The sequence below is a fragment of the Bradyrhizobium sp. WSM1743 genome (assembly GCF_000473065.1).
GTDB lineage: Bacteria > Pseudomonadota > Alphaproteobacteria > Rhizobiales > Xanthobacteraceae > Bradyrhizobium.
The window spans coordinates 1-54,685 of sequence record NZ_AXAZ01000023.1 but is presented as its reverse complement, the minus strand read 5'-3'; the positions used below and the strand labels follow the sequence as shown (position 1 = coordinate 54,685).

The following is a 54,685-nucleotide window of genomic DNA, read 5'->3' as shown; positions in this document are numbered from 1 at the left end:
AGCGCTCCTGGCCGCCATATTTCTTCGGCCAGGTCATCCCCAGCCAGCCCTTGGCGCCGACCCGGCGCGAAAATTCCGGCGCATCGGTGTCCTCGCGGTTGGGCTTGTGCGGATCGAAGGTGCCGGCAGCGATTTCCTCGGCGAGGAAGGCGCGCACTTCCTTGCGCAATTGTTCGCATTTCTCCGGCAGGCGGATCGGATCGAAACGGAGGGCAGCGGTCATGTGTTCTCTCCCCGATCAGCGCGACGCCACGAGCGGCCACAATTCATCGGCGCCGCGGCTCGCAACCAGCTTGCCGAGCTCGACGGCCCAGTAGCTCTCCGAGCCGAAATCGTCGCGCCAGGCCAGCGCGCGCAGCGAATAGCGGTGCAGGATGTGTTCCATGGTGAAGCCGATCGCGCCGTGCACCTGATGGGCGATGCCGCCGCCTTTCTCCGCGGCTTCGGCGCAGCGGATTTTTGCGGAGGCGGCTTCGAGATAGACCTCGTCGTTGAACGATTTTGCATTCGCGATCGCGTCGGCGGCAGATGTCGCCGCTGCAAGCGCTGCGGCGGATTCGCCGGCAAGGCGCGCGAGATTGTGCTGCACCGCCTGGAATTTCGAGATCTTCTTCTCAAAGGCGACGCGCTCGTTGGAATAGCGCACGGAGATGTCGAGCACCGATTCCAGCGCGCCGGCGATCTGGAGGCTGCGCGCGACGCCGCCCATCAGCATCAGCGTGGTCTGGTCGAGGCCCTTCGGTGCGGGCTTGGTGGTGATTGGCTGAATCCTGTCGAGCGTGACGGTGTCGCTGTGGTCGTAGCCGACATTGAGGCCAGCCTCGATCCGCACCTTCATCGCATCGATCAGCGCGATGACCGCGCCATCCTTGCCGTGCGCCAGCACCGCAAAATTTTTCGCCGCTTTGGCAAAGGGCACGCCGCGGGCCCGGCCGGAGAGCGCGCCGTCGGCATCGACGGTGATGCGATCCTTCGGGCTCGCCGGCACGACCGTCATCTCGCCTTCGGGGGAGGCGATTCTGGCCTGCGCCAGCAGCCAGCCGGCCAGCATGGTCTCGGCCAGCGGCACCGCGACCGCGAAGCGGCCGGCGGCGTTCAGCAACGCAAAACCGTCGGCGAGGCTCGCGCCGGAGCCGCCGAGATCGTCAGGCACCCAGGACAGCGGCAAGCCGGCTTCGCTCAGCGCCTGCCACAGCGGCGCCTGCCACGCATTCGTCTTGTCGTTGTTGATGGTTTGCGGATCGGCGAGATCGGCGAAGATCTTCTCCGCGGTCTCGACGACGATATTGTCACTCTCCGCCACAGCGTTCCCCGTGTCTTGCCATTGGCGCGTCCCGCCTCCTTGGGCCGGCGCGCGGGTTCTTCTTGCGCCCGATGATCGGAAAAAGCCATGGCCCTGACAAGCGTTGATCGCAGGTCAACCTGCGGCGCGGGCATGGGCGCAAGGACCAATAGAAGGCTAATTCCGCTTAGCGGAGTTTGCTCGATTTGCAGGGCGCGGCAAACTCGCTAAACAGGACGCCGCGATCAAAGACAGGGGAAGGAGATCGGGATGGCAAAGGACAGCTTGTGCGCAATCGTGACGGGGTCTGCCTCCGGCCTTGGCGCAGCAACCGCGGAAATTCTGGCGCGGAGCGGGGCGCGGCTCGTCATCAACTATTCGTCGAGCCAGAAGGAAGCAGAGGCTACGGCCGAGCTCTGCCGCAAGGCCGGCGCGGCGGAGGTGCTGGTTGCGCAGGGCGACGTCTCGAAGGATGAGGATTGCCGCAAGATCGTCGCTGCAGCTAGCGGCTGGGGCCGGCTCGATATTCTCGTCAACAATGCTGGCACCACCAAGCACGTGGCTCACGCGGATCTCGACGGCTTGTCGGCGGAAGATTTCCAGCGGGTCTACGGCGTCAACACCATCGGTCCGTTCCAGATGGTGCGCGCCGCGCGCAGCCTGCTCGAAGCCGCTGCGAAGGCTTCGGGGCGTCCGTCGGCGGTCGTGAACGTCTCGTCGGTCGCCGGCATCAGCGGCGTCGGCTCGTCGATTGCGTACGCCGCGAGCAAGGGCGCGCTCAACACCATGACGCTGTCGCTGTCGCGCGCGCTGGCGCCGCTGATCCGCGTCAACACCGTATGCCCCGGTTACATCGACACGCCCTGGTTCACCAAGGGCCGCGGCGAGGCCGGCGCCAAGCAGGTGCGCGACAGCGTCGTGGCGAAGGTGCCGCTGAAGGTCGCCTCATCCGCCGAAGACATCGCCCAGCTCGTCTGCTTCCTGGCGATGCCGGCCTCCAGCAACATGACCGGCGAGGTCGTGCGCATGGATGCAGGGATGCATTTGATTACGTGAGATCGCGCACCAAACTCCGCTGTCATCCCGCCTAGTGCGCAATAGCGCACGGGGCGCGGGGATCCATAACCACAGGGAGTGGTTTCGCGAAGATTCGGAGTTATCAACCTTCGCCAAACCACTCCCTGGGGCTATGGGTCCCGGATCCGCGCGCGCTTGGGGCGCGCTTGTCCGGGACGACACCGAATGTGTTCACCCCTTGATCACCCCGCTCGCCACCAGCCGGTGCCAGATGAACAGCACCACCACGGCGCCGATCGTCGCCGTGATGAAGCCGGCACCCTGGTCGGGGCTGTAATGGCCGATGGCCTGGCCGACGAAGGTCGCCAGAAAGGCGCCGGCGATGCCGAGGATGGTGGTGAGGATGAAGCCGCTCGGATTGTTCGGCCCCGGCGCAAGCCAGCGCGCGATGAGGCCGGCGACGAAGCCGACGACGATGATCCACAACAGGCCGCCCATGCTCATGAGTGTGCTCCCCTTCCCGAGACCGCCATCAGATTCGCTCCGAGAGTTCGTTCTCGGTCGGCAGCCGTCCGTCCGGCGTCAGATGGTCGATCACCTGCGGCAGATATTGGCTGAGGCCGGAGAGCAGCTCCTCGCGTGACAGGCCGCTCTGGGCGGACAGGCTGTCGATCTGGTCGGCGCCGAGTGCGCTGGCGAGATCGCCCGGAGCGATCGGCTTGTTCTCGCCCTTGCCGACCCAGGAATTCGCGGTGTCGCCGTGACCGCTCTGCTGCAGCTGGTTGAGGAGATCGCCGAGCCCGCCGCTGAGCACGGTGCCGGCCGCGCCGCCCGCGAGCAGGCCGCCGAGGCCACCCTTCAGCAGATCGCTCAGACCGCCACCCGCACCTGCGTTCACCGGAGGAGGCGCGGGCGCCGGTGACGGTTGCGGCGCTGAGCCCGACTGATTGGCGGTGAAATGCTTGAACGCCTTCCAGGCGAGCAGGCCGAGCAGCGCCATGGTCATCGGCGACATGCCGCCGGAGGATTTCTCGGAGCTCGGCGTGCTGGGGCCGCGCGGGCCGTTCTGCATGCCGTTGAGGACGTCGAGTAGACCCATGGTGCTCTCCTTTGGCGTCTCGTTCGGCGAGCGCTCGCCGCTGACTGCCCCCGGGGCGAAAACATATGGGGCTCTCATGACGGTTACAAGGCGGATGCGTCGCAACCAATGGGCAGCCGCCCTCGCCTCTGCTATCGAAGGGCCGGTCATTCAGGGAGCGAGCTCAGTGGTTACGGATCGACCGATCGTGGTGGCCGGCGCCGGCGCCATCGGCTGTTTCGCCGGCGGCATGCTGGCCGCTGCCGGTCGCCGTATCGCGCTGCTGGTGCGGCCGCGGGTAAAGACCGAGATCGAGCGGTTCGGACTGCGGCTGACCGATTTCGACGGCTCCGAGAAAAGGCTTGGCGCGGGGCAGCTCGCGCTATCAGAGGATCCTGCGATCTTCCACTGCGCCGGCATCGTGCTGGTGACGGTGAAGAGCGCCGACACCGCCGCTGTCGCGGATCAGATCGCGCAGCATGCGCCGCAGGATGCCGTCATCGTCTCGCTCCAGAACGGCATCGGCAATGTCGCGGTGCTGCGCGAGCGGCTCGGCGGCCGCCGCGTGCTTGCCGGCATGGTGCCGTTCAACGTGATCGCGATGGGCGAGGGCCGTTTCCACCGCTCGACCTCCGGCGACATTCATATTGGAGAGGATGCGGAGAACACGGCCGGAAAGCTCTCGGTCGCCGGCCTTACGGTGCGTCGGAGTGGTGACATCACCGGCGTGCAATGGGGTAAGCTGATCATCAACCTGAACAATGCGCTCAGCGCGCTGTCCGACATGCCGCTCGCCGCGCAACTGGCGAACCGCGACTGGCGAAGGCTGTTCGCGGACCAGATGGCAGAGGGGCTGGCCGCGCTGAAGGCGTCTGGCATCACGCCGGTCTCGGCGACGCCAATCCCAATGGGCTGGACGCCGGCCCTGCTGCGGCTGCCAGACGCGATCTTCAACGTGATCCTGGGACGCACGATCAAGATCGATCCCGAGGCGCGCTCCTCGATGTGGCAGGATCTGAAGCAGGGCCGCAAGACCGAGATCGACTATCTCCAGGGTGCGGTCATCGCGCTCGCCGAGCAAAACGATATCGACGTGCCGCTGATGCGCCGTATTGTTGCGCTGATCAAGCAAGCCGAGGCGGCCGGCAACGGCCCGCCGCGGCTGACGCCGCAGCAGATCCGCGGGTCGGCGTGAGTGCGAAGGAGGAACGCGATGAAGCGTTGTCTGATGATCGGGTTCGCGCTGGCCGCGTTCTGCGGCGCGTCGACGCTAGCCTATGCGAGGCCACCGACGGTCGTGAACTCTCCCGGCTATGACAGGCGATTGCAGGAGAGCAGGTCGCAATTGGGTGGTTCACCGACGGCAACGGCGCCGGCGACCTCAACGGTGCCCACATCCAAGCGCAGCAAGAAGAAGCATCCAAACTGAAGCCACATGCTCCGCTGTCGTCCCGGACAAGCGCGCTCAAAAGCGCGCGCCGATCCGGGACCCATAGCCACAGGGAGAAGTTTGGCGCGAGGCTGACAACCTCGAGTCGTCGTCAAATTCAGTTTCGTGGTTGGGTCCCGGATCTGCGCTTACGCTTGTCCGGGACGACAGTGGAGTGTGTGGCCGCAGCTCACCCCTTCTTCGCGGGCTTGCTCGGTGTCGGGTTGAACAGCTTCTTCAGATCGTTCAGGCTTTCCGATAGCCGCGGCCATTCGCAGGAGAACGAGCCCTTGGTGCACGGCGCGCTCTTTGCCCTCGCGCCTACGGCCTGCTGGACCTTCGGCCGCTCGACCGGGATGGGCACGCGCTCGACGTCGGCTCGCAGCGCGACCTGCTGAAGCTGCTGCACCTGTTGCTCTTGCTGCTCACGCTGCTGGCGGGCCGTCGCTTGGGCCGCTTCATTGCTGCGACGCTGATTGGCGAGATAGGCGGTGTAGGCTTCGTCGATCTTCTTCTGCTCCTCCGGCGTCGGATTGGGGCCGGCGATGTCGAAGGTGCGATCCTGGAGGAAGTCGTAATAGGAATAGCCGCCGCCCGGCTTGCGGCGGCCGGCAAACCTGGCGTTGCAGTCGGCGAGCGCGGATGTCTTCTCGGTCTTGGTTGCGGCCTTCTCGGCGGCGTCGGCGCATTCCTCGAAATCAACCGGCGCACGTTTCCACCATTGCGCCTCGGCATCGGCATGCGTCAGCAGGAAAAATCCTGCTGCGGCAACGAGAAGCAGCGCTGCACGAGGCGATGTAAGGACAGCCGACATTCTACGAGAGCATTCCTTGCCAAACTCAACCCGAACTGAGTCGAGCCGGATTTTTGCCCCTTTATCGCCGCCTTGTCACCCATGGAACCCTGGAATTTCATGGCTGGGATGCTGACATTTTATGCTTGACGTGGCGTGGGAGTCACAGCGCCGCGTCGGCAGGCTGTTACACTTGTGTTGCGAGCGCCTCACCCTCTGCGGCGACGCCAAGAAAAGGAAGTGCAAACCACTGATGCTGCTCCCCCGAAAGCTTCGAGTTCGTCAGTGCTCCGCCGCGCGATGATTCCGGAAAAGTTCGTCGCACGCTGTTGCGCGATGAGCGCGCGGCGTGGATGAAGGAGGGACGCGCCTTCCGGATTTTGCCGGCGAAGGCGCCGGCGCACGCCGAATAGACAAACACGGAAGGACTGACATGACGATCACCATCGCAGCGAGCAGCGTGCCGAAGCCGCCGGCCGATATCATCGAAGGTTTCAGGCATGCGCCGACCTCGGTGATCTCGGACAATCTCGCCCGGCTGCCGGGCGCAGTGGGGCTAAGGCCCTTTCATCGCGGCGGCAAGCTGGTGGGTACGGCCTTCACCGTGCGCACCCGTCCCGGCGACAATCTCGCCATCCACCGCGCGCTGGAGCTGGTCGGGCCTGGCGACGTCATCGTGGTCGATGGCGGCGGCGACGAGACCCGCGCGCTGGTCGGCGAGATCATGAAGAACATCGCGCAATGGCGCAAAGCCGAAGGCTATGTCATCGACGGCGCGATCCGCGATGTTGCGGCGTTCGCGGCCGACGACTTTCCCTGCTACGCCCGCGCCGTGATCCATCGCGGCCCGTACAAGAACGGTCCCGGCGAGATCAACGTGCCGGTGACGATCGGCGGCAGCGTGATCGCGCCCGGCGACATCGTCGTTGGCGACGAGGACGGCGTGGTGTCGTTTCCCGCCGCGGGCGCCACCGCGCTGCTGGACGCCGTCCGCGCCCAGGTCGCGCGCGAGGAGGAGACCATGAAGGCGATCCGCGAAGGCCGCTACCAGGGTTCCTACGGCAAGTCCTGATCGACGCGGGGCTTAAGTCAAGGCAATGGCTGAACTGATTGCAAGTCGAAGTCGGCCATTGCTATTTTCGAAAGTGATTTCACGGTCTTTATTTCGGACGAAGTTCTCTCATGCTTTTTGATGCTGAGGTTGCTTTGAATGATGAGGAATTACGCAGTCGTCCTGCCTGGCTTTCTCGTTCTGTGGGTCTCTGCAAGCAACGAGGTTAGTTCGTGGGAGAGGCGGGGGGCCATCAATGGCCATCCTGCGCGGCCGATCGTTCCGGTTGCTTCGACCGAGCGCGATCGGCGAATGACGGAAGAGACCTACGCAAGAGCAAATGATCTCTCCCCGGACGAGGTCGGAAACCGCTTTGCGGCAAGTGGAGTCCTGCGATGTCCCGGCGGAGATAGCAGCGCTCAAGTGACGGGAGCGCGCGACGTGATCACGACGGCAGCTCATGCATTTCGGGATCTCTGCAAACCCCATACGTCCCCGGACAAGTGTACATTCGAGTATTATCTGGGGGCAGAGAGGCGGACCATTCCGTTGTCGGCGAGCCTATGGATGGACACCTGCGCCGATAGCGCGCCGAAAGCGGTTGTCAGCGATTGGGCAGTCGTAAAGCTCGCATTTCCAGCGGACGTCACGCCTTACGAGATCTATGAGCGGACCGATATTTTGGTCGAGCTGGAGCGCGTCCTGGCAGTTGTCGGCTATGACATCGAAGCCAGAGGAAAGCGGGACAGGTACGGGCCGTTCAACAAGACGATGCAGGAGTGCCAAATCCGCGACGTAAGGGACTGGTCGACGTTTGAAACGAGCTGCGAGTTCACATTTGGCGCATCGGGCAGCGCCCTGTTTCGTCTGTTGGGGAGCCGAATGACCCTGTTCGGCGTTCTCAGCGGCGACTATCACGATCAAGAATATTGTCCGCGCGGCAGCTGCGAGTTCAAGAGCCGAAAATGGTCCAGCGTATACGTGACCTTGAAAGGTGAGTTCAAGGAACGGCTCCTGGCTGCCGTGCGTCTGTCTACGGCAAGATAGAAAGCAGAAAGGGAGGACGGCGTGAGCCAGAAGGACGAATTCCACAATCTCGACGATACTAGTGACGGGCTATTCCGCGAGCTCGCCGCCGGCGTGACCACGCGCATCTTCTCCGGCGAGCAGGCGATGCTGTCGGTGGTGACGCTGGCGCCGCATGCGCAGGGCACGCTGCACCATCACCCCGAGGAGCAATGGGGCGTGCTGCTCGACGGCTCCGCCATCCGCGTCCAGGGCGATGAGGAAATCCCGGTGAAAAAGGGCGATTTTTGGCGCACGCCGGGCAACGTGCCGCACACCATGCGCGCCGGCCCCGATGGCGCCCGCGTGCTGGACATTTTCAGTCCGCCTCGGCCAGAATACAGAAAACCGGGGTCGGGTTTCGGGACGACCTGAAGCGCTAGAGAGCAAATAAGCCCAGCGCGAGTACAAGGGAGGGGATCATGACGATCACACGACGCACGCTGCTGGCTGCACCTGCCATTCTCGCGATGGCACCGGCAGCAGCGCAGGCCGGTAAGATCACGCTGGTGGTGCCGTTCCCGCCGGGCGGCTCGACCGACGCGATGGCGCGGCTGCTGCAGAGCAATCTGCAGACCAAGCTCAATCGCATCGTCGTGGTCGAGAACAAGTCGGGCGCCGCCGGTGCGCTCGGTGCGGCGCAGGTCGCCAAGAGCCCGGCGGACGGCTCGACGTTCCTGGTGACGTTCGATTCCCATGCGGTGATCCCGTCGATCCTCGACAAGCCGCCGGTCGATGTCGAGCGCGAGCTGATGCCGGTCCTGCTGATCGGCACCGCGCCTTACGTGATCGCGGCCGGCGCCGGCCGCCCCTACAAGAGCTTTGCCGACGTGGTGGCGGCCTGCAGGGCGACGCCCGGCGCGGTGAAATATGCCTCGGTCGGCATCGGCACGCTCGGCCATCTCGCCATGACCGTGCTCGGCAGCAAGGCCGGCGTCGAGATCATGCACGTGCCCTATCGTGGCGGCGGGCCAGCCATGAACGACGTGCTCGGCGGCCATGTCGATCTCATCGCAGGATCGGCGGCGCTGGTTGCCGCCCAGCTCGGCACCAACATGCTGCGTCCGATCCTGCAGCTCGGCCGCGAGCGGCTGCCGGCCCTGCCTGATACGCAGACCGCGATCGAGGCCGGGTTTCCCGATTTCGAGACGCTGGCATGGTGGGGTGTTTTCGCGCCCACGGGTACGCCGCCGGACGTCGTCGCTGCCATGGCGACGGCATCCAAGGAGATCCTGAGCGAGCCCGCGACCGCTGCCCAGCTCAAGGATACCCAGCACATGACGCTGCTGCTCCAGGACGGCGCCACGTTCAAGACCTTCTTCGACAAGCAGGTCGCCTATTGGGGCAAGGTGGTGAAGGACAACAATATCAGGGCGTGAGAGGCCTGTTCCGGGACACCATCCCAGGTCCAGTGCGCTCGCGCGGGCTTGAACGTCAGAGCATCTTGCCGACGATGTTTTTCATATCTGCTGCCGAGAACGCGCGCATCGTTTCGGTGCGGACATTGCCGAGTGCGCCGAGACTAAGGCCGAGCGACATCGCGGCAGCCTCATCCGGGGCCTCGAGCACGGTCACAATGTCATATCGTCCCTGCGTCCAGACGATCTCTTTCACGGTCACGCCGAACGTTTTGGCCATCTCCTTGAAGGCCTCGGCCCGCTTCGGCGAGTCCTTGACGTTGCGGATTCCCTGATCGGTGAAATTTCCCAGCACGACATAGGTCACCATGGTCGTCCTCCCTGGTTAGAATCCAGATGCAATTGTCGCTTGAGGAAACCGCGCCCAGCTTGCCACAGCGGCTGAGACAGCGCCACTTATTCTCTGGAACGTCAGCGACTGCGACTTATCCGGTCAGGACAACGGCCGCGCGAAACTGAGCTCATGGCCGTCCGGGTCGCTGAGATGGAAGTAGCGCTCGCCCCATTCCGCATCGCGCGGCGTGGTCGACGGCTGCCATCCCGCCGCGCGCGCCTGCTCATAGGTCGCCTCGACATCGGTGACATAGAAGATGACGCGGCCCCACCAGGACCAGCGCTTGTCGCCCGGCTGCGCCGTCAGGTTGAGATAGCCGCTGCCGGCGCGAAAGCTCGTGAATGCTGCGGCTTCGCCGCCATACAACAGCTCGAACCCGAGCGAGCGGTAGAACTGCACGGCGCGCGCCATGTCATGGGTGCCGAGCGTGATGGCGCTGATGCTCTCGATCATGTGGGCTGCTCCGCCAAGAGGGACCTGGGCGCATTGTACGGCCGCCTTGCTCAGCTTGCAGATGATCTCGTCCGCCTTGCGGCTGGCGAACCGCATCCTGCTCTGCTATGAGGAGGCCGAACCCGCAGCTTTCGGGTTCCGCGGTCCCGTAGCTCAGCCGGATAGAGCGGCGGTTTCCTAAACCGTAGGTCGGAAGTTCGAGTCTTCCCGGGATCGCCAGTCATTCCGACGCAAGAAACCCAATAAATATTGGCATTTCCTCGACGTACGCGATCCGTTCTGATTCCATTTGGCCGTCTCAGGCCCGGGTGGCCCGCACATTGAGGGCGACACCATGCAGGCTATAAAGCAACCGACAAGAAGCAGACGGCAGTTAGAAATTAATACCGAGGTCGACGTAGCCTCGAATTTCATGGCGGCGTTGTGGACGGGTGTCCCGATCGATCCGGCTCGCCCTGGATCTCCGACACGGCAAAACTTTCGCCGATGGAGGAGCGTAACGGCTCAACCAAGGAGCCGACTTCGCCGAAACATGAAACCGGACGGTGCGAACCTTCTGGCCAGCTCGAGCGCGCGGTTCTCGCAGCATTCCAGCGCGATCTTCTGGGAAAGCATAACATCTCCGACCGGCAGATTACCACGCGGCATGAAACACAGGCCGCGCGTCGGGCGGCCCTTTTCGTCGATCTCGCAGACGTTCGTCGACGCGCCCGCGTAGATCCTATATTGCCTGCCAGTGTCGCCACCGATGACCTCGAAATAGCCCTTTCCCGCGAATTGAGCCCGCTGGGCGGGCGATAGCCAGTCGCGCAAGAGCTGCAGCGAGCGGCCCTCCGGAGTTCTCTCGGCGCCGTGTCTGATGAAGAGAGCCCGAATGGCTCTCGCGCGCCGGCGTTGGCGAGATGATCTAAAGCCCAACATGGCGCGGGCCGATCACCCGCCGACCAGCCTGGGAAAGAATACGGTTTCTTCCGCGTTCGGATCGAACGATCGCATTTGCGAGACTTGACCCGGACCCGTCCGGACCGCCGCGGTGAAGCCGGCATGGGCCAGTTCGTAGAACCGCCGCTCCGCCTTCGCGAGCTCTCGTGCGTCGTCTGGATTGAAAAAATGACGGCTATCGCCGGTGCTGTCCATCACGATCTGGATTGCCATGATCGTCTTCCTCGGAGTGCTGATGGCCAAGGACTTGATCCAAGTATCAGGCCGGTGTCGCAGAATTTCAAGACGAGAAGAGGTCGTCGCAATGCCAGGCTCGCCGGCGCGGCAAAAGGCTCGTGCGGTAATGCTAGCGCGAAAATCCGGTGCTGCCACGCCCACTGAGGACGACCTTGAGTTCGCTGATCACCATCCCACGAGCCGCGCCGGATCTTTGGGCTGTGCACGCCGTGCCAGGCGTTCCGCACTCTCTGCTGCAAGGGCTCGTTGGCCGCCGGAGCAGCTTACTACCTCGCGCTCAGCTTGCATCGTCGGCCAAATTCGGTACACACAAATCCGAAGGTTGTCCGGAAGGCTTTGTATTTTCTACGATTTTCGATCAATTCTGGAGAGTGGATTAGAATCCCTCCCTCTCCGCCACCTTTCGGAAGTTCGAGTCTTCCCGGGATCGCCAATCTTTATAGTCCCTTGCCAGTAACTTAGCTGTCGGAATCAAGCCGATTTCGCCATGTCGGTCCACGTTACGGTTTGCCACGCCATTCGGCGCGAAAATTGCTAGAAGCGGCTTCCTTCCTCGCTGGCCCGGCTGACATGCCGGCTACATCTCACTGTTCCATCCGGAGACGACAATGCCTTTCGACTTGATCCTGCGCGGCGGGCGGGTGATCGACCCCTCGCAGAAGCTCGATGCCGTGACCGACGTCGCCTTTGCCGGCGGCAAGATCGCGGCGATCGGGAGCGGGCTCAAGGCCGATCCGGGCACCGATGTGCGCGATGTCTCACGGTTCATCGTCACGCCGGGGCTGATCGATCTCCACACCCATGTCTATTGGGGCGGCACCTCGCTCGGCATCGATGCCGAGGAATTCTGCCGCACCTCCGGCGTCACCACCTCCGTCGACACTGGCAGCGCGGGTCCCGGCAACTTCGCCGGCTTCCGCAAGCATGTGATCGAGCCGAGCCAGGTCCGCATCCTCGCTTACCTACACGTCTCGCATGCCGGCATCTTCGGCTTCTCGCACCGGATCATGGTCGGCGAGAGCGAGGAGCTGCGGCTGATGAATCCGATCGAGGCGGCCAAGGTGGCCGACGCCAACCGCGACCTCATCGTCGGCATCAAGGTACGTGTCGGCTTGCATTCTTCGGGCACGTCCGGCGCGGTGCCGCTCGACATCGCGCTCGAGGTCGCCAACGAGGTCGGCATGCCCTTGATGGCGCATATCGATCATCCGCCGCCGAGCTATGAGGACGTGCTCGCCCGCCTGCGTCCCGGCGACGTGCTGACCCACGCATTCCGCCCGTTCCCCAATACGCCGGCGACCGCGCAGGGAACGGTGAAGAAGGCGGTGCTGGACGCGCGCGAGCGCGGTGTGCTGTTCGATATCGGCCACGGCAAGGGCTCGTTCGCGTTCAAGACCGCGCGCGCCATGCTCGCCAACGGCTTCTATCCGGACACCATCTCCTCCGACATCCATCAGCTCTGTATCGACGGCCCGGCCTACGATCAGGTCACGACCATGTCGAAGTTCCTGTGCATGGGCATGGAGCTCTCCGAGGTCATCGCGGCCTCGACGGTGAACGCGGCAATGGCGCTGCGGCGCCCCGAGCTCGGCAGCCTCAAGCCGGGCAGCGTCGGCGACGCCACGCTGATCTCGGTCAGGCAAGGCCAGTTCGACTATGAAGACGTCGTCGGCGAGCACTTGATCGGTAACAGCAAGATCGTCTCGGAGGGTGTCGTCATCGGCGGCCGCTGGTGGCATCCGAATTGAGACGGCACGGCGCCTACAGCGACCTTGCGATCAACAGCTTCATGATCTCGTTGGTGCCGCCATAGATCTTCTGGATGCGGGAATCGATGAAGATGCGCGAGATCGGGTATTCCTGCATGTAGCCGTAGCCGCCGAACAGCTGCAGGCATTCGTCGGCGGTCTCGACCTGTTTCTCCGAGCACCAGTATTTCGCCATCGATGCCGTGACGGTGTCGAGGTCTTTTGCGATCAGGCGCTCGATGCACCAGTCGACGAAGACGCGTGCGATCATCGCCTCGGTCTTGCGCTCGGCGAGCGTGAAGGCGGTGTTCTGGAAATCCATCAGCGGCTTGCCGAACGCCTTCCGCTCCTTGGTGTAGTCGGTGGTGAGCTTGACGGCGCGCTCCATCGAGGCGACGGCGCCGACCGCGAGCGCGAGGCGTTCCTGCGGCAATTGCTGCATCAGCTGGACAAAACCCTGGCCTTCTTCCTTGCCGAGCAGGTTCTCCGGTGGGACCGTGACATTATCGAAGAACAGCTCCGATGTGTCGGAGGCGTGCAGCCCGATCTTGTCGAGGTTGCGCCCGCGCTTATAGCCGTCCGCGCCCGCGGTCTCGACCACGATCAGCGAGATGCCCTTGGCGCCGGCCTCGCCGGTGCGGGCGATCACGATGACGAGATCGGCGGCCTGGCCGTTGGTGATGAACGTCTTCTGGCCGTTGATAACGTAGGAATTGCCCTGCTTCTTCGCCGTGGTCTTGACGGCTTGCAGGTCCGAGCCGGTGCCAGGCTCGGTCATGGCGATGGCGCCGACCATCTCGCCCGACGCCATCTTCGGCAACCAGCGCTTCTTCTGCTCCTCCGAGCCGTAATTGAGGATGTAATGGGCGACGATAGCGCTGTGCACGGAGACGCCGGTGGTCAGCTCCGGCACGGTGCTTTCGAGATCGTCGAGCACGGCGGCGTCATAGGCGAAGGTGGCGCCGAGGCCGCCATATTCCTCCGGCACGCTCGCCAAGAGCGCGCCCATCTCTCCGAGCCCGCGCCAGGCGAAGCGGTCGACCATCTTCTGCTCGCGCCATTTTTCGGCGTGCGGCGCCAGGTCCTTGGCGAGATATTTCCGGAACTGGTCGCGGAAGACGTCGAGCTCTTCGGTCATCCAGGAGGAGCGGTAGGACATGATTACCTCATCTTGGCGTGGACGGCGCGTGCACATCACGCGTGCCACAGCAGTCGGGACCGACGCAAGCCCGCCCGCTTCTGGTAGGCCAACCAAGAATAGGGATGATTGTGTCTTCAGGCTGCCGGCGCAGTGTCGCCGCCACGGGTTATCCGGCCTGCGCCGTCTTGCCGCCGTCAATGACGAACTGACCGCCGGTGGTGTAGGGATGATCGTCCGAGGCCAGTACCAGGGCGAAAGCTGCGATCTCCTCCGGCGTTGCCACACGTTGCAGCCCTGGAACATGCGACTTGGCCCATTGCGCGATGGCAATATGCCAGGCGGCGTCGGGCAGATTCTCCATGCCCGACAGGCGGCGAATGAAGGGCGTATCCGTCGTGCCCGGGATCAGCGTGTTGATGCGGATGCCGTACCTTGCGTAGTCGAGCGCGGCGGCCTGAACCAGGCCGACCAGTCCGCGCTTGGCCGCCGAATAGGCGGAGCGGTTGGCCGTGGTCGCGATGGCGTTGGACGACGAGGTGACGACGATCGATCCGCCCTTCTGTAACATGTGCGGGATCTGATATTTCATCGACAGGAACACGCCGCGCAGGTCGGTGCCGATCACGTCGTCGAACTCAGCCGCGCTGTACTCGTGCAGGGGTTTCTCGACCGAGATGCCGGCATTGTTGAAGGCGACGTCGAGCCGGCCGTAGCGTTCGATGGTCTTGTCGACCAGCGTCTTCACCTCGGCCTCGTTGCGGAGATCGGCGCGAATGAAACTGGCCTCGCCGCCGGCCTCGCGCACCCCGTTCTCCACCTGTTTGCCGCGTTCGACGTTGCGGCCGCAGAAGGCGACCCGGCCGCCTTCGGCCGCGAACATCCGCGTCGCGGCGCGACCAATGCCGGAGGTGCCCCCCGTGACGATGATGACCTTGCCCTCGAATCGGCGCTTGCCGCTCGGCTTCTGCTGGGGCAGCGTCGCACTCTCGCCGAGCGCCACGCCACCGGCGAGGCCGCCGGCGGCTCCCGCGAGCACGCCCAGGACCGCGCCCCCGACCAGATGACGGCGCTTTACCGGGCTGCTTGGGGTGATATCCTGCATTTCGGTCATTTCGAACTCCGGTCGCTCAATCTGAACAGTGTTAAGATAGATAGGCCGCGATCTAAACAGTGTCAAGTTACATGAAGAAGCAGGCCTCCTCAGGCAAACGCAGCGCCGGTGCGACACGGCCAAAGCCGGAGCCCGGCTATCATCACGGTGAATTGCAGGAGACGCTGATCGCCGCCAGCGAAGCCATTCTGGCCGAGCAGGGTGCCGAGGGTTTCACGCTGCGTGAGGCCGCCCGCCGCGCCGGGGTCTCGCCGGCTGCCCCGTCGCATCATTTTGGCAATGCGCAGGGCCTTCTGACCGAGGTCGCGATCCGCGGTTACGACGCGCTGGCCGAAGCCTTGCGCGCGGCGGCCTCCGGCAAGCAGGGCGCGCGCGACAAGCTCCATGCCCAGGGGCTGGCCTATGTCGATTTTGCGCTGAGGCACCCGGGCCGTTTCCAGATGATGTTTGCGAACAAGCGTCTCGTTGCCGACGATGCGCGCTTGAAGCAGGCGAGCCGGGCCGCCGGTCACGCCTTTGAGACCGTCGTGTCCGAACTGGTCGCCGGTACTGCGAAGGAGGCGAAGACGGCGGCTGCGGCGGCCTGGTCGACCGTTCACGGCTTTGCCAAGCTTGCGCTCGAAGAGAAATTCGGCTCTGTGAGGAACGAGAGCGGACGCCGCGAGGTCATGATGACGCTTGATCAGGTCCTGAACTATCTATGGCCGGCGAGCGCCGCGCGCCGTTGAGCGAGGCCTGGATGACGTCATGACGAGCAAGACGACGGAGCTCAAGCTCGACATCGAGCGCATCGGCACGGTCTCGGCGATGCTGACGCGGCCGGATCGTGCGCGCGCCTGCTACGTGCTGGCGCACGGCGCGGGCGCGGACATGCGGCATTCCTTCATGGAGAAGGTCGCAGCTGGCCTCGCAGAGCGCGGCATCGCAACGTTCCGCTTCAACTTCCCCTACATGGAAGAGAAGAAGGGGCGTCCTGACGCGCCGGCTGTTGCGCATGCCGCCATCCGCGCGGCGGTCGCGGAGGCGGCGCGGCTCTGCCCCGGCGTGAAGCTCGTCGCTGGCGGAAAATCGTTCGGCGGGCGCATGACCTCGCAGGCGCAGTCGAAGGCACCGCTGCCTGACGTCAAAGGCCTCGCCTTCCTCGGCTTCCCCCTGCATGCCGCCAAGAAGCCGTCGAGCGAGCGCGCCGAGCACCTCGCCGGCATCGCAATCCCCATGCTGTTCCTGCAGGGCACGCGCGACGGGCTTGCCGATCTAGGCTATCTCAAGCCTGTCGTCGAGAAGCTCGGCCCGAAGGCAACGCTGCATGAAATCGAAGGAGGGGATCACTCCTTCGCGGTGCTGAAGAAATCGGGCCGTACCAATGACGAGGCACTCACTGAGGTGCTGGACACGCTCGCGGCCTGGATCGACGGGCTCGCTTGAGGCTCAGGCCGAATAAAGCCCCTTGTCGCGCGCCTTCTGGATCGCCAGCGCGGCGATCAGGTCGAGCGTCGGTGTCGACAGGCCGGCGCTGCGCGCGAAGGCTTGGGGCGCCTTCACCAGCACGTCGATCTCCATGGCGCGGCCGAGCTCGTAATCCTGCAGCAGCGACGGCTTGTGGTTGGGGGCGGGGCCGCTGCGGGTGACGCGCTTGACCTCGGGAATGAAATGCTGGGCGATCTCGTTGGCCTCGTTCAGCATGCGCGGGATGACCTCGGCGAAAGCAGGGTCGTCGCGCACGCCGCGCGCGGTCTGGCCGGTGAGCAGGCACAGCACCGAGAGCGACATGTTGGTCAGTAGCTTTGACCAGATCGCCTCGCGGATCTCGGCGACCGGCGGCGATTCCAGCCGCGCATCGTTGAAAACGCCGCGCAGCTTCGTGATCCGCTCGCAATTGCGGTCGTCGCATTCGCCGATCAGGAGGCGGTTGCGGTCCGGCGTCAGGTTCTGCACCACGCCGGGCGCGGTCACCTCGTTGGAGGAGAAGACGACGCCGCCGATGATGCGCTCCTTCGGAATGCAGGCGCGCAGGCGGCCGCCGGGGTCGAGGAAGGAAATGTCGGGCGGGGTCGGATGCCGCGGCGGCAGCCCGATCCCGTACCACCATGGAATCCCGTTCTGGGCGAACACGATCGCGGTCTCGTCCTGGAGCAGCGGCTTGATGCTGGACACCAGCCCCTGAAGCGCGGTCGCCTTCAGCGTCGAGATCACGACGTCCTGCGGGCCGAGCTGGGCCGGATCGCCTGATGCGTTCACCTTGGCACTGACCTCGGAATCGCCGACGCGCAGCTTGAGACCATTGGCGCGAGCCGCCTCCAGATGCGCTCCCCGCATCACGCAACTGACCTCATGGCCGGCGCGCGCCAGCCGTACCGCAATGTGGCTGCCGACGGCGCCCGCGCCGAAAATGCAGATGCGCATGATGATATCCCGTATCTATCCCTTGGTGCGGTCCGCCGCCAGCATGACACAAGCCGCCATGCGATGGACGCGGCTGCCCTACGCCGGAAAGATATGGATCGGGATGCGTTGCCTCGGCCATAGTGCAGGGCAAACAAACGACCGGAGGATCGCCGATGACTGCCAGCCCCGTCCTGTGGACCCTCGATGAGCGTGGGGTCGCGACCGTCACGTTGAACCGGCCGGAGGTGAACAACGCCTATGACGGAGCGTTGATCGCGGGCGTGCTCGCGGCCATGGACGACCTCGGCAGGAAACCCAATTTGCGCGTCGTCGTGCTCCGGGGCAACGGCAAGCATTTCCAGGCCGGCGCCGACCTCAAATGGATCAACGGCGTGCGGCCGCAATCGGCCGAGGCGAACGAGGCGGCCTCGCGGGCGACGTTCGAAGCCGTGCAGCGGCTCAACACCTTGCCGATCCCCACCGTCGCGTTGGTGCAGGGCGGCTGCTTCGGCGGCGGCACCGGCGTGATCGCGGCCTGCGACGTCGTCATCGCCGCGGACAACGCCCTGTTCTCGATCACCGAGGTGCGCTGGGGTCTGACCGCCGCGATCATCATCCCGCAGCTCTGCGATGCCATCAGTGTCCGGCAAGTCCGCCGCTACGCGCTGACCGGCGAGCGTTTCGGCGCCGAGGACGCCCGCCGCATCGGCCTCGTGCACGAGGTGGTGCCGCTCGCCGAGCTGGAGGCCGCAGGCAGCAAGGTGGTCGAGCAGCTGCTCGCCAATGGACCGGAGGCGATGGCCGAGACCAAGCAGCTAGCGCTGGAGAGCTCCTTCGGCGGCATGGCAGTGGACGATGCCGCCTACAAGCGGCTCGTGCACCTGCACTCGCTCAAGCGCCAGAGCGCGGAGGCCGCGGAAGGGCTGGCGTCGTTCGCCGAGAAGCGTGCGGCGAAGTGGGGCGGTGCGAAAGCTTGAGCGTCAGCAGCCGCGGCAGATGTTGTTGATGCTGCGATAGACGGCATCGTCGTCCTGGCGCAATTGGCGCAGCGTTTCGAGCGCCTTGCTCTCGTCGGTCGCAGGTGCAGGCTTGCGCTTCGCCGCCAGCTCGTCCTCCTGCCGCTTGTAGCAGGCCTCGCGATCGGGCTTGGCTGGGATGAAGCGGCAGTTTTGCTCCAAGGCTGCAGCGGGGCTGGTTGAGATCGCAAATGCGATCAGAGCGGGAAGGAAGAATTTCAAAAGCGTCGAATCCATTTGTGAACCAAGGTGCTTGTCGTCGCCCGGCTTGACCGGGCGACCCAGTACGCCGCGGCCTCTCCGTATACGTTTGACGCCTCTGGAATACTGGATCGCCCGGTCAAGCCGGGCGATGACAGTGGGCGCGACGGCCCTTCTCTCAGGTCCGTCGTCTGAGGGCAACCGCCATCTTGTGACGCCAGACACGGCTCACAGCGACGGCGCCAGTGACGTTTTCAGCAGGGTGAGCAGCGCCTGCACGGCAGCCGCATTGCGCCGTCGCTCGGGAATCGCGGCCTTCACCCACAATTCCGGAATCGGAAAGTCGCGCAGCACCGGCTTCAGCGTCCCGTCCCGCAGGGCATCGGCGACCAGATAATGCGAGATCAGCGCGATGCCGTTGCCGGCGATGGCGCTGCGCGCCAGCACGTGTCCTTCGTTGGAGGAGAGCAACGGGCTGACCTGGATGTTGATGCGGCCGCGCGGCCCGTCGAAGGCCCATTCCGGGCCGGTCGGCAGAAAACTGAGGCAGCGATGCTCGACCAGATCGCGCGGATGTTTTGGTGTGCCGTGCTTCTTCAAATAGGCCGGTGAGGCGCAGAGCAGCCGCTTGAGCGCGCAGAGTGGCTCGTCGACCACGCCGCCGAAGGAATGCGGGAAAGCGCCGATGGCGATGTCAAAACCTTCAGTGACGGGATCGACCGGGCGGTCGATGAGCACGATATCGAGCTTGAGCTTCGGGTTCTGGGTCTGGAACGCGCTGAACACGTCGGCCAGCCGCGCCACCGTCAGTGAGGTCGGCGCCTTGATGCGCAGATGATCGACGAGATCGTGGCCCTTCTCGCCCATCCGTGAAAGCAGGTCGGTGGCATCAGTGACCACGCCGCGGGCGCGATGCACGTAGCGCTGCCCGGCTTCGGTCAGCCGCAATTGTCGGGTCGAGCGGTGAAACAGCGGCGTGCCGATCCGCGCCTCCAGCTGCGTGACGCGCTTGGCGACGACCGAGGTCGCGACGCCGAGTTTTCGCGCAGCGGCGGAGAAGCCGGCGGCATCCGCGGTGGCGAGGAAGGCCTGCAGGTTCACCAGGATGTCCATGTCGATCTTTCTCGATTCGCGAAAGTTGATCGCCTATTTTGGTGGATTGTACGCTCCCTCGCGTTAATTCATAGTCGCCCCAAGCAAGAGATTTTGGGAGCGAACGCGCCATGCGGGCCACGACGATCGATGAACCAGCGCGCAAAGTGCCGCTCTACGGCGAATATGAAGTCGTCGTGCTCGGCGGCGGTCCGGCCGGCATCGTGGCGGCGGCGTCCGCGGCGCGGGCCGGACGGCGGACCCTGCTGATCGAGCGCTACGGCTTCCTCGGCGGCATGGGGACGGCCGCCGGCGTCACCAATTTCTGCGGCTTGCACGGCAATGTCCATGGCGAGCACCGGCGGCTGGTGCAGGGTCTGGCGTCCGAGCTGCTGGCGCGGATCGATCGCTTGAACGGCCTCAACACGCCGCATCTGATCCTCGGCAAGGTCTATGCCCAGGCCTATGACACCGCCGCTTACAAGATCGCGGCCGACGAGCTGCTCGCAAGTAACAAGGTGCACATCCTCTTTCACGCGCTCGGCGCCGGCGTGGTGATGGGTGATAACAGCCGCATCGACGCGCTGCTGGTCGAGACCAAGGGCGGCCGGCAGGCCGTGCGCGCGGAGATCTTCATCGACTGCTCCGGCGACGGTGACCTCGCGGTGTGGGCCGGCGCGCCATTCGACATCGGCGACGAACACGGTCATCCGCTCTATCCCTCGATGATGCTCCGCCTCAACGGTATAGACCCTGGGAAGGCGGGCGAGGCCTGGCGCACCATTCCGCAATTGATGGAAAAGGCGCTTGCGGCCGGCACCCACACATTCCCGCGCAAGAGCGCGATCGTCCGGCCGCAAAAGTCCGGCATCGAATGGCGGGTGAACTTTACGCAAGTCGCACGCGAGGACGGCCACGCCATCAACGGCGTCGAGCCGGACGATCTCACCCGCGGCGAGATCGAGGGTCGCAAGCAGGCGCTCGCCGCGTTCGAATTCCTGCGCACTGTGCCCGGGTTCGAAAAATCCTACATCGTCGACCTGCCGCCGCAGCTCGGCATCCGCGAGACCCGCCGCATCAAGGGCGGCTATCAGCTCAGTGGCGAGGACGTGCTCGGCTGCGCCTCGTTCGCGGATTCCATCGGCGTCAATGGCTGGCCGATCGAGGCGCATGTTCCCGGCGACGTCGTCTTCACCTTCCCGCCGATCCCGGAATCGCGAGGCTACAACGAGCTGCCTTACCGGATGCTGGTGCCCGAGGGCGTCGACAATCTCCTGGTCGCCGGCCGCTGTGCCTCGATGACCCATGAGGGCCAGTCGGCGGCGCGGGTCTCCGGCGCCTGTTTCGTGATGGGCGAGGCTGCCGGTTCCGCCGCGGCGCTGGCGCTGTCCGGAAACCGGATCCCGCGTGACATCCCCATTGAAAAATTGCAGGAAACGTTGAAACAACAGGGCGCCTTCATCGGGCGGGATCAGCCGGTCCCTGAAGGCCTGTAGCAGACTGCAAGACAACCACGAGAGGAAACGGGATGATCGGGATGGTGCGGCTCGCGCTTGCGGGCCTGATGGCGATCATGGCGATAGGTACGGCGCGGGCCGAAGACGCGCTGAAGGCCAAGATCGGCGTGCTCCGCCTGTCCTCTTCCGCGCCGGTCTTCATCGCGCAGGACAAGGGCTATTTCCGCGAGACCGGCCTCGACGTCGAGCTGAAATTCTTCGACGCGGCGCAGCCGATCGCGGTCGCCACCACTTCGGGCGACGTCGATTTCGGTGTCACCGCCTTCACCGCGGGTCTCTACAATCTCGCCGGCAAGGGCGTGCTGAAGGTGATCGGCGGCATGAGCCGCGAGAAGCCCGGCTATCCCCTGATCGGCTATTTCGCCAGCAACAATGCCTACGCCGCGGGCTTGAAGACCCCGAAGGATCTCGCGGGCAAGCGCGTTGCGGTGACGCAGGTCGGATCGAGCTTTCACTATTCGCTCGGCCTGCTCGCCGACAAATACGGCTTCAAGCTCGCGGACGTGAAGATCGTGCCGCTGCAATCGCTGTCGAATGCGGCCGCTGCGCTGAAGGGCGAAACTGTCGATGCCGCGCTGCTGCCGATCTCTACTGCGCGAAAGCTGATGGATGAGGGCGGCGCGAAGTTTCTGGGCTGGGTCGGCGACGAGACGCCCTGGCAGTTAGGGGCGGTATTCGCCTCGCCGAAGACGCTGACGAACAAGGCGCTGGTGACAAAACTGCTAGGCGCCTTGGCCAAGGCCGACCGCGAATATCACGACGTCATCCTCACCGCGATGAAAGACGGGGTCGCCCCGATCAACGAGCAGACAAAACCGCTCTTGGAGATCATCGCCAAGTACACCAATCTGCCGGTCGAGCAGGTGGTCGGCAACTGCGCCTATATCGATCCCGACGGCAAGCTGGATGTGAAGAACGTCGACAACCAGATCAAATGGCTGCAGGAGCAGGGTTTTGCCGACAAGGGCTTTGACGTGAACGCGATCATCGCGAAGGAATTCGTGAAGGCGGATTGATCGATGCGCTCGCCCTTCCAGACCCGTCATCCTGAGGCGCGAGTAGCGCAGTGCATCGGCACTGCGCCTGCGAGCCTCGAAGGATGTACGGCCGAGCTGCATCCGGGCCGTACATCCTTCGAGGCCCGATTTGCGGCAAGCCGCAAGTCGAGCGCCTCAGGATGACGGATTGAAAGGCGAGCTCATCGCATGGACCTGATCGCCAACCACATCACCCATCGCTTCGGCGAGCTCGCCGTGCTCGACGACGTCTCCTTCACCGTCGGCGCGGGCGAGGTGGTGGCGATCGTCGGGCCCTCCGGCTGCGGCAAGAGCACGCTGCTGTCGATCCTGGGCGGGCTGTTGCAGCCGACCTCCGGCGCGCCCGAGCTGCGCGGGGTGCCGCCGGCGGACAGTCTCAATCCGCTGACCTTCGTGTTCCAGGATTTTGCGCTGCTGCCCTGGGCCACGGTGGAAGAGAACGTCGAATTCCCGCTGTTGCACACCCAGCTCTCGGCCACGCAGCGCCGCGCGCTGGTCGAAGACGCCTTGCGCCGCACCGGTCTCACCGATTTTCGCCAGACCTATCCAAAACAGCTCTCGGGCGGCATGCGCCAGCGCGTCGGCATCTCGCGTGCGCTTGCGGTGAAGCCCGCGATCCTGCTGATGGATGAGCCGCTCTCGGCACTGGATTCGCAGACCCGCGAGCTGCTGATGGAGGATTTCGTTCGGCTGCTCGCCGATGGCGGCATGGGCGCCGTCTATGTCACGCACAATCTCGAAGAGGCCGCGCGGCTCGCCGACCGCATCGTGGTGCTGTCGCGGCGGCCCGGCCGCATCCGCGAGGTCGTGATCGTGCCGATGACGCGCGCGGCGCGCGGCGAAGCGGCGGCGCGCGAGAAACTGCTGGCGCTGCAGAACCAGATCTGGTCGCTGATCCGCAACGAAGCCATCGACGCCGAGCGTGAGGTCCAGCATGCTTGATCGCGCGGCAACGGAGACGGCGGCCAAGAACGAACCGACGCGGCGCGTCCACTTTCGTGGCGCGGGCTTCGTGCCTGCCTCGAGCCGTTTCGGCGGCTGGATCGCGCTCGCGCTCGTCATCGCGATCTGGCAGGCGGCGGGGAGCGCCGGCTTCGTCAATGCGCTATTTCTGCCGACGCCCTCTGCAATTGTCCGTGCGATCTACCAGCTCGCGGTCTCGGGCGCGCTCTGGCAGCATCTGTCCGCCTCGCTCCTGCGCATCGGCGTCGGCTGGCTGCTGGGCACAGCAGCCGGCGTCGCCGTCGGCTTCGCCATCGGCCTGTCGCGGCTGGCGCGCAGCGTCGGCATCACCTTCATCTCGGCGCTGTTCCCGATCCCGAAGATCGCGCTGCTGCCGCTGTTGATCCTCTGGCTCGGCATCGGCGAAGAGCCGAAGATCGCGACCATTGCGCTCGGGGTGTTCTTCTCGACCGCGATTTCGGTCTATAGCGGCGTCGATGCGGTGCCACGCAACCTGATCCGCATGGCGCAGAGTTTCAACGTTCCCTTCGCCACCATCGTGCGCAAGGTGATCTGGCCGGGCGCGTTGCCGGCGATCCTCGCCGGCTTCCGCATCACCGCATCTGTCGCGCTGCTGCTCGTCGTCAGCGCCGAGATGATCGGCGCGCAATACGGCATCGGCGCTTTCGTGCTGCAGGCCGGCAATCTGATGCAGACGGATCAGCTGCTCGCGGGCGTGGTGATCCTGTCGGTGTTTGGCCTTGCGGTGGGGAAGGTGATCGGCTGGCTTGAGACGCGGCTGTTGCATTGGCGGTAGCCGCAATCACAACCGTCGTCCCGGGCAAGCGAGAGCGCGGACCCGGGACCCATAACCACAGGCAAGCGTGATCAGGGGACTCGGAGTTATTCGCTTCGCGTCTCACTACTCCCTGTGGCTATGGGTCCCGGATCGGCGCGCGCTTAGGGCGCGCTTGTCCGGGACGACACCGGGTATGAGGCCATTGCCCTCACGCGTTCCCGCGATCCTCACGGAACAAGTCCAGCTTTTGCTGCACGGGCCGATCCGAGAAGCTGAACAGCACGGCGTCTTCGTCCGCCTCGTGCGTCACCCAGTGCCAGCTCGGCACCACGAACAGATCGCGCGGGCCCCATTCGAACACGGTGTCGCCGATGCGGCTGCGGCCGCGGCCTTCGATCGGGCAGAACACGGTGGCATCGGTCGAACGATAGCGCGCGGTGCTAAAACCCTTCGGCAGCAGCTGGATGAAGGTGCCGATGGTCGGCATAGCGAAATCGCCGGTCTCGGGGTTGCTGAACTTCAGCTTGAGCCCGTGGCAGGCGTCCCACTCCTGACTCGCGCGGGCCTTCTCCAGCGCCTCGCGGGTGTAGGCATAGGGATAGCTGAAGATCGGCGATGTCTTCGAGCTCCGCTTGACGTCGACCGGCAAGAGGTTGTGGCCATAGCGCGCAAAACTGTCGCCTGCGGGTTTTGTAATTCTCTGCTGGTCCTCTTTCGAGCCTTCCGCGAAGGAGCAGTCGAAGAACTGCACCAGAGGAATGTCGAGGCCATCGAGCCAGAACATCGGCTCATTCGTCTCGTTGGAATGATCGTGCCATGTCATCGACGGCGTGATGATGAAGTCCCCTCGCTCCATCGCGGTGCGCTCGCCGTCAACGGCGGTGTGGGCGCCCTTGCCCTCGAGCACGAAGCGCAGCGCCGACTGGCTGTGGCGGTGCGCAGGCGCGACGTCGCCGGGCACCACCATCTGCACGCCGGCATAGAGCGACGTCGTGATCTTGGATTGCCCGCGCAGCCCCGGGTTCTCCAGCACCAGCACGCGCCGCTCGGCTTCTTTGGCCGCGATCAGCTTGCCGGCTTCAAGCATGTAGTCGCGGATGACGTCGAACTTCCAGAGGTGAGGGCGGCAGGCGCTCCTCGGCTCCGGCGTGATCAGGTCGCTCATCACCGTCCAGAGCGCGGTGAGATTCTCGCCGTCGATCTTCTTGTAGAACGCCTCGCGTTCCGGCGTCTTGGTCACGGCTTCCATGGTTGCTGCTCCCGATCGTTTGTTGATTGACAGTATACTGACGATCTAGGTAGCGTCAATGTGAGGAGTAACGTACAAGGTCGTCGTCATTCCGGGGGCGGCTCGAACAGCCGAATCCGGAAATCTCGAGGTTCCAGGTTCTCGCTTCGCGAGCCCCGGAACGACAGAAAACCGGGAGGTCTCGATGAAGCTGCACGGCTATTTCCGCTCCAGCGCCGCCTATCGGGTGCGGATCGCGCTGAACCTGAAGGGGCTCGGCGCCGCGCATCTGCCGCATCATCTTCGCAAGGGCGAACAATGCGCGCCCGCTTATCTTGCCATCAACCCGCAGGGCCTGGTGCCGGCGCTGGAGGACGATGCTGGTGCAGTGCTGACCCAATCGGTCGCCATCATCGAATGGCTCGATGAGACGCACCCCAATCCGCCGCTGCTGCCGAAGGATGCGCTGCGGCGCGCCAAGGTGCGCGCGTTTGCGCTGGCGATCGCCTGCGACACGCATCCGGTGCAGAACCTGAAGGTGCTGGCGCGGCTGCGCGAGCTCGGCCTGCCCGAGGAGAAGGTCCAGGACTGGGCGGCGTGGGTCAATCGCGAGGGCCTGTCGGCTTGCGAGACGCTGATCAAGGACGAGCCGGGCCCGTTCTGCTTCGGCGATGCGCCGACGCTCGCCGATCTCTGCCTGGTGCCGCAGCTCGCCAACGCGCGCCGCTTCGGCGTGGATGTGTCGGCCTATCCGCGCCTGCTCAAGGCCGAGGCCGCGGCCAAGGCGCTGCCGGCGTTTGCCGATGCCGCACCGGAGAAGCAGCCCGATGCCGAGTAAGCCTGCCACTCCGATCACGATGGACGCGGTCTATACCGCGCCGGGCTATTTGTTCCGGCGCATGCAGCAGATCGCGGTCTCGATCTTCATGGAGGAGTGCAAGGCGTTCGATCTCACCCCGGTGCAATATGCCGCGCTGGTCGCGATCCATACCCATCCCGGTATCGACGCCACGCGGCTCTCGGCAGTGATCGCGTTCGATCGCTCCACGCTCGGCAGCGTGATCGAGCGGCTGCAAGCCAAGGACTATATCGAGCGCAAGCCGGCGCCCGAGGACAAGCGGATCAAGCTGCTGTATCTGACGAAGTCGGGCGCGGCGATCCTGCGCGAGATCATCCCCGCCGTCGAGCGCGCCCAGGCACGCATGCTGGAGCCGCTGAAGCCCGCAGACCGCAAGACCCTGATGGGGCTCTTGGCGCAATTGGTCGATCTCAACAACGAGGCCTCGCGCGTCCCGCTGCGGGCGGAGGATGCGCTGGAGCATCTGGGGAAGGCGGGGTGAGGAGAGGGATAGGGCGACGCTGTCGCCTTTTCTCCGCCGTCATTCCCCGCGAAAGCGGGGAATCCAGTACGCCGCGGCTTCTCGGCTCAATCACGACCGGCTCTGGAATACTGGATCGCCCGCCTTCGCGGGCGATGACAACGAGTTGGGGTTGCTACATCCGCAGCAACGCCTGCCGATCGATCTTCCCCGTGCCCGTCTTCGGCAGTTCGTCGATGAAGATCACTTCGCGCGGATATTTGTAGGGCAGCAGCTTGCCCTTCACATAATCCTGCAGCCTGCGCGTCGCTTCGCCCTGGTCCACCGCGCGATTGTTCATCACCACCACCGCCTTCAGCGTCATGCGCCGGTCCGGCAGCTCGGCGGCGAACACCGCGCATTCGCGGATGTCGGGGTGGTCGGCGAGACACAGCTCGACCTCGAGCGGATAGACCCACTGGCCGGAGATCTTGATGAGATCGTCGGCGCGGCCGCGGAAGAAGTGAAAGCCGTCGGCGTCACGCACGAAACGGTCGCCGGTATAAATCCAGCCACCCTCGCGAATGGTTTCGGCGGACTTGTCGGGCCGGTTCCAGTACAGCGGCGTGTTGGAATCGCCGCGCACCCACAAGATGCCTTCCTCGTTGTCGCCGACCTCGTTTCCATCCTTGTCGCGCAGCGCGACCTCGTAGCCGGGCACCCGCAAGCCCGCGGCACCTAACTTCTTCTGCTCGGGGCGGTTGGAGAGGTAGATGTGCAGCACCTCGGTCGAGCCGAGGCCTTCGACGATTTCGAGGCCGGTGAGCGTCTTCCAGCCGTTGAAGACCTCGGCCGAGAGCACCTCGGCCGCGGAGAGCGCCATCCGCAGCGACGAGAAATTCGTTCCGTCAGCGCCTTCGGCTTTTGTCAGCGATGTATAGAGCGTCGGCAGGCCGAAGAAGACCGTCGGCTTGTATTGCTCGATCGCCGCGAAGATCGACGCAGGCTTCGGCTGGCCCGGCAACAGCAGCGTCGCGGCGCCGGCCGAGAACGGGAAGGTGACGGAATTGCCGAAGCCGTAGGCGAAGAAGATTTTTGGTACCGAGAAGCAGATGTCATCGGGCGTCAGCTTCAGCACGTTCTGCGCAAAGGCGGCTTCGCTGTAGGCCATGTCGTGCTGCAGATGCACGATGCCCTTGGGCCGTCCGGTCGAGCCGGAGGAATACATCCAGAACGCCATTTCGTTGCGATGCGTCGGCGCTTCCGCCAGCTCGGTCGGGAACTGCGCGAGCCAGCTTGCCGCCGCGACCGAGCGCAGCGCCGCGTGATCGCCCGCCTCGCCATTGACGACGAGCAGCATCCGCAGCTCCGTGTCCTTGCAGGCCTCCGCATTGAACCGCGCGCAGAATTCGGACTCGACGACCGCGACAGCCGCGCCGGAATCGGCGAGATAGAATTGCAGGAGGTCCGGCGGCGTCAGCGTGTTAATCAGGAGCGGCACGAAGCCGGCGCGGACCGCGCCGAAGAACGCGGCCGGGTAGGCCGGCGTGTCGTCGAGGAACAAGAGCACGCGGTCGCCGCGCTTGAGGCCGAGCGAGGCGAAACCGTTGCCCCAGCGGCAGGCTTCGCCGCAGAGCTCGGCATAGGTTCGCGTGCCTGCCGGGCCGATGAGCGCGATCTTGTCATCGCGGCCTTTGTCGAGATTGTCGAACAGCACGCGGCTGGCATTGTAAATTTCAGGAACGGCAAAGCCGATCTCGCGCGCGCCCGGGCTGTCGGCCGGCACCTGGTCGTGAATCCCGTTGCTCATGGTGCATCTCCGCCGTTCTTGGCCGTCTCATAGCGGGCCATGAAGGCCGGCGACATCACGCGCAGCCGGGAATCGTCGATGCGGCCAGAGCGGGTGATATAGCTGTAGGCGAAGTCCATCAGGGGAAGCTTCATGTGCTCGGCGAAGTGTTCGTACCAGAACGCGCTCGTGCGCGCGGCATCGACGAGCTTCTGCACGATCGGCTTGCGCGCGGCCTGATAGCGGTGCAGCGCGGTCGCAAGATGCGCGTCCGACTCCAGCGCCTTGACCAGCGCGATGGCGTCCTCGATCGCGAGCCGCGTGCCCGAGCCGATCGAGAAATGTGCGGAATGCAGCGCATCGCCGATCAGCACCATGTTCTTGAACGACCAATGCTCGTTCCAGACCCAGGGGAAATTGCGCCAGACCGATTTGTTGGAGACGAGGCAATGACCGCCGAGCGTGTCGGCGAACACCTCCTCGCAAACACCCTTGGACTGCTCGACGTCCTTGTAGGCGAAACCATAGGCCTGCCAGGTGGCATGATCGCATTCGACCAGGAAGGTGCTCATGGTCGGCGAATAGCGGTAGTGATGGGCGTTGAAGGCGCCGCGGTCGGTCTTCACGAAGGTCTGCGACAGCGTGTCGAAGCGCTTTGACGTGCCGTACCAGACGAACTTGTTGGAGGAGTAGGATAGTGAGGTGCCGAAATCGCCCTCATAGGCCCGGCGCACCAGCGAATTCAGCCCGTCGGCGGCGACGATGAGATCGTGGCCATTGAGCTGGTCGATCGCCTGAATCTGCGTATCGAAGCGCGGCGTGACACCGGCATCGAGCGCGCGCTGCTGCAGGAACTTGAGCAGCTCGAGGCGCCCGATCGAGGAGAAGCCGACGCCGTCGATGGCGACGCTGTCGCCGTGCAGGTTCAGCGTGATGTTCTCCCAGCTCTCCATATGCGGAGCGATCGCATCGACCGTCTCGGGGTCATCGGCGCGCAGGAACTCAAGGGCCTGGTCGGAGAACACGACGCCAAAGCCCCAGGTCGCGTCGGCCGGGTTCTGTTCGAACAGGTCGACTTGATCCTCGGGATGACGCTTCTTCCAGAGATAGGCGAAGTAGAGCCCACCGGGCCCCCCGCCGATCACGGCGATCCGCAACGTCTGCCTCCCTAATTGACAGTATACTTACTATCTAGGGGTAGACTAATGTGCTCCAGCGCCCGGCGCCAGCGGAATTATCGGCAAGGCCGGCACGCCAAAGCTCGCCCCCGGGCACACGTTTTCCGAGTGTCCGAAGCCGTCAGGTGCGAATCATAGCGAAACCGGGCCGGATTGGCCACCCGGGCGCGTCAGACGCAGCGCTTCACATAGACCCCGTTCACCAGCACCCTGGTGCAACGAACCACGGGCACGGGCTTGCGGACCACGACGGCGGCGTTCGGACCGGCGCAGCCGGCGCGATAGACGCCGCGGGCGCACACCACCGCATTGGCATCGGTGGTCTCGATCGTCATGGTCGCGGCGAAGGCGAAGAGAGCAGAAGCAACGAGCAGCAATGAACGCATGTTGTCCTCCCGGTCTGGTCGTGATCGAAACGATCTCAAAAAAGGATCTGCGAAATCACGCGCCGGCGTGCGAACGTCCGGTCGCGCACGCCGCAATTCATGTCTGTGCTGCGGACGTACATAGTCCGCTTCGTCTTATCTCGCGACGAAAGGCGCGAGCACGTCCCTGCAAGCCGGCGAGAGCGATGCCGCCCGGTTGGAAATGCATTGTATGATCCGGCCGCCGCCGGGCGCCACACCGGCGCAGAGCGTGCGGATATCGGCGCCGCAAGCCGATCTGGCGATGAACAGCTCCTCGCGCGGGAGCAATGGCCGCAGCACGATCGTGGTCGGTGCCGCGGCGGGCGCAGTCGCGGGAGCCGCACCCGCAGGAGCCGCCGTAGCCGCTGTGCTGGATGCCGCGCCCAGCGCGCTTTGGCAGGAGGGTGAGACCCTTGCCTTGTTCTTCTCCAGGCATTCGAGCGCAGCCGCGCCGCCCGGCGTCACGCCGGCGCAGACTTTTGGATAGTCGGACCGGCAGGCGCTCTTGATGGCGGAGACCTGCGCGCTGCTCGGCTGCTTGGCGGGAGCAGCCTTTGCCGCCGCCGCTGGCGCCGCTGGCTTGGCAGGTTCAGCGGGCGGCGCGCCAGGCGCCGCCTGGGCCTTCGGTGCGGCGGGTGCCGCCGGCGCAGCTTCAGTCTTCGGCGCGGCGGGAGCGGCTTCAGCCTTCGGTGCCGCTGGCGGCTCGAGCGCGCGAACTGCAGTCTCGCATCTCGATGACAGGCTGGACATGTTCTTCTGCAGGCATTGAAACGCTTCCGTGCCGCCCGGCGTCACGCTCGAACAACGTGCCATGAAGTCCGACCGGCATGCGGAGCGGATAGCGCTCTTCTGGGCCTCGGTCGGTGTTTGCGCGACTGCCACTGTCGCAGTTGCGAACAGCGCTACCGCCAGCAACGCGCTGCGCGTGGAGCCATGCTTCAATGTCTCGAACATCGGTATGAGTTCCTGCCCTATAGGTGGAGCGCTCAAATGACCGTTCGGCGCTCTAAAAAATGATGCGATTGCAATCGTTGCGAGCCATGCGATGCATGGGCATCATTGGCCGCTTTGTCCGCTACCGCAAGCAGATTGTGGCCAAGGACGACGCAGCGACGGCAGCGCTAGAGCTTCACCATGCGCTTGCCGCGGTTCTCGCCCGCGAGCAATCCGATCAGTGCTTTCGGCGTATTCTCGAGGCCGTCGATGATGTCCTCCTGCACCTTCAGCTTGCCGGACTTGACCCAGGCCTGCAGGTCGGCGAGCGCGCGCTGACTCTCCTTCATGTAATCCATCACGATGAAGCCCTGCATGACGAGCCGCTTCACCACGATCAGGCCGGGCACGCCGCGCGGGCCGTGCGCGGCGGGTGCGCCGTCATATTGCGAGATCGCGCCACAGCAGGCGATGCGGCCGTAATTATTCATCTGCGGCAGGCAGGCTTCCAGAATGTCGCCGCCGACATTGTCGAAATAGACGTCGATGCCGCCAGGGGCGGCTGCGCGCAGCGCCTTGGACACCGCGCCGTCCTTGTAGTCCACGGCAGCATCGAAGCCGAGCTCGGAGATCAGCCATTTGCACTTATCAGTGCCGCCGGCGATGCCGATGACGCGACATCCCTTGATCTTCGCGATCTGTCCGACGATCGAGCCGACCGAGCCCGCAGCCGCGGAGACCACGACCGTTTCGCCCTCCCTGGGCTTGCCGATCTCCAGCAGGCCAAAGTAAGCGGTGAGGCCAGCGATGCCGAACACGCTGAGCAGATGGGTCATCGGCTCGAGCTTCGGCATCTTCGTCAGATGCTTCGCCGGCACCGCGGCATATTCCTGCCAGCCGGTGTCGCCGAACACGATGTCGCCGGGCGCAAGTCCCTCGGCCTTCGAGCTCACGACCTCGGCGATGGCGCCGCCGGCCATCACGCTGTTGGCCTCGACGGCCGAACGATAGGTGGCGCCGTGCATCCAGGCCCGGTTGGCAGCGTCGAGCGAGATGTATCGCACGCGCAGCAGGGCCTCGCCGTCCTTCGGCTCCGGTACCGTGCCATCCACCATCTTGAAATGCTCCGGGCCGAGCTTGCCGCTGGGCTTCTCCACCAAAAGAATCTGGCGATTGATGTGTCCACTCATGGCGTTCCCTCTTCGATTGTCTTGACGATTATTGATGCAGCCGCCGCAAACAAAACGTGCAGGCCGCATGTGTTGTGCGCTGCATGAAGGCTAGATCGCTGCGTTCCATTTCACAACGGGAACATCCTGAAAACGCGACCACACGCAAAGCGTGTTGCGTCGTCGCCGCATCTGCGACATCATGAAGCGCCGGCGTATGTGGGGGTAAGCGATGTCCAACAGGTTCACGCAATACATTCTGGCGGCGATGGTGCTCGGCATTGTCATGGGGTCGGCGATCTACAATTTCCTGCCCGACACGCGCGCCGACTGGGCGTCATCCATCAACCTGATCGCCATGATGTTCCTGCGCCTGATCAAGATGATCATCGCGCCCCTGGTGTTCGCGACTCTGGTCGGCGGCATCGCCCATATGGGCTCGGGCTCCAAGCTCGGCCGCATCTTTGCCAAGACCATGGGCTGGTTCGTCAGCGCGTCTTTCGTCTCGCTGCTGCTCGGCCTGATCATGGTCAATCTGCTGCAGCCCGGCGCCAACTTCCCCGGCACGCTGCCGGCGGCGGGCCAATCGACCGGCCTGCCGGTCTCGGCCTTCTCGATCGAGAAATTCCTGACCCATCTGATCCCGACCTCGATCGCGGACGCGATGGCGCAGAACGAGATCCTCCAGATCGTGATCTTCGCCGTCTTCTTCTCGGTGGCGATGGGTGCGATGCCGGAGCGGTCCAAATCGATTCTGGCGCTGATCGACGACGTCGGCCACATCATGCTGAAGGTGACGAGCTACGTGATGCTGTTCGCGCCGCTCGCAGTGTGGGCCGCGATCACCGCGACGGTGGCCAAGAACGGGCTTGCCGTGCTGTGGAAGCTCGTCGTGTTCATGGGCGGTTTCTATCTCTCGCTGGCGATCCTGTGGACCATCCTGGTCATCGTCGGCTTCATCGTGATCGGGCCGCGCTACAGCCATCTGTTGAAGCTGATCCGCGAGCCCCTGATGATCGCGTTCTCGACCGCGAGCTCGGAGGCGGCCTATCCGAAGACGCTGGAGGGGCTCAACCGCTTCGGTGCCTCGTCGCGGATCTCGAGCTTCGTGCTGCCGCTCGGCTATTCCTTCAACCTCGACGGCACGATGATGTACTGCACCTTCGCCAGCGTCTTCATCGCGCAGAGCTATCACATCGACATGCCGCTCGGCACCCAGCTCGCGATGCTGGCGACGCTGATGATCACGTCCAAGGGCGTCGCCGGCGTGCCGCGCGCCTCCCTCGTGGTGATCGCCTCGACGCTGGCGCAGTTCAACATCCCCGAGGCGGGCCTGCTCATGATCATGGGCATCGACACCTTCCTCGACATGGGCCGCAGCGCCACCAACGTGATCGGCAACACGCTTGCGACCTCGGTGGTGGCCAAATGGGAAGGCGAGCTCGGGCCCGAGCATGCGCTTGAACCGAGCGACGTCGTGCCTGAGGACATGGTCCCGGGCGAAGTGCCCGCGATGGCCGGCCATGGGTAGGAGCGAACCATGGGCCAGACACTGGCAAGGTCAGTGATCGGCGGCTTCCTGTGGGTCGCGGCAGCATCGTTGCTCGCGGCCACAGCGGTCGCCCAGACTGGCGGCAGCGAAGGGCTCAGCCCGACGCTGTCGGCCATCAAGACAGCGCACACCGTGCGGCTCGGCTATCGCGAGAGCTCGCCGCCGTTCTCCTTCCTCGATCAGTCGGGCCGCCCCATCGGGTATAGCCTCGAGCTCTGCGAGGCCATCGTCGAGGAGATCGGCGTCGAGGTCGATGATCCCAATCTCAGGATCGACTACGTCAAGGTCACCTCGGACGACCGCATCGACGCCGTGCTCCAGAACAAGATCGACCTGGAATGCGGCTCCACCACGGCCAATGCCGAGCGCGGCAAGCGAGTCGCATTCTCGCCGCTGATGTTCGTCGCCGGCACCAAGCTGATGGTGCCGAAGGGGGCGGCTGTTTCGGGCGTCGCAGATTTGAAGGGCAGGACCGTGGTGGTGACCAAGGGCACCACCAACGAGCAGGCGATGCACGCCGTCGACAAGAAGCTCTCGCTCGGCCTCAATATCGTCACCGCGCCGGATCACGAGCAGTCGTTCCGGATGGTGAACGACGGCAAGGCGGATGCGTTCGCGACCGACGACATCTTGCTCTACGGACTGATCGCGCGCCACAAGGCGCAGGAATATTTTCGCGTGGTCGGGGACTATCTGTCCTACGATCCCTACGGCATCATGTTCAGGAAAGGCGAGCCGCAGCTCGCCGCCGTGGTCGAGCGCGCCTTCCGCAAGCTCGGCTCCAACCGCGACCTCGTCCCGCTCTACAACAAATGGTTCACCGCAAGGCTGCCCACAGGCGAGCGCCTGAACGTGCCGATCTCGCTGCAGCTGGAGGAGGCCTTCAAGGCCATGGACGATTCCGCGGGCGCGAATAATTGACGCTCTTACCCTCCCCTGGAGGGGGAGGGTCGATCGCGCGCAGCGCGAGCGGGGTGGGGTGATCTCTCCACTCGGGCAGTGTGCAAGGTGGAGAGACCGTCACCCCACCCCGTCTCGCATCGCTAGCGCGCTGCGAGCCGACCCTCCCCCTCCAGGGGAGGGTGGGCACCTGTGTCGCGGCTGCTATCATCCCCCAAACACCCGGTCCAGCGCCGCGTCATACGCCGCCTGCACCAGCTCCGGATGCAGCTTGCCCAACGTCTCCATCATCACGCCCGAGTTGATCTCGAGTACGCGCCAGCCACCGTCAACGCGGACCACGTCGATCGACGCAAAAGCGATGCCGATGGCGTTTGCGGCATCGATCGCGAGCTTCACACAGGCCGCGCGAACCTCGCCGTCCTTCAGCAGCACCGGCTGTGCGCCGGCATCGAGATTGTGCCGCCAATCCGAGCCACGCTGCTTGCTGTAGACGACGAGGGGCTCGTCATCGAGCAGCACCACGCGGACCTCGTCCTCGATCGCGACATAGGGCGAGATCACGAGCCCTGCGCTCATCGAAAAAACTTCGCCGACCGCGTGATCGAGTTCCGCCTCTGTCGTCACCTTGAACACCGATCGCCCCGATGTCCCCTCGTTCGGCTTCACCACCACGCCTTGCGGATGGTCGTGAAGCAGTACGAGCATTGCCTCTCGCCAGTCGGCGCCAACAACATTCTTGCCTAGCCTCGGATTGAGGAAGAGCTGATGGGGAACGCAGGGCACGCCCGCCAGCGCCAGCGCCTCGGCGGTGGCCGATTTGTCGTTGGCGAGGCGGTGGGCGATGGCGCTGTTGAGGCCGATGTCGTAGCCGAAGGCAAAGTGGCGCCTCGGTCCCCGGCGCATCGCGATCAGCCAGCCACCGGAGCGGGCATCGACCGCGATACCGTGCTCGGCGCAATAGCGCCTGATCGCCTGAACGAAGATTCGCTCGCCGCTTACCATGGTGCTTCGTCGCTCCTGTCGCCAAAAGCCGCAAAAATGCGGGAATCGGCGCCAATCGGGATGAAAATCAGAACTATTCTTAATGAAATTCTCGCGAGGGCGACGGAAATTAAGTGCTCCAACCAGGCATCAGGGAGGAAAGAAATTGCCCTCCGCGCCTGCCCGGCAGCAGATTCATTAATGATCTGACCAGTTCTGCCGCAAATGCCGGTTTGACCGGCATCAATTGCATCCGAAACGAGGTTGATTATTGGTCTCAATGGCGTAGATCACACACGCGAAATCCTCCGCCATGGCAAATGGTGACCGCCCCGATTTCAGGGCGGGGCAACGCTTTTGCCCTAAAACCGCAGTATTCGGAATATCGAAAATCATGAGCGCGTTTTACCGAGAGAAGGTTCTTTCCGTCCACCACTGGACCGACACGCTGTTCAGCTTCCGTGCGACCCGCGATACCGGCTTCCGTTTCCAGAACGGCCAGTTCGCCATGATCGGCCTCGAGGTCGACGGCCGTCCGCTGCTGCGCGCCTACAGCATGGCCAGCGCAAACCATGAGGAACAGCTCGAGTTCTTCTCGATCAAGGTACAGGACGGCCCGCTGACCTCGCGCCTGCAGAAGATCAAGGAAGGCGATACCATCCTGGTCGGCCGCAAGGCGACCGGCACGCTGATCACCGACAATCTGCTTCCCGGCAGACGGCTGATGCTGCTCTCGACCGGCACCGGCCTTGCGCCCTTCGCCAGCCTGATCAAGGACCCCGAGGTCTATGACCAGTTCGACTCGATCGTGCTGGTGCATGGCTGCCGCCAGGTCTCCGAGCTCGCCTATGGCGAGAAGCTCGTCGCGACCCTGCAGGAGGATGAGCTGTTCGGCGAACTGCTCGCGGACAAGCTCGTCTATTATCCGACCGTGACCCGCGAGCCGTTCAGGAACCGCGGCCGCATCACCGACCTCATCAGCTCCGAGCAGATCTTCAACGACATCGGTCAAGGCCCGCTCGACATCGCAACCGACCGCATCATGATGTGCGGCAGCCCGGCGATGCTCGAAGAGCTGAAGGCGATGTTCGAGAGCCGCGACTTCGTCGAAGGAAGCGGCAACAAGCCCGGCCATTTCGTGATCGAGAAGGCCTTCGTCGAGCGGTAAGAGCCGTTCGCCGTCGTGCCGAACGGCTAGTCATCCCCTCACTCGTCGTCCCGGACAAGCGCGCCAAAGCGCGCGCCGATCCGGGACCCATACCCACAGGCCGTGGTTATGCGAGGACTCGGAGTGACAGCTTTCTCTCGCCACGAAATCCTGTGGTTGGGTCCCGCATCTGCGCTGACGCTTGCCCGTGACGACAGCTGAGCTTGTGGGATCCAGTGTGGCCACGCGCAGCCCATTAAGGGTGCGCCTCCCTCCAATCCCGTCCCTCTGCTGCACCGCAAAACCCGCCCATCGAGCTGATTGATTTGTCTCGGCCGAATTCGCTAGCCTGAAACAAGGGCCGCGTCATATCCGTATGACAGGCAAAGGCGTATCGTACCGCCTCGTGCTGGCGAGAGGATGGGAATCGTGGCCAACGACAACAAGACGCAGGAAGCTCCGAAACGCCTGCCGCTGGCGGAAGAGGGGACTTTGGAAACCCTGCTGCTGCCCTTCTCGCCGCGCTACATCGTGCTGACGATCTGCGCGGTGGTCACTGCGCTCCTGATCGGCATCGGAATCGTCGACCGCAAGATCTTCGACATCCTGCTGGTGCCGATCCTGATCTTCGGCGCGCTGACGCTGCTCGGCATCCGCGATCTCTTGCAGAAGAGCCACGCGGTGCTGCGCAACTACCCGATCTCCGCGCATATCCGCTTCCTGCTCGAAGAGATCCGGCCGGAGATGCGGCAGTATTTCTTCGAGAGCGAGAAGGACGGCATGCCGTTCTCGCGCGACACCCGCGCGGTGGTTTATCAGCGCGCCAAGATGGAGCTCGACAAGCGTCCGTTCGGCACCCAGGAGGACGTCTACCGCGAGGGTTACGAGTGGATGCACCACTCGGTCTCGCCGAAGACGCATGCCCAGGAAAAATTCCGCATCACCATCGGCGGCCCCGATTGCCAGAAGCCCTATTCGGCCTCGGTGTTCAACATCTCCGCAATGAGTTTTGGCGCGCTCAGCCCGAACGCGGTGCGGGCACTCAACGCCGGCGCCAAGAAGGGCGGCTTTGCGCATGACACCGGCGAGGGCGGCGTCAGTCCCTATCACCGCGAGATGGGCGGCGACATCATCTGGGAAATCGGCTCCGGCTATTTCGGCTGCCGTCACCTCGACGGCAGCTTCGACCCCGAGGCGTTCGCGCGCGTGGCCGGCGACGACCAGATCAAGATGGTCGAGCTCAAGATCAGCCAGGGCGCCAAGCCCGGCCATGGCGGCGTGCTGCCGGCGGCGAAGGTCTCGGAAGAGATCTCCAAGATCCGCGGTGTCGCGATGGGCGAGGATTGCATCTCGCCGGCCTCGCACCGCGCCTTCTCGACGCCGGTCGGCATGATGCAGTTCATCGCCGAGATGCGCCGCCTCTCCGGGGGCAAGCCGGCCGGCTTCAAGCTGTGCATCGGCCATCCCTGGGAATTCCTGGCGATCTGCAAGGCGATGCTTCAGACCGGCATCTATCCCGACTTCATCGTCGTCGACGGCAACGAGGGCGGCACCGGCGCGGCGCCGCTGGAGTTCATGGATCATCTGGGCATGCCGATGCGCGAGGGCGTCAATTTCGTTCACAACGCGCTGGTCGGCATCAATGCGCGCGACCGCATCAAGATCGGCGCCTCCGGCAAGATCGCCACCGCCTTCGACATGGCACGGGCGATGGCGATCGGCGCCGACTATTGCAACTCGGCGCGCGGCTTCATGTTCTCGCTCGGCTGCATCCAGTCGCTGAGCTGCCATACCGATCGCTGTCCGACCGGCGTGGCGACGCAGGATCCGACGCGCGCGCGCGCGCTCTACGTGCCGCTCAAGATCGACCGCGTGCACAACTATCACCACGCGACGCTGCATTCGCTGACCGAGCTGATCGCCGCGGCGGGCCTGGAACATCCGCAGCAGCTGCGCCCGATCCATTTCAGCCAACGGACCTCGACGACCCAGGTGAAGTCCTTTGCGCAGCTCTATCCGGCGCTGCGCCCAGGCGAGCTGCTCGAAGGCACGGAAGATCCGCGCTTCCGCGACGCCTGGAAGATGGCGCGCTCCGAGACGTTCCAGCCGGCGCTGTGAGATGCCGGCCGCGGGGCTATTCTCGCGCCAGAAATTCAGCTGTCGTCCCGGACAAGCGTAAGCGCCGATCCGGGACCCATACCGCGTGACCTATCGATTGCAGTTGGTGGCAGTACCGAACGTCGAATCTTCGCCAAACCGCTTCCTGTGGCTATGGCGACGAGCGCAAGCGCTCGCGCTATCGCTCAATTCACCCCGTCTCGACCTCACTCAACCGGCTCGCCAAAATCTTGTCGATCCTCCGCCCGTCGAGATCGACCACCTCGATGTGCCAGCCGCCGAAGTCGAAGGCGTCGCCGGCGTTGGGCAGCGCGTTGAACTGCTGCAGCACGAGACCTGCGACCGTGTTGTAGCGGTGCGGCGGCAATTCGACGCCGAGCAGCTCGCCGAACTCGTCGACCGGCATCCAGCCGGAGATCAGGAGCGAGTCGTCGGCGCGCCTGACATAGGCCGGCTCCGGCGGTCCTTCCTCGGAATGGAAGGCGCCGACGATCGATTCGAGGATGTCGGCGGCTGTCACCATGCCTTCGAAGGCGCCGTATTCGTCATAGACGAAACCGACGTGAACCGGAGCCGATTTCAGGATGGTCAGCACGTCGCGCGCATCCGCCGACACCGGGATGCCGGGCGCCTCGCGCACGAGCGCGCGCAGGTCCGGGTTGCGCTCGTTCATATAGGCAACGAGCAGGTCCTTGGCCTGGAGCACGCCGATCGGCTTGTCGCGGTCGCCGTCGGAGACGGGAAAGCGCGAATGCGGGCTCTTGGCGATGACCTCCTGGATGGCCGCCGGATCGTCGTTCAGGTCGATCTCGTCGACCTCCGTGCGCGGCGTCATGACGGCGCCGACCGGGCGGTCGCCGAGCCGCATCACGCCGGCGATCATCTCCTTCTCGCCGGGCTCGAGCACCCCCGCGCTCTCGGCCTCACTGACGAGGTGATGGATCTCGTCCTCCGAGACCTTCTCCTCGGCCCTGCCGCCGCGGCCGAGCAGCGTGAGGATCAGCTTGCCGGAGACGTCGAGCAGAAAGACGAGCGGCAGCGATATCTTCGCAAGCACGTGCATCGCGGGCGCGACCCTGACGGCGATGCTTTCGGGATCGCGCAGCGCGACCTGCTTCGGCACCAGCTCGCCGACGATCAAGGTGGCGTAGGTGATCAGCGTGACGACGATGCCGACACCGACGATGTCGGCAAGCCCTGAGGAGAGGCCGAGCTCGAGCAGCCATTGCGTCAGCCGCTGCCCGAGTGTCGCGCCCGAGAACGCGCCGGAGAGCACGCCGACCAGCGTGATGCCGATCTGCACCGTCGACAGGAACTTGCCGGGATCAGCCGCCAGCGTCAGCGCCCGCTCGGCGCCGCGCACGCCCTTGGCCGCGAGCAGCGACAGCCGCGCCGGACGCGACGAGACCACGGCCAGCTCGGACATGGAGAGCAGGCCGTTGATGACGATCAGGACGACGACGATGACGAGTTCAAGCGAGAGCATTGACATTCCGAGGCAAGGGAGTGTGGCCGAACGGGCGGCACGAGCCTTCATATAGGTATTCGGCGAGCAAATGCCGTCAATTTTGCCGCACTTGCCCTGGCGGGGGAACCCGGCAAGGAGGCGCGGCGACGCGCGAGATTTCCCGTAACGTGCAGCAGGCGACGCGCGGCACCCAGCAGGTCTCCGCCAGCATCGTCGACGCACAGCACCACGCGAGCCAGACCGGATCGGCCTCCGCCAACGTCCTGTCGGCAGCCAGATCGCTGTCCGGCGAGCGCACCCGTCTCAAGACCGAGGTCGGAAATTTCCTGGATGCGATCCGGGCCGCTTAGAGGTCCGTTGTGGAAAGATGAGGTTTGGCCTAGGCTGGCATTTCGGGGATGTCGCAGCCTCCCCGTGAAGTGGCGATTCCACGCAAGCGCTGCTCGCCGATCTATGGAGCGAGCAATGGACGGGATCGCAATCGAGCTTCCGCTTTTTCTGTTCGCCACGTTCGCCGGTGCGCTCGTCGCGGGCCTCTCGGGCTTCGCCTTCGGCCTCGTCGCAGCTTCGCTGTGGCTCTACGTGCTGACACCGCTTCAGAGCGCCAGCCTGATCGTCGGCTTCGGTCTTCTGGTGCAGGGTTACTCGGTCTGGAAGCTGCGCGCGGCGCTCGACTGGCGCCGGCTGTGGCCTTTCATTATCGGTGCAGTCGTCGGCGTGCCGGCCGGGGTGTCGCTTCTGACGTGGGCTGATCCGAAGAGTGTCCGCATCGTGGTTGGAGTTACTCTGATCGCCTATAGTCTCTATGCATTCCTCCGGCCGCAGCTCAAACTCGCCACGGCCGTACCACCGGCGGCCGACGTGACGGTCGGCTTCGTCAACGGCCTGCTCGGCGGGCTGACCGGCCTTGCCGGCATCGTCGTTACCATCTGGTGCAATCTGCGCGGCCTGCCCAAGGACGTGCAGCGTGCTACGTTTCAGCCGGTCGCAGTCGTGGTGTTCGCCATGGCGGCGCTCTGGCTCGGCGTCAAGGGATCGCTCACGCTCGACACGGCGAAGCTGTTCGCGCTCGGCCTGCCCTTTCTGTTCGCCGGAACGTGGCTGGGACTAAAACTGTTCGGCCGGATTGACGAGGCCGCGTTCCGCAAGATCGTGCTCGCGCTGCTGTTGGTCTCGGGCGTCGCGCTGCTGTTCTGAAAAGGAATGAGTCTTGGCTCAACCGGTGCACGCCATACCTCTCCCTAAGGGAGAGGTCGGATCGCATCGAAGATGGGATCCGGGTGAGGGGTTACGGTGTCACTTGGGGCAGCGCTCCCTCACCCGATTTGCTGCGCAAATCGACCTCTCCCCGCTGGGGAGAGGTGAACGGCCATCGAGCCCGTGCGTGCATAGGCTCAGAACTCCCCGTGCAGCCGGCCCGAAAACACCGATACCGGGCCGCGGTCGGCGTTGTAGGCAGGATTGACGATGAGCTGATAGTCGGCGGTGAGAGTGAGATTCTTGTTCAGCGCATAGGCGTAATAGGTTTCGAGGATGCGCTCCTTGCGGTAGTTGAGCGCGCCGTCGCCGATCAGAATGCCGAGGCCGCCGGCGGCGAGGAAGTCGCGATAGTCCTGCGAAATCGCGTTGATCGCGCCGCCGATGCCGATCACGTCGTCAGGCCGGCCCCATCTCGTGCCCTTGATCGACAGACCGCCGGACAGGCTGCGATTGATGTCGGTGAAGGCAATCGTCTCGCTCTTGCCGTCATTCCAGCTCCAGCGGCCGAACAGTCCGACGTCCTCGGTGATTGCCTGCTCGAGGTTGAGCACATAGCCATACTTCAGACGGCTGCGCCTCGTCTGCGCGATGTCGAGATTGAGCGCGGGATTGTCCAGTGTCTCGCGGAAGCTGCCGATGTTGGCGCTGTCGACCCAGCCCATGGTCCTGAGCCTGCCGGGCAGGCCGAACAGCGAGAAGCGCGTCTCGAGCTCAAGCACGTACTGGCCGCGCTCCCCGACCCTGGTGTCGAAATGATTTGAATTGGGCTCCGCGACCATCAGGAAATAGCCGCCGCGCAGCGCCCAATGCTTCTGGTTGAGCTCGGCAGTGACGCCGTAGGTGAGGCCAACCTTGTCGGCGGAATAGTCGAAGGCGCCGGGCGCCCATAGCGACCAGTTCATGAAGTCCTTGCGGGTGTCCTTGGCGTAGGCATTGCCGTCGAACACGTCGACCACCGCGAACTTGCCGGCCTGCAGGGTGAGGCGCGACACGTCGACCTTCTGCCCGAGCTGCAACTGCGTGCTCGCAAACTCCTCCTGCTCGCCACCAAATCCGAACGTCTGGCGCACGAACAGGCGCGAGGTGTTGTAGTGCGGGTAGGGGAAGTTCGACTTCTGCGCTTCCCCGTTGGGGAAGCCGGCCACGCCCACCGTGTCGCTCAGTCCAAATCCCTGGAGCAGCTCGGGGTTGTAATAGACCTCGCCGCCGTCCCACAGCCGCGCGTTCAGGAACAGGCTGTTGCTCCACGTCGCCTTGGCCTGCCGCGACGGCGACAGCGAGTTCGGTCCAGTGTAGAGGGCGGGGAACGACGGATAGCCTTGCGGCAGATAGGTGCTCTGGCCGTGAATCTCCCAGCGATCCGATTCCGTGTCGATCAGGGAGCTGTTCGGGTTGTAGCTCGGCGCGCCCGGCCAATCGACCTTGCGGTTGAGGCCGAACCTGACCTGCTGGAAGTCGAGCGACGAGGACGTGTATTGGGCGCCCGTAGCGGCGAAGGCGACATTGGCGCCGTCGAAGCGGCTGTAGAGATATTCGAGCCGCGCGCTCCAATGCGGCGCGAAACCGTATTCGATGCCGGCGCCAGCGATCCAGCCGGGCCGCGTGTTCAGGATTTTTGGCACCTCGGCGCCGGAGGCCGGCGTGTCGAAATAGCGCTCCCCCAACCAGGCAAAGCCGCCGGTGGCATAGACCAGCCACGGACCGCTGGTGTAGCCGACCCGGCCGCGCAGGCTCGCGGTGTAGTCCCATTGCTGCGTGACGGTGTTGGCCGGTGTCGCCAGGAACGAGACGATCGAATTCGAGGTGATGTAGTTGGGAAACGAGAAATCGCCTTCGACACCGACCAGCCAGCCGGAGTTGAGCCGATAATTGTAGCCGGCCTGCACGCCGCCGATCATGCCGCTGAAGACGCCGCTGTCGTTGATGGCGGCGCCGTCATTGAGGGCAAAGTGCGACGAGCCGCGGCTATAGCCGGCATGCGCGCCGATATAGAGGCCGGTCCAGTCGTAGACCGCTTTCCAGGCCGGTGCCTTCAGCGGCAGGTCGGCCGCGCGGCTGGCGGCCGGAAAAACCAATACGCCCGTGGCAATCGCCGCGGCCGTTCGCAAGCACCGGTGTCTATGACCTCTCAACGCCAAAACGCATGCCCCCAAACGCGAATGTGTCCCACCCGCCGCGCCATCCCTGCCGAGTCGCGGCGATTCTGTCATCAGGCCTCGGATAGTCACCCGAACGGGCGAGATGATCTCGATTCGACCCGGCTTCGTCCCAAGTTCCTGAACCTGCGACAAACCTTATTGCGATTAATTCGCAATAGCAACTGACGCGCATTGCCGCGGAGGATGGTTCGCACCGCTGTGTGACGCGGCTGCAACAAATTCGCAGGTCCCAAAACGAATGACCCCGCCCGGGGGGACAGTCGGGCGGGGTCGGGGGCACGACACGGGGTGGATGAGGCGCCCGTGTCGGACGCAGGATCCACGTGGAGATCGGCCTCAGGTACTCAGATCAGTAGCAGGTACGAACGCGGCCGACGTACTGGCCGAAGGCGTTGTACTGGGCGACCCAGCCGCAGCGGTGATAGCCGTAGTAATAGGGGTCGTTGCTGGCGGCGATCGCGGAGCCGACGACGGCGGCGGTGGCGATGCCGGCACCCACGCCCCAAACCCAGCCGGGCTGCTTGGCTTCGGCCGAAGTGGTGGTGGACGCGATGCTGCCGGTCACGGCGAGGGCAGCGAGAGCTGCGGCGGCAATCTTGGTCTTGATCGACATGTGAAACTCCATCCGGGGTTGAGGCGGTCCGTTGTGGCCCGCGTGCCCAATTGGACGGAGGCTCTTCGCGTCCGGTTCGAACACCGAAAATGTGGTCCCGGAGACTCGATCTTTCCTGAATGAATCCAGGAGGATGCCGGTTAGCCGAGGGGTCCCTTCGCGAGCCTGTTCACGTCGAAGTTATCGACTTCAGTCAGCAGTTCGCAGAACGCGGTCGCGCCCTGATCGAGCAGCTGCTCGCCCTTCTCGGGGAGCGCCAGCGTGGCATCGCCGACCGCGCCGCTGGTGTTCAGATCCTGCGCCTGCCAGGCGAACGGCGCGGGGCGCTGCGTCGAGAGCCAGCGATACTGCTTTTCCATCGCGATGCTGCTCGCAGGAAAATTTGCGATCGCATCCTTGCGCACCTGACCCGGATAGCGGGCCAGCATGATCGAGGTCTCGACCGCGCCGCCGTGAATGCCGTGGCGCACTTCCTCGGCCGGAAACAATTTGTCCGCGCCTGAGAGCCGCGACCATGACGTCGTCACCACGAACAGCTTGTGATGCGCGCGCAGATCCTGCGCAACCAGCATCATGGCCGCGCTGTTGCCGCCATGGCTGGTGATGATGACGAGCTTCTTCACGCCGCGGCGTGCAACCTCCTCGCCGATCCCTGTCCATTTCTTCAGCGCAATTTCGGTCGGCAGCGTCTCTGTGCCCGGATAGTCGATATGCTCGGTGGAAATGCCGACTGGTTCGACGGGTAGGAAGCTGGCTGGAACGCGCTCGGGCAACAACTGGCGCACACGAGCCAGATAAGCGTCCGCGATCAGCACGTCCGTCGTGAGCGGCAGATGCGGGCCATGCTGCTCGGTTGCCGCCAGCGGCAGCACGGCGATCCAGCGCGACGTCTCCGCGGGGGGCGCATCGGCCCAGCGGATTTCGGTCCAGTCGCGGGACGGCGTCATCAAGGTTTCTTTGCCCGAATTTGTCACGTAATTTGGGGTATGAGGGGACGCGGGCCCGACCGGCTCGCGTCCCCCAATGTCATGCGGTTTTATCGCGTTGCCTTCACATCGGCCAGCCACGATCGACGGAGTGCCATCATGACCCCCTCTCATCTGCGGCGAGCGTTAACGGCGGGCCTGTTGGCCGCTATCGCCTCCTTTGCGCCGGCGTGCGCCGAAACGCTCGACAAGGTCACCTTCGGCACCAACTGGGTCGCGGAGGCCGAGCATGGCGGCTTCTTCCAGGCGGTCGCCGACGGCACCTACAAGAAGTACGGCCTCGACGTCACCATCGTTCCCGGTGGTCCCAACGAGAACAACCGGATGCTGCTGATCGCCGGCAAGATCGATTTCTTCATGGCCGCGAATACGCTGATGTCGTTCGACGCGATCGCCAACAACGTTCCCGTCGTCACCATCGCCGCGATCTTCCAGAAGGATCCGCAGGTGATGCTGACGCAGCCCGACGCCAAGGTCGCCAAGATCGAGGACCTCAAGCCGCTGACGCTGTTCGTCTCCAAGGAGGGCATGACCAGCTACTTCCAATGGCTGAAGTCCGAATACGGCTTCAGCGAGAAGAACGTCCGCCCCTACAATTTCAATCCGCAGCCCTTCATCGCCAATCCCAAGAGCGCCATGCAGGGTTACGTCACTTCCGAGCCATTTGCAGTGGAGAAGGCCGCCGGCTTCAAGCCCAACGTGCTGCTGCTCGCCGATTACGGCTTCAACACTTATTCGACGCTGATCGAGACCCGCCGCGACATCGTCGAGAAGAAGCCTGACCTGGTGCAGCGCTTCGTCGATGCCTCCATGATCGGCTGGTACACCTACATCTACCGCGACAATTCCGCTGGCAACGCCCTGATCAAGAAGCTCAATCCGGAGATGACCGACGATCTTTTGGCCTATTCCGTCGCCAAGATGAAGGAGCACGGCATCGTCGATTCCGGGGACTCCTTGAAGAACGGCATCGGTGCGATGAGCGACGAACGCTATGCCTCCTTCTTCAACAAGATGGTGAAGGCCGGCGTCGTGAAGGCGGATCTCGACTTCCGCAAGTCCTACACGCTGCGCTTCGTCAACAAGGGCGTCGGCGTCGAGCTCCGCCCGAACAAGCCGTAACGCATGCTGAGCTTGGACCAAGGTGCATCGGCATCGTCCACCTCTCCCGAAGGGAGAGGTCGCATCGCATCGCCAGATGCGATGCGGATGAGGGGTTACGTTCTCTCGTGGGACCTGCTCCCCCTCACCCGGCGCTGCGCGCCGACCTCTCCCCGTCGGGGAGAGGTGAAGGGCGCCCGAAACGCAGCAGCCCGCCGTCAATGGTAGAGCGCAACGCGTCATCCGCGGTCGAGGCCAGCCTGACGGCTCTCGCCGTCAGCCTGCGCGGCGTGACCAAGGTCTACGACAACGGCGTCATGGCGCTTGGTCCGTTCGACCTCGCTGTCCGCAAGGGCGAGTTCATCTCGCTGCTCGGGCCGTCCGGCTGCGGCAAGTCGACGGTGTTGCGGCTGATCGCGGAGCTCAGCGCGCCGTCATCAGGTACGGTGCGGGTGGCTCGGCACGAGGGCAAGGTGCTGCCAGGTCACGGCATCGGCTTCGTGTTCCAGGAGCCGACCCTGATGCCCTGGACCAACGTGCGCGAGAACGTGCGGCTGCCCTTGAAGCTCGCAGGCGTGCCGAAGGCGGAGGGGCGCGCGCGTGCCGGCGCGGCGCTGGCCAGCGTCGGGCTTGCCGATTTCGCCGATGCCTTTCCGCGCGAGCTCTCCGGCGGCATGAAGATGCGGGTGTCGCTGGCCCGCGCGCTCGTCACCGACCCCGATATCCTCCTGATGGATGAGCCGTTCGCCGCGCTCGACGAGATCACGCGCTTCCGCCTCAACAATGATCTGCTGGCGCTGTGGCGGTCCTTGGGCAAGACCGTCATCTTCGTCACCCATTCGGTGTTCGAATCCGTCTACCTGTCACAGCGCGTCGTCGTCATGACGGCGCGGCCCGGCCGCATCCAGGCCGACATCCGCATCGAGACGGTCGAGCCGCGCGGCGAGGAGTTTCGCACCTCGGCCGCCTATTCCGATTATTGCCGAAGAGTGTCGGCCGCGCTGGCACCGTCCTATTCGGAGCAGTCGACGCTATGAACGCGCAGCCTGCGGTCATCGCGAAACCGTCCGGCGCGCAACGCGCGATGCGCTTCGTGCTGCCCATCATCGTGTTCGCGGCCGGCCTCCTTGCCTGGGAACTCGTGGTTCGCATCAAGGACATCCCGCCTTACGTGCTGCCGGCGCCGTCCATCATCGTCCTGACGCTGATCAAGGACTGGGCGGTGCTGTCGCAATCGCTCGCCACCACGCTACTGACGACGCTCGAAGGGTTTGTCGCCGCCAGCATCGGCGGCATTGTCCTGGCGCTGGTGTTCAACCAGTCGAAATGGGTGGAATATTCGCTGTTCCCATATGCCGTCGTGCTCCAGGTGACGCCGGTGATTGCGATCGCGCCGCTGCTCCTGATTTATCTGGAGCAGCAGACCGCGGTCGTGGTCTGCGCCTTCATCGTCGCCTTTTTCCCGGTACTGTCCAACACCACGCTCGGCCTGAATTCAGTGGACCGCAATCTCGCCGGCCTGTTCCAGCTCTACGGCGCCTCGCCACAGCAAGCGCTGCGCTTTCTCAAGCTGCCCGCGGCGCTGCCCTATATCCTCGGCGGCCTGCGCATCGCCGGCGGCCTGTCGCTGATCGGCGCAGTCGTGGCCGAGATCGCGGCGGGAACGGCCGGCGCCGGCTCCGGGCTCGCCTACAGGATCGCCGAATCTGCCTATCGCTTGAACATACCCCGCATGTTCGCAGCGCTGCTTTTGTTGTCGCTGGCCGGGATTGTCATCTATGGGGTGCTGGCGCTAGTTTCGCACCTCGTTTTACGGCGCTGGCATGAGAGCGCGCTTGGAAAGGAAAGCTGATGTCTACCGGTTCGATTTCGTCCGAAAAGATCGACCTTCTGGTCTATGGGCCGGTGCGGCCGATCCTCGAGAACGGCTTTTCCGATCATTTCGTCGTGCACAAGGCCGAAACACGCGGCGACCTCGAGCGGCTGACGCCGGCGGTCCGTGACAAGATCCGCGGCGTCGCCGTGACCTATCACACCGTGCGTGCGGACAGGGATTCGCTGTCGCAGCTGCCGAAGCTGGAGATGGTGGCGAGCTTCGGCGTCGGCTACGACCACATCGACGCCAAGTACGCCGCCGAGCACAGCATCATCGTCACCAACACGCCCGACGTGCTGACCGAGGAAGTCGCCGACGTCGCCATGGGCCTGTTGATCGCCACCTTGCGCGAATTCATCAAGGCTGACCGCTATGTGCGCTCCGGGCTGTGGCAGACCCAGAACTATCCGCTCAGCGTCGGCTCGCTGCGCGACCGCAAGGTCGGCATCGTCGGCATGGGCCGGATCGGCCAGGCCATCGCGCGCCGGCTCGATGCCTCGCTGGTGCCGGTGGTCTACCACTCGCGCAATCCCTCGAAGGACGTCTCCTACAAGCACTATCCTGACCTGATCGAGATGGCGAAGGCGGTGGACACGCTGATGGTGATCGTGCCGGGCGGCGCCAGCACAAACAAGATGATCAATGCCGAGGTGCTGAAGGCGCTCGGTCCGCGCGGCGTGCTGATCAACGTGGCCCGCGGCTCGGTGGTCGACGAGCCGGCGCTGATCCAGGCGCTGAAATCCGGCACCATTCTCGCCGCCGGCCTCGACGTGTTTGCGGCCGAACCGAACGTGCCCGACGAGCTCAAGACCATGCAGAACGTCGTGCTGCTGCCGCATATCGGCTCGGCCTCGGTGGTGACGCGCAACGCGATGGACCAGCTCGTGGTGGACAACCTCAAGGCCTGGTTCGCCGGCAAGGCGCCGCTGACGCCGGTTGCCGAAACGCCGTTCAAGGGGCGCTGATGCGAGTTCTTCGGGCTGTTGCATTCGCCGTCGCGGCCTCCTTGGCCGCGATCGGCATCGCGCATGCGCAGGATGCAACGGCCCTGAAGAAGTCGATGCCCGGACAGTGGGAGCTCTCGACCACCGAGCGCAGCAAGACCTGCGTCGTCACGCTCAAGGCTGATGCCGCGGGTCAGGGCTTCAAGCTGGAGCTGGAGCCGGCCTGCAAGTCCGCGCTGCCCTTCACCAAGGACATCGTCGCCTGGAGCGTGAAGGGCCTCGACATCGTTCGCTTGCAGGATGCGACCGGCGAAGCCGTGATCGACTTCACCGAGGTCGAGGCCGGCATCTTCGAGGGCCTGCGCCAGGGTGAGGGCGTCTACATCCTGCAGGACCTCGCCGCCGCGCGTTCGATGGCCAAATCGATGGACCAGATGATCGGCGACTGGTCGATGGTGCGCGGCAACGGCCAGCCGGTGTGCGGGCTGACGCTGACCAACACCGAAGCGAGCCCGGACAATTTCCAGGTCTTCCTCAAGCCGAAATGCGATGCGACGATCGCGCAGTTCAACCCGACGCAATGGCGGCTCGAGCGCGGCCAGATCATCCTGATGTCGAAAGCAGGCGAAGCCTGGCAGTTCGAGGCCGACGACAACGCCCAGTGGCGGCGCGTCCCCGACACCGCCGATCCCCTGATCATGCTGCGTCAGTAGGCGCCGCCGATGTGCTCGGCCTGCATGGTTCGAGACGCCCGCTTTGGCGGGCGCCTCACCATGAGGGTCTGAGATCCCGCCGCGAAACGGGACCTCATCCTGAGGGCCCGCCGTAGGCGGCGTCTCGAAGGATGGCGGCAGATTACGTCGTCACCCTCGGCGGCGGTGCGGTGCCTTGCGCCCATTTCTCCATCTTGCCCAGCACGCCCCAGACGGTGAGCGCGAGCGAGATCGGCATCATGAACTGGCCGAGCCCCGGTACCGCCGACACGATCGTCCCGAGCAGCCCGGCAAGGCCGCCGGCGTTGGGGCTCGCCGTCACCGACGAGAGCAGCGCTGTGAGCAGCGAGCCGCCGATCCCGAGCGCGGTCTTCTTGCCATCGAGCAGCTTGCCGATGGTCTCGCCGAGCGCGCCGTTGACCTGACCGAGCATGGGCTTGCCGCCGCCGTTGTTGAGCAGGGTGCTGAGCAGGTCGACGACCTGTTTCAGCTGATCGACCGGGGCGGGGCTCGTCGGGGTGACTGGTCCTGGCATGGGCGCCGTCTTGTTGATGAGGGCGAACAGCCGTTCGAACAAGCTGACCGGGTCGTTGGTGGCAGGCAGTGTGTTGTTCGGCACAATCGCTGGCAGCGTCGCGCCGCCGGTTGGCGGTCGCAGCACCTGGGCGAGCTCCTCCAGCCGCTTCAGGATCTGGGACAGGTCGCCGGTCTGCCCGGCAGGGCCCGGCTGCTGCATCGCGCGCGTGATTGCGGCGACCGTGGCGGCATCGAGAAGCCCGGTATCCCTCAGACCGTTCTGCTGCTGAAACAGCGAGACGGCGGCCCTGGTCTTCGGTCCGCTGATGCCGTCCTCGGCCAGCGGCGGATTGGCGCCGAGCTGGTTGAGCGCCTGCTGCATGAGAGCGACCGTCGAGGCCACCTCGTCCTCGGGCTCGCTGCGGCCGGCGAATTGCGGGCTGCCGTCGAGCGTGATCGAGGAATCCAGCGCCATCATTGCATGAAGGATCACCGCCGTGCCGAGCTGGGAATCGACGTGATTGGAGTCGAACACATGGTCGCGGACGAATTTTCCCGCCCTTGCCTCGGGTGGGCCGTACAGGGTCGAGCCGCCATAGAGATAGGGCGAATTGACGCCCTTGGCGTGATAGCCGAAGCCGTTGAACGCCTCGAGCCGGAACAGCATCCGCGCGATGCTCCAATCGTGCGCGCCAATGAAGTTCTGGATTCGGAACGCATCCACGGCGCCGTCCACGAACGTGGCAAACGGGCCGCGCCCTTTCGGAACGAGCGTCGTCACGCGATGCAGCGACTCGCCGTTACCGAGATACGTGTCGAAATCGAAGTTGGACTCGCGGTAGTGGCAGAGCGCGGCAAAAGGCCAGGGCACGCCCGTCAACCGCTCGATCTGCTGATAGGTCGCCTTGCCGTTGAGGGCCTTGCGAGCGACGGCATTGGCCTCAGCGAGGCGCCCGGGCCGGATCTCGAGGCCGGCCCAGTTCCGCTCATACTCGTTCTTCAAACTCTCGAATGAGATCATTTTCCGCTCCCGCAAATTGACTGAATTATCGAGTCGCCGTGGAAGCCAAAGTGAACCGGCTGCCGTGATCGACGCGTGACTCCAGCGTGATCTTGCGAAAATCTGGCAGGCCGCCGGCCCGGCGCATGTGAAATGGCTTACAGCGTTGACATGAAATCATTGGTAGAACGGAAAGCGCGTGGCGCCCGCCGTTCAGGGAACCGGCACGGCCGTCCATCCGTTAGCAAGACGAGACGGTCCGGCAAGGAGGTCCTGCATGGCCAAGCGCGTCCTCGCGATCGGCATCGAACCCGGCAATGCGGACTACAGCGCATTTCCGCAGCTGACGCCGGAGCTCGTGCGCGACTACATCGAGGCGCAGCTCTTGCGCCTGCGTGATCTCGGCTTCGAGGTCACGAGCTGCCTGATCGATCTCGACGCGACAGCCGAAGCCGGTGTCACGGCGGCACTGCGCGACGAGCGCTTCGACTGCATCGTGATCGGCGCCGGCCTGCGCGAGTCCAGGGAGCGCCTGCTGCTGTTCGAGAAGGTGCTCAACCTCGTCCATCGCCTGGCGCCGGATGCCGCAATCTGCTTCAACACCACGCCTGCCGACACAGTCGAGGCGGTGCAGCGCTGGATCGAGCCGACATAGTTGATATCTCTAGATCAACCGCATCCCGCGCAGGCTGGCATGCCCGCTTCTGCCGACGATGATGTGGTCGTGCACGGCAATCCCCAGCGGCCTGGCGATGTCGATGATCGCCTTCGTCATCTGGATGTCGGCCTGTGACGGCGAGGGATCGCCGGAGGGGTGGTTGTGCACCAGGATCAAGGCGGTTGCCGACAGCTCCAGCGCGCGCTTGATCACCTCGCGCGGATAGACCGGGGTGTGGTCGACGGTGCCGGTCTGCTGCACCTCGTCGGCGATCAGCTGGTTGCGCTTGTCGAGGAAGAGCAGGCGAAACTGCTCCTTGTCGGCAAAAGCCATGCTGGACCGGCAATAGTCGATCACCTCGTTCCAGGACGACAGCGCGTTGCGGCCGTTGACCTCGCCCTTGGCGACGCGATGCGCCGCCGCGGCGATCAGCTTGAGCTGGTTGATCGCGGACTCGCCGATCCCGTCGACCTCGCGTACGCGCGCCACCGGGGCATGCACGACCTCGGCGAACGAGCCGAACGTCTTGATCAGCGTCTTCGCCAGCGGCTTGGTGTCGCGCCGCGGCAGCGCCGGAAACAGCGCCATCTCGAGCAGCTCGTAGTCGCTGAGCGCATCCGCGCCCGCGCTGTAGAAGCGCTCGCGCAGCCGCTCGCGGTGGCCGAGATAGTGCGGCTCCTCCTCAGGCTTGCTCTTGTCATGGTCTGGTCTGGCGGGCATCGGCCGCCAGCATTGCCTTGTCGACGGAATTTTTCAACCGACAATTGCGCTACCCTCATGGGGCTTCCGCAGGGGGGCGGTTACCGCCATGACGCCGATGACGATAAACGTCATGCCGGCCAGCATCGACCAGGTGAAGCTCTCGCCAAGGAGCGTGGTCCCAAGCGCCACGGCGAAGCCGGCGCGCAGGTAGCTGCCGCTCGTCGTGCCGAGCGGGCCAAGCGTATGGATCAGGCGGAAATAGATCACCATGGCGAGCGCGGTGCAGACGATCGCCAGCCCGAGCACCGCCGTGATCGCCTGTAGCGTCGGCGCCAGTGTCCAGGGCCGATCGAGGACAGCGGCGATGGGCAGCATCAAGGCCGCGGCGCAGCTCATCGCGCCGGCCGCCGTGACGATCGCGGGAAGGCCCGCGAACCGCTGCCCCCAGATCGGAGCGAGCGCGTAGCAGAAGCTCGCCGCCAGGACGGCGGCCTGCGCCAGCGGCGCGGAGGTGCCGAATCCCGAGCGCACGTCAACCCGCATGGTCAGGGCGACGCCCGCCAGGCCCAGCGCAACACCGATGATCTTGCGGCCGCCAATCGCCTGTCGCCCGCGTCCGGTCGACATCGCGATCGCTAGCACGAATATCGGCGGGGTCGCATTGAGCACGCCGGCGAGACCGCTTGTGATATGCGTTTCGCCCCAGCTGATCAGGGTGAAGGGCAGCGCGCTTTGCAACAGTCCCTGCACGACGAAAGCCGCCCACACCGGCCCCTGGCGCGGCAGGGCGTGCCCCTGCGCGAGAGCGATCAGGATCAAGAGAACGGCCGCGATCGTCACCCGCGCCGCGACCATCGTGAAGGGCGGGATCGTCGGAAGCGCGACCTTGATGAGCGTGAATGAGCTGCCCCAAATCAAGGAGAGAAGCAGCAGGAGCCCGATCTCGAACGCGAGGCGGGTCTGCCCTGATGTCGTCTGTTGCGCCTGTGTGCTCATGCGATCTGCTCCGGGAACTATCGACACGATGGTCCGGAGCGGCGTCGCAGGCTGGCTGGATTCGGACCTCATCGCCCGGTCGAGTCCGATTTCAGCTACTCGGCGGGGCGCCTTGAAACTATGATTTCGCCATGACGACAGGCTCGGCGCATCGGCAGACGCTGCCACCGCATCTCGACTGGCAAACCTGCGATCGGGCGCGCCTCGCGCGTGCGCGCGCTTTCGACGGCCTGTTCTTCTCCGGCGTCCGCTCGACGCGCATCTATTGCCGGCCGGTCTGTCCGGTGCGTCCGGCCCGCTCTGAGAACGTCACCTTCTATGCGACCGCGGCGGCCGCCGAGCGAGCCGGCTTTCGCCCGTGCCTGCGCTGCCGGCCGGAAACCGCGCCGGGCTCGCCGGCCTGGATGGGGACGGCGACCACCGTCGCGCGCGGCATGCGCCTGATCAATGACGGCTTTCTCGATCGCGCGACCATGACGGAGCTTGCGGAAGCCTTGGGCGTCGGGCCGCGTCACCTGCTCCGCCTGTTCATGCGTCATGCCGGCGCAAGCCCGAGTGAGATCGCCGCGACGCGCCGCGTGCAGGAAGCCAAGCGGCTTATCGACCAGACCGAGATGACATTGGCGGAGATAGCGTTTGCGGCCGGCTTTGGCAGCATCCGTAGATTCAACGATGCCTTTGCCGCGACATACAAGCGGCCGCCGTCGTCATTCCGCCGCCGGCGCTAAAGGGAATGGCATTAGGTTGAAGCGATTGCCGCGGGCTCGCTCACCTCTCCCGCTTGCGAGAGCTTTGCATTATTCGCGAATCTGCGATTCCCTAGACCGATTGGAGGGGATGGGAATGGCATATCGGCAGGTGGGGCAACCGAGCTTTGCGGACGCGCTGGCGTCGTCGCGGCG

At 64.6% G+C, this 54,685-nt stretch carries 56 protein-coding genes, 1 tRNA gene and 1 pseudogene (1 of these 58 cut by a window edge); 30 read left to right on the top strand and 28 right to left on the bottom strand.

Features of this window, described 5'->3' with window-relative positions; translation table 11 throughout:
• Both YU9_RS0116515 and YU9_RS0116510 read right to left on the bottom strand, forming a co-directional pair.
• Positions 1-223, bottom strand: partial view of an acyl-CoA dehydrogenase family protein gene (locus tag YU9_RS0116515; protein ID WP_027573854.1) — the 5' portion only. 938 nt of this gene lie to the left of the window's left edge; the window shows 223 of its 1,161 coding nt (coding positions 1-223); it begins with the start codon at positions 221-223; its stop codon lies off the left edge, out of view.
• Between the two features lie 15 nt (positions 224-238).
• Positions 239-1,303, bottom strand: a complete 1,065-nt coding sequence (locus YU9_RS0116510) for an acyl-CoA dehydrogenase family protein (protein WP_027573853.1) — start codon at positions 1,301-1,303, stop codon at positions 239-241.
• 249 nt (positions 1,304-1,552) lie between these two features.
• Between YU9_RS0116510 and YU9_RS0116505 the strand changes: the two genes are divergently transcribed.
• Entirely contained in the window at positions 1,553-2,338 is a 786-nt protein-coding gene (locus YU9_RS0116505; RefSeq protein ID WP_027573852.1) for an SDR family NAD(P)-dependent oxidoreductase, read from the top strand.
• Between the two features lie 192 nt (positions 2,339-2,530).
• Here the strand turns inward: YU9_RS0116505 and YU9_RS0116500 are convergent, their stop codons facing one another.
• Together YU9_RS0116500 and YU9_RS0116495 are read right to left on the bottom strand one after the other, a co-directional pair.
• Positions 2,531-2,803: a GlsB/YeaQ/YmgE family stress response membrane protein gene (locus YU9_RS0116500; RefSeq protein ID WP_174221543.1), complete on the bottom strand. Its 273-nt coding sequence runs from the start codon at positions 2,801-2,803 to the stop codon at positions 2,531-2,533.
• A 28-nt stretch (positions 2,804-2,831) separates the two neighbouring features.
• The gene (locus YU9_RS0116495; protein ID WP_027573850.1) at positions 2,832-3,398 is read right to left on the bottom strand and encodes a YidB family protein; all 567 of its coding nucleotides are present in this window, start codon (positions 3,396-3,398) and stop codon (positions 2,832-2,834) included.
• Positions 3,399-3,564: 166 nt separating this feature from the next.
• Between YU9_RS0116495 and YU9_RS0116490 the strand changes: the two genes are divergently transcribed.
• Complete coding sequence (locus tag YU9_RS0116490; protein ID WP_027573849.1) at positions 3,565-4,572, top strand: 2-dehydropantoate 2-reductase; 1,008 nt, start codon at positions 3,565-3,567, stop codon at positions 4,570-4,572.
• Between the two features lie 424 nt (positions 4,573-4,996).
• On the opposite strand, the gene YU9_RS49035 is transcribed toward YU9_RS0116490, so the two are convergent.
• The gene (locus YU9_RS49035; RefSeq protein ID WP_027573848.1) at positions 4,997-5,620 is read right to left on the bottom strand and encodes a hypothetical protein; all 624 of its coding nucleotides are present in this window, start codon (positions 5,618-5,620) and stop codon (positions 4,997-4,999) included.
• Positions 5,621-6,032: 412 nt separating this feature from the next.
• Here YU9_RS49035 and YU9_RS0116475 point away from each other — a divergent pair, with 412 nt between their 5' ends.
• The 4 genes from YU9_RS0116475 (at position 6,033) to YU9_RS0116460 (ending at position 9,094) form a co-directional block, all read left to right on the top strand.
• Positions 6,033-6,671: an RraA family protein gene (locus YU9_RS0116475; RefSeq protein WP_027573846.1), complete on the top strand. Its 639-nt coding sequence runs from the start codon at positions 6,033-6,035 to the stop codon at positions 6,669-6,671.
• 546 nt (positions 6,672-7,217) lie between these two features.
• A complete protein-coding gene (locus YU9_RS47750; protein WP_156951930.1) occupies positions 7,218-7,697 on the top strand; it encodes a hypothetical protein in 480 nt (159 codons plus the stop codon).
• 21 nt (positions 7,698-7,718) lie between these two features.
• Positions 7,719-8,090 (top strand): cupin domain-containing protein, encoded by a 372-nt coding sequence (locus YU9_RS0116465; protein WP_027573844.1) that lies wholly within the window; start codon positions 7,719-7,721, stop codon positions 8,088-8,090.
• A gap of 47 nt (positions 8,091-8,137) precedes the next feature.
• Positions 8,138-9,094 (top strand): tripartite tricarboxylate transporter substrate-binding protein, encoded by a 957-nt coding sequence (locus YU9_RS0116460; protein ID WP_027573843.1) that lies wholly within the window; start codon positions 8,138-8,140, stop codon positions 9,092-9,094.
• Between the two features lie 55 nt (positions 9,095-9,149).
• Here YU9_RS0116460 and YU9_RS0116455 read toward each other — a convergent pair whose 3' ends face one another.
• Positions 9,150-9,443 carry a GYD domain-containing protein gene (locus tag YU9_RS0116455; RefSeq protein ID WP_027573842.1) on the bottom strand — a complete coding sequence of 98 codons (294 nt, stop codon included), beginning with the start codon at positions 9,441-9,443 and terminating at the stop codon, positions 9,150-9,152.
• Positions 9,444-9,566: 123 nt separating this feature from the next.
• A complete protein-coding gene (locus tag YU9_RS0116450; protein ID WP_027573841.1) occupies positions 9,567-9,920 on the bottom strand; it encodes a VOC family protein in 354 nt (117 codons plus the stop codon).
• A gap of 142 nt (positions 9,921-10,062) precedes the next feature.
• On the opposite strand from YU9_RS0116450, the gene YU9_RS0116445 reads away from it, so the two are divergent.
• Positions 10,063-10,139 (top strand) — tRNA-Arg (locus YU9_RS0116445).
• A 285-nt stretch (positions 10,140-10,424) separates the two neighbouring features.
• Here the strand turns inward: YU9_RS0116445 and YU9_RS0116440 are convergent.
• Both YU9_RS0116440 and YU9_RS0116435 read right to left on the bottom strand, forming a co-directional pair.
• A complete protein-coding gene (locus YU9_RS0116440) occupies positions 10,425-10,733 on the bottom strand; it encodes a hypothetical protein (protein WP_371259158.1) in 309 nt (102 codons plus the stop codon).
• Positions 10,734-10,853: 120 nt separating this feature from the next.
• On the bottom strand, positions 10,854-11,075 hold the full coding sequence (locus YU9_RS0116435; protein WP_027573839.1) for a hypothetical protein: 222 nt from the start codon (positions 11,073-11,075) through the stop codon (positions 10,854-10,856).
• Between the two features lie 632 nt (positions 11,076-11,707).
• Between YU9_RS0116435 and YU9_RS0116430 the strand changes: the two genes are divergently transcribed.
• Positions 11,708-12,847, top strand: coding sequence for an amidohydrolase/deacetylase family metallohydrolase (locus YU9_RS0116430; protein ID WP_027573838.1), 1,140 nt, complete (start codon positions 11,708-11,710; stop codon positions 12,845-12,847).
• Between the two features lie 13 nt (positions 12,848-12,860).
• On the opposite strand, the gene YU9_RS0116425 is transcribed toward YU9_RS0116430, so the two are convergent.
• Positions 12,861-14,006, bottom strand: a complete 1,146-nt coding sequence (locus YU9_RS0116425) for an acyl-CoA dehydrogenase family protein (RefSeq protein WP_027573837.1) — start codon at positions 14,004-14,006, stop codon at positions 12,861-12,863.
• Positions 14,007-14,154: 148 nt separating this feature from the next.
• On the bottom strand, positions 14,155-15,099 hold the full coding sequence (locus YU9_RS0116420) for an SDR family NAD(P)-dependent oxidoreductase (RefSeq protein WP_027573836.1): 945 nt from the start codon (positions 15,097-15,099) through the stop codon (positions 14,155-14,157).
• Between the two features lie 59 nt (positions 15,100-15,158).
• Here YU9_RS0116420 and YU9_RS41555 point away from each other — a divergent pair, with 59 nt between their 5' ends.
• Positions 15,159-15,827 (top strand): TetR/AcrR family transcriptional regulator, encoded by a 669-nt coding sequence (locus YU9_RS41555; RefSeq protein WP_156951929.1) that lies wholly within the window; start codon positions 15,159-15,161, stop codon positions 15,825-15,827.
• A gap of 19 nt (positions 15,828-15,846) precedes the next feature.
• Positions 15,847-16,524, top strand: a complete 678-nt coding sequence (locus YU9_RS0116410; RefSeq protein WP_027573835.1) for an alpha/beta family hydrolase — start codon at positions 15,847-15,849, stop codon at positions 16,522-16,524.
• A gap of 3 nt (positions 16,525-16,527) precedes the next feature.
• On the opposite strand, the gene YU9_RS0116405 is transcribed toward YU9_RS0116410, so the two are convergent.
• A complete protein-coding gene (locus YU9_RS0116405) occupies positions 16,528-17,502 on the bottom strand; it encodes a ketopantoate reductase family protein (RefSeq protein WP_027573834.1) in 975 nt (324 codons plus the stop codon).
• Between the two features lie 155 nt (positions 17,503-17,657).
• On the opposite strand from YU9_RS0116405, the gene YU9_RS0116400 reads away from it, so the two are divergent.
• Positions 17,658-18,461 (top strand): enoyl-CoA hydratase-related protein, encoded by an 804-nt coding sequence (locus tag YU9_RS0116400; protein ID WP_027573833.1) that lies wholly within the window; start codon positions 17,658-17,660, stop codon positions 18,459-18,461.
• A 3-nt stretch (positions 18,462-18,464) separates the two neighbouring features.
• On the opposite strand, the gene YU9_RS0116395 is transcribed toward YU9_RS0116400, so the two are convergent.
• Together YU9_RS0116395 and YU9_RS0116390 are read right to left on the bottom strand one after the other, a co-directional pair.
• Positions 18,465-18,737 (bottom strand): hypothetical protein, encoded by a 273-nt coding sequence (locus YU9_RS0116395; protein WP_027573832.1) that lies wholly within the window; start codon positions 18,735-18,737, stop codon positions 18,465-18,467.
• Between the two features lie 192 nt (positions 18,738-18,929).
• Positions 18,930-19,814, bottom strand: a complete 885-nt coding sequence (locus YU9_RS0116390; RefSeq protein WP_027573831.1) for a LysR family transcriptional regulator — start codon at positions 19,812-19,814, stop codon at positions 18,930-18,932.
• Positions 19,815-19,924: 110 nt separating this feature from the next.
• On the opposite strand from YU9_RS0116390, the gene YU9_RS0116385 reads away from it, so the two are divergent.
• The 4 genes from YU9_RS0116385 (at position 19,925) to YU9_RS0116370 (ending at position 24,106) form a co-directional block, all read left to right on the top strand.
• Positions 19,925-21,289 carry an FAD-dependent oxidoreductase gene (locus tag YU9_RS0116385; RefSeq protein WP_027573830.1) on the top strand — a complete coding sequence of 455 codons (1,365 nt, stop codon included), beginning with the start codon at positions 19,925-19,927 and terminating at the stop codon, positions 21,287-21,289.
• 32 nt (positions 21,290-21,321) lie between these two features.
• A complete protein-coding gene (locus YU9_RS0116380; protein ID WP_027573829.1) occupies positions 21,322-22,326 on the top strand; it encodes an ABC transporter substrate-binding protein in 1,005 nt (334 codons plus the stop codon).
• 189 nt (positions 22,327-22,515) lie between these two features.
• Positions 22,516-23,289, top strand: coding sequence for an ABC transporter ATP-binding protein (locus YU9_RS0116375; RefSeq protein ID WP_027573828.1), 774 nt, complete (start codon positions 22,516-22,518; stop codon positions 23,287-23,289).
• Positions 23,282-24,106 (top strand): ABC transporter permease, encoded by an 825-nt coding sequence (locus YU9_RS0116370; protein WP_027573827.1) that lies wholly within the window; start codon positions 23,282-23,284, stop codon positions 24,104-24,106. Before YU9_RS0116375 ends, YU9_RS0116370 begins: the two co-directional genes overlap by 8 nt.
• 190 nt (positions 24,107-24,296) lie before the next feature.
• Here the strand turns inward: YU9_RS0116370 and gtdA are convergent, their stop codons facing one another.
• Positions 24,297-25,337 carry a gentisate 1,2-dioxygenase gene (gtdA, locus tag YU9_RS0116365; RefSeq protein ID WP_027573826.1) on the bottom strand — a complete coding sequence of 347 codons (1,041 nt, stop codon included), beginning with the start codon at positions 25,335-25,337 and terminating at the stop codon, positions 24,297-24,299.
• A gap of 184 nt (positions 25,338-25,521) precedes the next feature.
• Between gtdA and maiA the strand changes: the two genes are divergently transcribed.
• Positions 25,522-26,154, top strand: coding sequence for a maleylacetoacetate isomerase (gene maiA, locus YU9_RS0116360; RefSeq protein WP_027573825.1), 633 nt, complete (start codon positions 25,522-25,524; stop codon positions 26,152-26,154).
• Positions 26,144-26,656, top strand: coding sequence for a MarR family winged helix-turn-helix transcriptional regulator (locus YU9_RS0116355; protein WP_027573824.1), 513 nt, complete (start codon positions 26,144-26,146; stop codon positions 26,654-26,656). Before maiA ends, YU9_RS0116355 begins: the two co-directional genes overlap by 11 nt.
• Positions 26,657-26,810: 154 nt before the next feature.
• Here the strand turns inward: YU9_RS0116355 and YU9_RS0116350 are convergent, their stop codons facing one another.
• The 5 genes from YU9_RS0116350 to YU9_RS0116330 all read right to left on the bottom strand — a co-directional run bounded on the left by YU9_RS0116350 (position 26,811) and on the right by YU9_RS0116330 (position 32,111).
• On the bottom strand, positions 26,811-28,424 hold the full coding sequence (locus YU9_RS0116350) for a benzoate-CoA ligase family protein (RefSeq protein WP_027573823.1): 1,614 nt from the start codon (positions 28,422-28,424) through the stop codon (positions 26,811-26,813).
• A complete protein-coding gene (locus YU9_RS0116345) occupies positions 28,421-29,560 on the bottom strand; it encodes an FAD-dependent monooxygenase (RefSeq protein ID WP_027573822.1) in 1,140 nt (379 codons plus the stop codon). The genes YU9_RS0116350 and YU9_RS0116345 overlap by 4 nt, the downstream gene beginning before the upstream one ends.
• Positions 29,561-29,751: 191 nt before the next feature.
• A complete protein-coding gene (locus YU9_RS0116340; protein ID WP_027573821.1) occupies positions 29,752-29,967 on the bottom strand; it encodes a hypothetical protein in 216 nt (71 codons plus the stop codon).
• A gap of 135 nt (positions 29,968-30,102) precedes the next feature.
• Complete coding sequence (locus tag YU9_RS0116335; protein ID WP_027573820.1) at positions 30,103-30,942, bottom strand: cysteine rich repeat-containing protein; 840 nt, start codon at positions 30,940-30,942, stop codon at positions 30,103-30,105.
• A 167-nt stretch (positions 30,943-31,109) separates the two neighbouring features.
• Positions 31,110-32,111 carry an NADP-dependent oxidoreductase gene (locus tag YU9_RS0116330; RefSeq protein WP_027573819.1) on the bottom strand — a complete coding sequence of 334 codons (1,002 nt, stop codon included), beginning with the start codon at positions 32,109-32,111 and terminating at the stop codon, positions 31,110-31,112.
• 211 nt (positions 32,112-32,322) lie between these two features.
• Here YU9_RS0116330 and YU9_RS0116325 point away from each other — a divergent pair, with 211 nt between their 5' ends.
• On the top strand, positions 32,323-33,621 hold the full coding sequence (locus YU9_RS0116325; protein WP_027573818.1) for a dicarboxylate/amino acid:cation symporter: 1,299 nt from the start codon (positions 32,323-32,325) through the stop codon (positions 33,619-33,621).
• 9 nt (positions 33,622-33,630) lie between these two features.
• Positions 33,631-34,563, top strand: coding sequence for an amino acid ABC transporter substrate-binding protein (locus YU9_RS0116320; protein WP_027573817.1), 933 nt, complete (start codon positions 33,631-33,633; stop codon positions 34,561-34,563).
• A gap of 186 nt (positions 34,564-34,749) precedes the next feature.
• Here YU9_RS0116320 and YU9_RS0116315 read toward each other — a convergent pair whose 3' ends face one another.
• The gene (locus tag YU9_RS0116315) at positions 34,750-35,547 is read right to left on the bottom strand and encodes a RimK family alpha-L-glutamate ligase (protein WP_027573816.1); all 798 of its coding nucleotides are present in this window, start codon (positions 35,545-35,547) and stop codon (positions 34,750-34,752) included.
• 373 nt (positions 35,548-35,920) lie between these two features.
• Between YU9_RS0116315 and YU9_RS0116310 the strand changes: the two genes are divergently transcribed.
• The gene (locus tag YU9_RS0116310) at positions 35,921-36,694 is read left to right on the top strand and encodes a ferredoxin--NADP reductase (protein ID WP_027573815.1); all 774 of its coding nucleotides are present in this window, start codon (positions 35,921-35,923) and stop codon (positions 36,692-36,694) included.
• A 399-nt stretch (positions 36,695-37,093) separates the two neighbouring features.
• Positions 37,094-38,791 (top strand): FMN-binding glutamate synthase family protein, encoded by a 1,698-nt coding sequence (locus YU9_RS0116305; protein WP_198028248.1) that lies wholly within the window; start codon positions 37,094-37,096, stop codon positions 38,789-38,791.
• A 190-nt stretch (positions 38,792-38,981) separates the two neighbouring features.
• Here the strand turns inward: YU9_RS0116305 and YU9_RS0116300 are convergent, their stop codons facing one another.
• Positions 38,982-40,277, bottom strand: coding sequence for a hemolysin family protein (locus tag YU9_RS0116300; RefSeq protein ID WP_027573813.1), 1,296 nt, complete (start codon positions 40,275-40,277; stop codon positions 38,982-38,984).
• 119 nt (positions 40,278-40,396) lie between these two features.
• On the opposite strand from YU9_RS0116300, the pseudogene YU9_RS0116295 reads away from it, so the two are divergent.
• Positions 40,397-40,609, top strand: a pseudogene (locus YU9_RS0116295) (methyl-accepting chemotaxis protein); the annotation flags it as partial.
• Between the two features lie 115 nt (positions 40,610-40,724).
• Complete coding sequence (locus YU9_RS0116290) at positions 40,725-41,456, top strand: sulfite exporter TauE/SafE family protein (protein ID WP_027573811.1); 732 nt, start codon at positions 40,725-40,727, stop codon at positions 41,454-41,456.
• A gap of 197 nt (positions 41,457-41,653) precedes the next feature.
• Here the strand turns inward: YU9_RS0116290 and YU9_RS0116285 are convergent, their stop codons facing one another.
• From YU9_RS0116285 to YU9_RS0116275, 3 genes are all read right to left on the bottom strand, one after another.
• Entirely contained in the window at positions 41,654-43,627 is a 1,974-nt protein-coding gene (locus YU9_RS0116285; protein ID WP_027573810.1) for a carbohydrate porin, read from the bottom strand.
• Positions 43,628-44,027: 400 nt separating this feature from the next.
• Positions 44,028-44,291, bottom strand: a complete 264-nt coding sequence (locus YU9_RS0116280; protein WP_027573809.1) for a hypothetical protein — start codon at positions 44,289-44,291, stop codon at positions 44,028-44,030.
• A gap of 140 nt (positions 44,292-44,431) precedes the next feature.
• Positions 44,432-45,238, bottom strand: coding sequence for a creatininase family protein (locus tag YU9_RS0116275; protein ID WP_027573808.1), 807 nt, complete (start codon positions 45,236-45,238; stop codon positions 44,432-44,434).
• 138 nt (positions 45,239-45,376) lie between these two features.
• On the opposite strand from YU9_RS0116275, the gene YU9_RS0116270 reads away from it, so the two are divergent.
• From YU9_RS0116270 to YU9_RS0116250, 5 genes are all read left to right on the top strand, one after another.
• On the top strand, positions 45,377-46,399 hold the full coding sequence (locus YU9_RS0116270; protein ID WP_027573807.1) for an ABC transporter substrate-binding protein: 1,023 nt from the start codon (positions 45,377-45,379) through the stop codon (positions 46,397-46,399).
• 200 nt (positions 46,400-46,599) lie between these two features.
• Positions 46,600-47,415, top strand: coding sequence for an ABC transporter ATP-binding protein (locus YU9_RS0116265; protein WP_027573806.1), 816 nt, complete (start codon positions 46,600-46,602; stop codon positions 47,413-47,415).
• Positions 47,412-48,230: an ABC transporter permease gene (locus tag YU9_RS0116260; protein WP_027573805.1), complete on the top strand. Its 819-nt coding sequence runs from the start codon at positions 47,412-47,414 to the stop codon at positions 48,228-48,230. The genes YU9_RS0116265 and YU9_RS0116260 overlap by 4 nt, the downstream gene beginning before the upstream one ends.
• The gene (locus YU9_RS0116255) at positions 48,230-49,219 is read left to right on the top strand and encodes a 2-hydroxyacid dehydrogenase (RefSeq protein ID WP_027573804.1); all 990 of its coding nucleotides are present in this window, start codon (positions 48,230-48,232) and stop codon (positions 49,217-49,219) included. The genes YU9_RS0116260 and YU9_RS0116255 overlap by 1 nt, the downstream gene beginning before the upstream one ends.
• Positions 49,219-49,911 (top strand): AprI/Inh family metalloprotease inhibitor, encoded by a 693-nt coding sequence (locus YU9_RS0116250; RefSeq protein WP_027573803.1) that lies wholly within the window; start codon positions 49,219-49,221, stop codon positions 49,909-49,911. Before YU9_RS0116255 ends, YU9_RS0116250 begins: the two co-directional genes overlap by 1 nt.
• 142 nt (positions 49,912-50,053) lie before the next feature.
• Here YU9_RS0116250 and YU9_RS0116245 read toward each other — a convergent pair whose 3' ends face one another.
• On the bottom strand, positions 50,054-51,448 hold the full coding sequence (locus YU9_RS0116245) for a peptidoglycan-binding protein (RefSeq protein ID WP_027573802.1): 1,395 nt from the start codon (positions 51,446-51,448) through the stop codon (positions 50,054-50,056).
• A 256-nt stretch (positions 51,449-51,704) separates the two neighbouring features.
• Between YU9_RS0116245 and YU9_RS0116240 the strand changes: the two genes are divergently transcribed.
• A complete protein-coding gene (locus tag YU9_RS0116240) occupies positions 51,705-52,082 on the top strand; it encodes a hypothetical protein (RefSeq protein ID WP_027573801.1) in 378 nt (125 codons plus the stop codon).
• Between the two features lie 9 nt (positions 52,083-52,091).
• Here the strand turns inward: YU9_RS0116240 and radC are convergent, their stop codons facing one another.
• Positions 52,092-52,805, bottom strand: coding sequence for a DNA repair protein RadC (gene radC / locus YU9_RS0116235; RefSeq protein ID WP_027573800.1), 714 nt, complete (start codon positions 52,803-52,805; stop codon positions 52,092-52,094).
• 33 nt (positions 52,806-52,838) lie between these two features.
• Positions 52,839-53,783: a DMT family transporter gene (locus tag YU9_RS0116230; RefSeq protein ID WP_027573799.1), complete on the bottom strand. Its 945-nt coding sequence runs from the start codon at positions 53,781-53,783 to the stop codon at positions 52,839-52,841.
• Between the two features lie 131 nt (positions 53,784-53,914).
• On the opposite strand from YU9_RS0116230, the gene YU9_RS0116225 reads away from it, so the two are divergent.
• Positions 53,915-54,511, top strand: a complete 597-nt coding sequence (locus YU9_RS0116225; protein WP_036017321.1) for a bifunctional transcriptional activator/DNA repair enzyme AdaA — start codon at positions 53,915-53,917, stop codon at positions 54,509-54,511.
• Positions 54,512-54,685 lie beyond the last annotated feature (174 nt).

Excerpts from the sequence above, each read along its gene's own strand:
- YU9_RS0116475 (WP_027573846.1), top strand. The coding sequence starts at position 6,033 with ATGACGATCACCATCGCAGCGAGCAGCGTGCCGAAGCCGCCGGCCGAT.
- YU9_RS0116435 (WP_027573839.1), bottom strand. The coding sequence starts at position 11,075 with ATGGCAATCCAGATCGTGATGGACAGCACCGGCGATAGCCGTCATTTT.
- YU9_RS0116225 (WP_036017321.1), top strand. The coding sequence starts at position 53,915 with ATGACGACAGGCTCGGCGCATCGGCAGACGCTGCCACCGCATCTCGAC.
- gtdA (WP_027573826.1), bottom strand. The coding sequence starts at position 25,337 with ATGGAAGCCGTGACCAAGACGCCGGAACGCGAGGCGTTCTACAAGAAG.
- YU9_RS0116340 (WP_027573821.1), bottom strand. The coding sequence starts at position 29,967 with ATGCGTTCATTGCTGCTCGTTGCTTCTGCTCTCTTCGCCTTCGCCGCG.
- YU9_RS0116405 (WP_027573834.1), bottom strand. The coding sequence starts at position 17,502 with ATGCGCATCTGCATTTTCGGCGCGGGCGCCGTCGGCAGCCACATTGCG.
- YU9_RS0116315 (WP_027573816.1), bottom strand. The coding sequence starts at position 35,547 with ATGGTAAGCGGCGAGCGAATCTTCGTTCAGGCGATCAGGCGCTATTGC.
- YU9_RS0116265 (WP_027573806.1), top strand. The coding sequence starts at position 46,600 with ATGGTAGAGCGCAACGCGTCATCCGCGGTCGAGGCCAGCCTGACGGCT.
- YU9_RS0116260 (WP_027573805.1), top strand. The coding sequence starts at position 47,412 with ATGAACGCGCAGCCTGCGGTCATCGCGAAACCGTCCGGCGCGCAACGC.
- YU9_RS0116275 (WP_027573808.1), bottom strand. The coding sequence starts at position 45,238 with ATGACGCCGTCCCGCGACTGGACCGAAATCCGCTGGGCCGATGCGCCC.
- YU9_RS47750 (WP_156951930.1), top strand. The coding sequence starts at position 7,218 with ATGGACACCTGCGCCGATAGCGCGCCGAAAGCGGTTGTCAGCGATTGG.
- YU9_RS0116410 (WP_027573835.1), top strand. The coding sequence starts at position 15,847 with ATGACGAGCAAGACGACGGAGCTCAAGCTCGACATCGAGCGCATCGGC.
- YU9_RS0116325 (WP_027573818.1), top strand. The coding sequence starts at position 32,323 with ATGTCCAACAGGTTCACGCAATACATTCTGGCGGCGATGGTGCTCGGC.
- YU9_RS0116370 (WP_027573827.1), top strand. The coding sequence starts at position 23,282 with ATGCTTGATCGCGCGGCAACGGAGACGGCGGCCAAGAACGAACCGACG.
- YU9_RS0116430 (WP_027573838.1), top strand. The coding sequence starts at position 11,708 with ATGCCTTTCGACTTGATCCTGCGCGGCGGGCGGGTGATCGACCCCTCG.
- YU9_RS0116450 (WP_027573841.1), bottom strand. The coding sequence starts at position 9,920 with ATGATCGAGAGCATCAGCGCCATCACGCTCGGCACCCATGACATGGCG.
- YU9_RS0116300 (WP_027573813.1), bottom strand. The coding sequence starts at position 40,277 with ATGCTCTCGCTTGAACTCGTCATCGTCGTCGTCCTGATCGTCATCAAC.
- YU9_RS0116390 (WP_027573831.1), bottom strand. The coding sequence starts at position 19,814 with ATGGACATCCTGGTGAACCTGCAGGCCTTCCTCGCCACCGCGGATGCC.
- YU9_RS0116290 (WP_027573811.1), top strand. The coding sequence starts at position 40,725 with ATGGACGGGATCGCAATCGAGCTTCCGCTTTTTCTGTTCGCCACGTTC.
- YU9_RS0116320 (WP_027573817.1), top strand. The coding sequence starts at position 33,631 with ATGGGCCAGACACTGGCAAGGTCAGTGATCGGCGGCTTCCTGTGGGTC.
- YU9_RS0116305 (WP_198028248.1), top strand. The coding sequence starts at position 37,094 with ATGGGAATCGTGGCCAACGACAACAAGACGCAGGAAGCTCCGAAACGC.
- YU9_RS0116385 (WP_027573830.1), top strand. The coding sequence starts at position 19,925 with ATGCGGGCCACGACGATCGATGAACCAGCGCGCAAAGTGCCGCTCTAC.
- YU9_RS0116230 (WP_027573799.1), bottom strand. The coding sequence starts at position 53,783 with ATGAGCACACAGGCGCAACAGACGACATCAGGGCAGACCCGCCTCGCG.
- YU9_RS0116495 (WP_027573850.1), bottom strand. The coding sequence starts at position 3,398 with ATGGGTCTACTCGACGTCCTCAACGGCATGCAGAACGGCCCGCGCGGC.
- YU9_RS0116330 (WP_027573819.1), bottom strand. The coding sequence starts at position 32,111 with ATGAGTGGACACATCAATCGCCAGATTCTTTTGGTGGAGAAGCCCAGC.
- YU9_RS0116455 (WP_027573842.1), bottom strand. The coding sequence starts at position 9,443 with ATGGTGACCTATGTCGTGCTGGGAAATTTCACCGATCAGGGAATCCGC.
- YU9_RS0116425 (WP_027573837.1), bottom strand. The coding sequence starts at position 14,006 with ATGTCCTACCGCTCCTCCTGGATGACCGAAGAGCTCGACGTCTTCCGC.
- YU9_RS0116310 (WP_027573815.1), top strand. The coding sequence starts at position 35,921 with ATGAGCGCGTTTTACCGAGAGAAGGTTCTTTCCGTCCACCACTGGACC.
- YU9_RS0116460 (WP_027573843.1), top strand. The coding sequence starts at position 8,138 with ATGACGATCACACGACGCACGCTGCTGGCTGCACCTGCCATTCTCGCG.
- maiA (WP_027573825.1), top strand. The coding sequence starts at position 25,522 with ATGAAGCTGCACGGCTATTTCCGCTCCAGCGCCGCCTATCGGGTGCGG.
- radC (WP_027573800.1), bottom strand. The coding sequence starts at position 52,805 with ATGCCCGCCAGACCAGACCATGACAAGAGCAAGCCTGAGGAGGAGCCG.
- YU9_RS0116240 (WP_027573801.1), top strand. The coding sequence starts at position 51,705 with ATGGCCAAGCGCGTCCTCGCGATCGGCATCGAACCCGGCAATGCGGAC.
- YU9_RS0116245 (WP_027573802.1), bottom strand. The coding sequence starts at position 51,448 with ATGATCTCATTCGAGAGTTTGAAGAACGAGTATGAGCGGAACTGGGCC.
- YU9_RS0116375 (WP_027573828.1), top strand. The coding sequence starts at position 22,516 with ATGGACCTGATCGCCAACCACATCACCCATCGCTTCGGCGAGCTCGCC.
- YU9_RS0116335 (WP_027573820.1), bottom strand. The coding sequence starts at position 30,942 with ATGTTCGAGACATTGAAGCATGGCTCCACGCGCAGCGCGTTGCTGGCG.
- YU9_RS0116505 (WP_027573852.1), top strand. The coding sequence starts at position 1,553 with ATGGCAAAGGACAGCTTGTGCGCAATCGTGACGGGGTCTGCCTCCGGC.
- YU9_RS0116350 (WP_027573823.1), bottom strand. The coding sequence starts at position 28,424 with ATGAGCAACGGGATTCACGACCAGGTGCCGGCCGACAGCCCGGGCGCG.
- YU9_RS49035 (WP_027573848.1), bottom strand. The coding sequence starts at position 5,620 with ATGTCGGCTGTCCTTACATCGCCTCGTGCAGCGCTGCTTCTCGTTGCC.
- YU9_RS0116250 (WP_027573803.1), top strand. The coding sequence starts at position 49,219 with ATGCGAGTTCTTCGGGCTGTTGCATTCGCCGTCGCGGCCTCCTTGGCC.
- YU9_RS0116395 (WP_027573832.1), bottom strand. The coding sequence starts at position 18,737 with ATGGATTCGACGCTTTTGAAATTCTTCCTTCCCGCTCTGATCGCATTT.
- YU9_RS0116280 (WP_027573809.1), bottom strand. The coding sequence starts at position 44,291 with ATGTCGATCAAGACCAAGATTGCCGCCGCAGCTCTCGCTGCCCTCGCC.
- YU9_RS0116400 (WP_027573833.1), top strand. The coding sequence starts at position 17,658 with ATGACTGCCAGCCCCGTCCTGTGGACCCTCGATGAGCGTGGGGTCGCG.
- YU9_RS0116500 (WP_174221543.1), bottom strand. The coding sequence starts at position 2,803 with ATGAGCATGGGCGGCCTGTTGTGGATCATCGTCGTCGGCTTCGTCGCC.
- YU9_RS0116355 (WP_027573824.1), top strand. The coding sequence starts at position 26,144 with ATGCCGAGTAAGCCTGCCACTCCGATCACGATGGACGCGGTCTATACC.
- YU9_RS0116270 (WP_027573807.1), top strand. The coding sequence starts at position 45,377 with ATGACCCCCTCTCATCTGCGGCGAGCGTTAACGGCGGGCCTGTTGGCC.
- YU9_RS0116255 (WP_027573804.1), top strand. The coding sequence starts at position 48,230 with ATGTCTACCGGTTCGATTTCGTCCGAAAAGATCGACCTTCTGGTCTAT.
- YU9_RS0116420 (WP_027573836.1), bottom strand. The coding sequence starts at position 15,099 with ATGACCGAAATGCAGGATATCACCCCAAGCAGCCCGGTAAAGCGCCGT.
- YU9_RS0116380 (WP_027573829.1), top strand. The coding sequence starts at position 21,322 with ATGATCGGGATGGTGCGGCTCGCGCTTGCGGGCCTGATGGCGATCATG.